We start from the raw sequence: 45,797 nt of genomic DNA on the forward strand, positions 1-45,797 counted from the left end.
CGGCGCCGCGCGGTCGGCGGGTCCGCGACCCACACCGCGCCCAGCGGCTCGATCACCTGCGCGATCGCCGCGCGCACCCGCGTGTCGCGCTCGGCGAACACCATCCCGAGCGCGAGGCCCGGGAAATCGTCCCGCAGCCCCTGGAACGCATCCGCGGCCGGCGACCACCCGCAGCGCCGCAGCAGATCCGCCGCGATCGCCGCCGGGTGCTCGAGCAGAGCGCCGCTCGTGTCGTCGCGCCGGCCCACCACCTGCACCGCGAGCTCGGCCTCGGGCGCGCGCGTCACGCGCACGGTCGAGATCGCGCGGCCGGTCTCGTCCAGTCGCTGCACCAGCTGCCAGCCGTCGAGCGCCTTGCCCGCGGCGCGCACCGCCTCCACAGCCACCACGGGATGATCGGCCACCAGCCACTCCAACCCCGCCTCATCCAGCGGCACCGGGGCCAGCGTCACGCGGCCATACACCCACGGCAGCACCCGCGAGGCCGCATCCGCGCGGTATTTCGGCAGATCCGCCGCCACGCGCAGCGGCAGCACGTCAGACAGCAGTCGCATCACCGCTCAGCCCTCCAGCGACAGCGTCGCCACGTCGGCCAGCGTCACCGCCTGAACCGAGCCCACGAACACCGCTACCCCATCCACCAGCAGCTGCGCCCGCGCCCGCAGCGGCGGCACCGCCAGCCGCGCGGCCGCCTCGCCGCGCGCGTTGTCCAGCACCACGGCCACGCTCGGCACCTCGCCGTTCAGCGCAGCGCGCTCGGCGCCGGTCTCAAGCACATCGAGCACCACCGGCGGCACCGTCTCGATTCGCAGCTGCGCCCTCACGCCAGGACCGCCCTGAACGGGAGCTCCACCGACACCATCGGCTCGGCCACGCCCTCGGCCTGCCAGCCCATGTGCTCGGTCAGCACGATCTCGTCCGCATCGACCACCGCGATCGCCGCGCGCGCCGGCACCCGCACGTCGGGCACGATGCACACCGGCTCCATGCCCTGCTCTGCCGAGTGATCCACCAGCGCCAGCAGCGCGTCGACGTTGGCCCCGATCAGCGCGCCGCCCTGGTCGAGCTCCCAGCGCCACGCCCCGCCCGTGCCGCGGCCGCGGTACAGCGCCGCCGGGTTGATGCCATGGCCGCGCGCCAGGCCGTACTGCCTGCGCATCGTCAGATCCGACGCCCCCACGCTCGGCTGCCAACCCACGCCGGCCCACAGCCAGCCGATCGACCCGCCCGCGCCGGCACCCGTTACCACGACCCGCAGATAGCGCGCCGCGGTACCGGCCGGCAGCACCGCCAGCACCGCCGATGCATGCCACGCCGGCGTCGCCGTCCATTCGCCGACCGCTGCCACGCCGCCCGAGATCGTCACAGCGCAGCCGGCCGGCAGCGTGTGCAGCCCTAGCAGCACCGCATCCACGTCGTGCACCGCCAGCAGATCCACGTCGATCGTCACCGCATCTCCGGACCACGCAAAGCCCTGGCCGATGCGCGGCTGGCGCATCCTGCTCGTCCCGTACGTCGCCACCGCCTTGTAGCTCGCCGAGTCGCCGGCCACAAAGCTCGGCGCCGCGCCCGATACCGCCGCCAGGTTCAGCCCATCGCCCAGCGCGTGGGTCACCCCGAAAATATCGCCCACCGTCCAGGCCCCACCGTCACGCCGCCAGCGCAGCGACCCGCCCTCGATCGACACGTCGATCGCATCGCCCGGCTCGAACGGGATCCCCCCCGGCGCCAGCGATGCGGTCACCGGCCCGGCCACGTACTGCGCCGGGGCGGCCGGGCTGAACGACCAATCCGGCAGGGCGCCCGACACCGTCCCGCGCACCGTCCACGTCTGCGTCGGATCTCCGGGCGCGCCCCCGACGAAAGGCGCGTTGCTCGCCGCCACCACGGGGATCACGATCTTGTCGCCCTGCTTGTAGCCCGCGAGCCCGGTCCCGCGGATCGTGATCGTGAACTTGTCGCCGTCCTTGAGGCGGTGCTCGCAGGCCGTAACGATGCCGAACCCGAACTCCTGGCTCGATGCCGGGGTGCCGTCACACCCCAGCACCGACGCCACGTACGGCTGATTCGTGAATGCGGGGAGATACTCGCCGGACTCGTCCACCCACCAATGGGTAGCGTCCGGAACATCACGCCAGCAGCTGCCCCCGCTCGCTGCGCTGCTGGCGTTAGATTTTGGGACGATGCCCGCCAACGCACGCACGTGGTCCATCAGCGAGCCGACGAGCCGCGGCCACGAATCGTCGCCGGTCCATGCATAGATCCTCGTGCGCCCTTCGGCCAGCTCCCAGACTGCCGTGCCGTCCGTGATGTCGCCGGCCTCCGTCGGCCATGTCGGCTCCGTCGTGCCCGTCGCGCCGGCCGTCTTGACCACATAGAAATAGCCCGTACCGGGATCGATCTTGTCGCCGAGCGCCACCGCCTGCGATGCCTTCCAGTAGTACGGCTGCGCCTCGTACGAGATCGATGGCGTCGTGCTGTCCACCCACGGGCCGGATCCCACCCAGTTCGGCTCGGTTGCCCCCAGCGACTCCGGCGGCGAGCTGGAGTCATAGGCGTACGGCACCCCCAGGATCCGATACAGCCGCCCCGTTTTCGTCGACGAGCGGATATAGCGCAGCGAGATCGACGACTCAGACGAGGACGGCTGGATCGTCCGGATCGACAGCCCGGGCAGGTACTGCGGGGCGCTGATCGGCGCCCCGCCCAGCAGTTCGTAGCGGTCCAGATCGGTCTGCAGACCAGCCCAGTACGCATCCCACTGAGCCAGAGCACCCGCGTCCTCGTAGATCTCCGACAGACAGCTCGCCAGCGCGCGCACAGTCTGATCTGCGATCTCGATATCCGTCCGATCCGAGAACACGCGATCGGCCTCGCTCGTGCTCTGCTTGATCCCTGTATTGGTCTCGACGAACCCAGCCCGCCACGCATACAACTGCACCAGCCGCGTCTGATACGCCGCATCGAGTGCCATACCTGTACCTCCCACATCCAGCCCCAGGCATGCGCCCGAGAGGTTAAGCGCCGGCAAGTCGTCGCACACGCAATCGGCCGGCGGGCGCTTGCGGTACGTGTACGTGATGCTCTTGTCCTTCGCCGCCGCACCCAGCATCAGCGGCTTGAAGCACAACCCTGGGAGTCCCTCGTCCTCCTCTCGCGCGACGAGGCTCACCACGCTGCTGATGCGCGCGCCCTCCGCATTGCTCGTAGGGAGCGGAATGCGGAACCGCACTGGACCACTCGTATACAGATCACCGGCCACCGCGGCGGGCAGCTCGCCCGACACCCCGCCGCGCACCGACCACAGCCCGGCCCCCTGGCCCGCATACGTCAGCGTCAGGTTCTCCGTCGGCGCCGTCGGCGCCACCTCCACCACCTCCACCACGCCGCCCGTCGCCGGCAGCGCATGCGCATCGGTGCGCAGCGGGATATCCGTCACCGCCATGCCACCCGGCGCCGTATCGCGTGCCACCAGGCCGCGCACCCGCGCCAGCGCGCTGCGCGCCTCCACCTGGCTCAAGAAGTCGTAGATCGTCACCGCCGCATACACCTCGGTGCTCACGCCATCCGTCAGCGACAGCGCGTAGTCGCCCGCGACCTGGAGCAGCCGCACATCCGCCGGAATCTCGTAGGCCGTCGCCGGATCCAGCCGATACACGAACCGGCCGCCCTCCCACGTCTTCCACGCCCGATGCACCGCCGGAAAGCCCTCGAACTGCACCCGCAGCGCCGCATCCGGGATGCCCGCGTCCGTCGCCGCCGGCTGGCCCCAGTCCCACTGCGGCCCCTCCAGGCTGTCCGTTCCGGCCGCAATCGGCTCGAGCGTCGCGTACTGCATCGGCGTCAGCGTCAGATTGCGCGTCACCGACAGCGACAGCGCGTTGCCCGCCGCGCCGGTGGCCCGCGCCACAAGCGCCGCCCCGTAGAATTCCAGCGCCGCGGGCACGGGCTCCGTGCCCGCGTCGAGCAGCGCAAAGGTCAGCGACTCCGGCACCGCCGACACATCGAGCGCGTCGATCGACAGCACCCCATTGCCCACGCCCCGAATCACCGGCGCCGACGGCATCAGCGCCCCGCCCAAGCCCGACACCACCTCCACATCCACCACCGTATCCGCCGCGCCCGTATAGCTCCCGCTCACCACCAGCCGGCCGCCGCCCTGGCGCGACTGCGCCACCAGGCGCACGTCGTCGCTGGCGCGCTGTGCGCTCGCCGTCAGCGTCGCGGCCGACACGCGGTTGTCCTTGTTCGAGAGGATCCGGTTCACCGAGATCGACATTTACAGCGCCCCTTTCCTTTGCAGATCCGTGATCACCGGCCCGAGCTGGCGGGCGAAAGCCTCCAGGCTCGCCCGGTCGCCTGAGAAGATGCCCGAGCCCGGCAGATTGATGTTGAGTGTGGTTTGCTTGGCACCGAAGGTTTGCGACGGCGCCGCCGCCTGCACCCCCGCGCCAGCCGCCGAGCCGCTCGAGGTCGCCCCCGCGCCGCCCATACCCGCCGTCGACGCCGCATTGCTGCGGTTGCGCCGCTCCGCGCGGTAGATCTGATCGATCAGCCCAAGTTGCTCCTGCAGCAAATTGATTTCGCGCTGCAGCCGCTCCACCTCGCCCGCATCCTTTCGCAGCTCGGCCCGGCGCAGATCCAGCCGCGTCAGCTCGATCGTGCGCAGCACCTCGGCCTGGTCGCGCGACTGGCGCGCGCTGGCGATCTGCTCCTCGGTCCCGTTCAGCTCCAGCAGCCGCAGGCGCAGCTGCTCCACGCCCTCGGCCGCGTTGCTGCTGAACTCCTGCTGCCTGGCGTCCAGGCGCTCCATCTCTTCGATGTAGAGCCGTGCCGCCGCACGCGCACCGTCGATTGCCCCCGCGCTCGCGCGGAACGAGTTCGCCTGGTCGAGCGCGCTGTTGTAGACCGCCGACGCCACCCGCTTCGCCTCATCCGCATAGCGGCTCTGCGCCGTCGTCGCATCCACCAGCGACACCGTCACCGACTTCACCGCCGCGTTCTGCTCGCGCGCGGCCTCCACCATCGACTTGCCGGCATCCTTCGCCGCCTCGCCGAGCTCGCCCGCACTGCCGGCTGCATCCTTCAGCGCCTGGTCGGCGCCCTTCACGCCGAACGCCGCCTCGGCCATCGTCTGCACGATCACCTTGCCGGTCTTGTCGACCTCCACCGCCAGGCCCAGCGCCGACGCCTGGGCCTTCAGGGTCGCATCGGCCACGCCGCCATTGGCCGCCACCGCCTGCTCGGCGTAGGCGGTGAACGCGGCCTGGAGCTCCTCCGCCGTCGCCTTGCCCGAGTTCCGAATCACCTCGAACGCCCGCTTCGCCTCTGTGGCCGCGCGGTCCATCTGCTGCTGCGACGTCACCCCCAGCTTGCGGAAAGCCTCTTCCACCGAGTTGATACCAGGTTGCACCTCGTCGGCCTTCTTGCCGATCTTCTCGATTGCCTCCGCAACCTGGTCAGCCGAGAGCTTTCCCTCACGTCCCAGGCGCTCGACATCCTGGCGCAGCACGGTAAGGGCCGCGGCGGAATCGCCAGCCTCCACCGCAAAGTCGATCGCGCCGATGAGCGCAGCGTTGGTATCGACACCCGCGGCCTTCAGCTTGTCGAACCCGGCCTCGAGCGTGGCCAGATGCCCAAGAGCCGACTGCGCGCCGCTCGATATCCCGGATGAGAGCTGCGCAAAGTCCTGCCCGGTGGCGGCAATGCTCGCGCGCAACGCCCCGTCCATTGCGGCCGCCAGCGCCTCGACATCGCGCTGAGACTCTCCGAACGCGGCTTGGGCGGTGATCATGAACTGGTTCAGCTGCGCACCGTCGAGCTTGGCAAGTGCCTGCTGCCACGCGGCCCCCATCTCGTCGGCGGAGATCTTCCCGGTGTTCTTGAGCTCGACCAGCGCCTGGCTGAAACCTTGCACGCTCTCGAGCGCGCTGGCGTCGAACCCCTTGCCGACTTCCTGCAGGGCTGCGGCTGCATCCTTCCCCTTGGCCGCGAGCTCGTCGAACTGCGCGATGAAGAGCGACGCATCGACGGACAGCAGCGCCTCGATCTCGGCACGGCTCATCCGCACGCCGACCTCGAACGCGGCCATCCCTTCGCGGGCCCGCTTCATCCCGGCCGCCGTCTGCTCGGCCGAGAACTCGCTCGCAATGCCGAACTCCTTGGCGCCCTGGATGGCCATCTGCGCGCCCGCGTAGTACTTGCGGGCGCCGTCCAGGCGCTCGAAGTACGCCGTGCGCTCGGCCTCGGACAGGCGCGCGACCTCGCCCGCCGTCAGCACCACCGCATTGCGGTAGGCTTCGTTCTGGTAGGCGAGCGTCTGACCGTTGGCGATCATGCCGCGCGTGGCCTCGCGCATGGTCTGCTCGGCGCGCCGCATCGCATCGCCCGCCTCGCCCCAGCTCGCGACGGTTTCGCCGATGGCCTTACCCACCGTGGTCAGCACTTCGTAGCCGACCACCGCAAGGGCGATCTTCACCGTCCCTGGTAATGCGGCCAGGCCGGCGCGCAGCCCGCCCACCCCCTTGGTGGCCGCCAGGGCTTCGGCGCCAAACTTGGTCACCTGTGGGATCAGCTTGGCGGCAAACACCGCCAGCCCCACTTCGCCGGCCACGACAGCCAGCTTGGCAATGTCGTCGAGGTTGTTGGCGACACCCTCCAAGGCACGCGCCACGGTGGCGGAAGCCCCGTTCGCCTGGTCGAGCTCGCCGATGAACTGCGTCCAGTTCGTCGACAGGTTGGTGAGCGAGCGGCCAATGGTCAGCGGAAGTTTGGCGAACTCCGCGTCGATGGTGCGCGCCTGCGACTGCAATGCCGAGATCACCACCTCGCTGGTGAGCTTGCCTTGCTCGGCCATTGCGCGCAGGGCGCCGATCGGCACGCCCAGTCCGTCGGCCAGCGCCTTTGCCAGGCGTGGCGATTGCTCCATCACCGAATTGAACTCGTCGCCACGCAGCGTGCCCGACTGCAGGCCCTGGATCAGCTGTGTGAGGGCGGCGTCCGCGCTGGCCGCCGACGCGCCCGAGACCTGGTTGGCCTTGTTGATGGACTCGGTCAGGCGGAGAACGCCTTCTTGCGTCAGGCCCACCTCCTCGCCGGCACGCGCGAGTGCGCCGACCAGGCCGGTGGTGCTCTCGAGCCCCGAGTATGTCGCCCGGGCGAGCTCGGCGGTCTGGGCCAGGGTGAGGTTGAACCCCGCCTGGCTGCTGTTGACCAGGTCGATGCGGGCGCCGAGGTTGGCGTACTCGTCCGCAGTGCGCCCCAGGTCGATTGCGGTCTGCAGGCCGAGCTGCGCCCCCGCGAACTGCAGCAGGCGCGACTGCACGGTCGAGAGCTGCTCGGAGATCGAGCGCACCCCCTTTGCCGCCTGCGAAAACCCCTTTTCCGTCTGTGCGCCTGCCGCCTGGGCAGTGCTGCCTACGCTTGCCAGGCGAGCGCGCAACTCCCCGGCGCGCTGCGCCGCCTGCTGCGCACTGCCCGCCAGGCGCACCTGGGCGCCGGCCAGATCGGTCGATGCGATGCCCGCGCTGGCCAGCGCCTGGCGGGTGTTGTGCAGCGCCAGGCGCTGCGCCTCGTAGGCCGTCTTGGCGCGGCCGGCCTCGTGGCGGTTCTGCTCGAACGCGCGCTGCGCCTTGTCGGCCGCACTCCCGGCTTCCTTGAGTGCTTGCGCCGTTGGTCGGTAATCGCCGGCGAGCGTGCGCACGGCCTGCCCGACGGTCGCGCTCTCCTTGCGCAGCTCCGCAAGCCGTGTCCGCGCCTCGCGGATCTGGCCGGCGTACTCGGCGGTGTCGGCGCCGCTCGCCTTCGAAGCAGCGCGCAGGGACTTGAGCTCGGCCGCGGCGGCGGCCACCGACACCTTCAGCTCGTCGTGACGCGTGCGGGCTTCGCCGAGCGCCGCTGCGGCCTCGCGCTCGGCCGTAGTGGCTGCAGCGAGCGTCGCCTGCTTGGCCCGTAGCTCCTGGGCCGCGGCGCGCGTGGCCGCCTGTGCGGTCTGCAGCGCCTCGGCGTAGGCCACCGTCTCGCGCTTGGCCTCGGCAAACGCGCCGACCAAGCGCTCCTTCGCGGCCAGGCCGTCGATCTCCTCGGCCAGGCGCTGAAACTCGGGCGCCGCATCGCCCGCCCCCTCGCCCAGGCCGGCCACCTCGCGCGACAGCGCCGCCAGCTTGCCATCGCCGGCGGTGTCCACTTTAATGACGACGTTGGTTTCGATCGGGTTCGCCATGACGCGCTTATCTCTTCAATGCTTCGCCCTGGCCTTGCTGCTGTTCCTGGTCAGCCTGGGCTGTGCGGGCTGGGCCATCACCGGCGCCTTGCTGGCGCTCGGCCTGGGCGTCGTGCTGGCCGTGCTGGACCTGATCGGCCAGGCCATGTCGTAAGCCCCGCCTAGCGCTGCCGGGGCATCGACACAGCCTTGCCGGTGTGGGCGCCCGCCTGGATCACGAGCGCCCTGCGAGGCTGGATCAGATCAAGCTGATCCGCATGAAGCCGCCGTAGTCGGCGTCGGACTGCATCTCGCTCACGAAGAGCGCCTCGCCGCTCAGTTCCAGCGACGCCTCGTCGTCGCCGAGCCACGAGAAATCGCCCCCCATCGCAAGACTCACGCGCGGGATCACGATGCGTGCCCGCTGGCCGTCGTCGTTGACGCCATTGAAGATCACCCCGCGCTCCACGTTCGTCGTCGCGAATGCGGCGATGTTGGTGTATTCGCCGTAGCTGTAATCGACCTTGACCGGCTCGACGTGGGCGGCGGGGTGCGCGATCAGGCGGCAGCGGGCGTGCTTCGCGTCCTCGATCGCATAGTGCGTATCGAGGACGTACACGAGCGGGGTCACCGCAGTGCTGTCCTCGATCACGACGTTGGTCACGTCGGGGTGGCGCAGCGTGAAGTAGTCGCCGACGGCGAGCTGGGGCAGGACTTCGGAGGTCACCGTGCCCGCGGCCTGCAGCACGGCGTCGCCATAGAAGGCGGCGGCGAGGGTGCGGCCCGAGAACTGCACCATGGAGAGCGAGACGGAAAGACTCTTGCCCGTGGTGCGCTCCTTCAGGGTCAGGCGCTGGCCCGAGCAGCTCTCCGCGATCCGCGCCTTCTCGACCGACAGCGACGTGGTGAGCGACGAGGTGCCGCAGCCGATGCGGTACAGATCCACGAGATAGCCCATGTCGGGCGTGCCATTGATCGGGTCGTAGCGACCGATCATTACCGGCCCTTGCCCGTCCCAAATGATCGGGGTGTTCTGGTTCATGCGTTACTCCTTGGCTTTCGGGGGTTTCGCCGGGGCTTCATCGCCCGCGGCAGGCGGGGGGGCGGGCATGGCCACGCCAATGCCGATCAGCCAGTCGGCCTGCGGCGCCGGCATCGTCAGCTCGGCGCCGGCGGGGTACTTGCGGCCCGCATGGGTATGGGCCGACTTCAGTTTGATCCGCGTCATCTCGGGGTCTCCATGGTTGCGGTCGGGGGGTGTTGCTAGGCATCGCGCCGCTGCGGCGCGGCCGGCATGCATTCAGGTCGGCGCTCAGCGTTTCATCGTTACGGCTCTCCTGTGCAGGCCGCACGCACTCGCATCGGCGCGCGCCATCCCAGCGGGAAGTAGCCGAACCCCGCGCGATAGCCGGCGGCCGGCGCCCCATCCAGGCTCAGCGGCTTGTAGCCGCGCAGGTCCGGCCGCCATCCGCCCAGGGCGCCGATCACCGCCCCCATCAACGGGCCCGCATCGGCCCGCACGGCCTCGTTGGTGGACAGCGTGCTCACGTTGCGCACGGCGATCACGGTGAGCCAGAGCTGATCCAGCTCCTCCCATCCGCTCGCGGGCGCGCGGCCCGGGCGGTAGTCGCGGTACAACACATGCACCGCCGGGGTGAGCTGGGTGCCCTCGGTCAGCCCCGCCAGGTCGCGCGCCGCCAGCACATGCACGTGCGCCGGCAGCGCGGCGCGCAGGCGGTCGAGCAACAGCGGCTCGAGCGCCATGAAGTCGATCGGCTCGGCGGCCATCAGCAGCAACCCGTGGCAGCAGGAGGGGTGAAACGAAGGGAGAGAGCGCGGGCCAGCATGGGATCGGTCGCAGGTCGCGGGCAGTGGATGTGCCGCGATCTTCGTCCTCATGCGCCCGGAGCGCCAAATGAAGGGGTTCATTGTCGGCAGAGGCGGCCGATCAGATTGCGCGGAGCATGGCGGCGCGCGGGGATGCTCGATCGAGCGTGCCGGCCGGGGGGCCGGCAGAAGGGATCAGAAGCCGCGCAGGGCGTCGTCTGTGATCTGGCGCGGGGCGAAGAAGTCGTACACCTCGGCGCTGCCCGACTGGGCATCGGCGGCGATCAATTCGCCGGGCGAACCGCCCCAGGGGCACGCGAGCTGCAGGGTGCCGCTGGCAAGGTCGTCCAGCGTGGCCCGGGCCTGTTTGTAGCGACGCACCACCTCGTTCTCGGGGGCTGCGTCGTCGTACAGGAAATAGCGTGCGATGTCGCACGTCAGGCGGGTGAGCTGGGGCGGCGCCACAACAGACGGCTCGGTCGCAGGGGGCACCGGCGGGCGTACGCACCCCGCCAAGGGCAGACGGTAGATGCGCCCGATCGCGCTGTCGACCTCCATCTGCGCATCGTGGATCGCGATCTGCACGCGCGTGGTGTCGATCGTGCTCGGCGGGCGGTGCAGCGTGTCGGTGAGCTGCACCAGTTCGGTCTGCCCGAAGCGGGTGACCATGTCGGCGAGGGTGGCGTATTTCATGGGGTAGTCATCCAATTCGACGCCGGAGGCCTCACCGACGATCAGGGCGAGGAAGGCGGCGAAGGCGGCGCCGGGGGCGGTGCCAGCTGGATCGGCGGCGGTCTCCCCGGTCGCCGTTCCAGTGATCCAGGCCAGGACGGTCTGCCAGGCATGCGCCGGCACGCTCGCTGCGCCGCTTGCTGCGCCTGCGGCGAGGCCGGCGAGCGCGACGACGGTGGCGCCCGGCGCCGCCGCGCCGAGCCCCACGGCTGTCGCACCGGGCAACAGGCTTGCGCCAAGCGAAAGCGCGGACCCGCTGGCCGCTGCGGCCCCCGCGGCGGCGCCGGAGATGAGACCGACCGCCGATGCGAGCACTGCACCTGCGGGCGCAGCCCCGCCCGTCGCCACCCCTGGGGCAATCGACGCTGCAGCGACAATGATCGCGCCGGGCGCATCGATGCCCCCGCCGGCCGTGACGGCGCCGGGAATCAGCGTGACGGCCTGCGTAACGACGTGCCCATTGGAGACTGCGGATCCGGTTGCCGCGCCCGCCACGAGAGCGCCGCCAACAAAAACAGTTGCGCCGGAGCAGGCGGCCTGTCCGGCGGCGGCGCTCGGCACAAGCGCTGCCGCAGCGATCAGCGTAGCGCCGCCGCCGGATGCCGCGCCTGCTGCATGCCCCGGTATCAGTTCGGCCGCGACAGAGAGCGTCTTCCCATCGGCGGCCCCTGCCGCGGCCGGTGCACCGGCCACGGCCAGCGATACCGCACACGACGCAAAGGCCCCTGCAATCGCAGCCGCACCCGAGGCCGCACCGGGGGAAAGGACAGACGCGCACGCAATGGTGGCGCCGAATGCCGTGGCGGCGCTGCCGGCATTCGTCGTCCACGCCGCCGTAACCGGCCCCACAGTCGTGCTGCCGTCGTCCCACACTGCGTAGGACACATACGCCGTGTCTGCAGTCAGCCCGGTCGCATCGGGGTCGAACTGGTACGTCGAGCCGCTGCTGGGGTCCGTGTCGGCGTCGTGATAGACGATCGTGCCGCCTGCGCCAGCGGTCCAGCCGGAGTTCGTGCCGATGTCGGCTCTCGCCCAAGTCGGGGCCGATGCGGGAACGCCCTCACCGGTGTCGCGCTGGATGACGAGGTAGAACGTTGCCATGCCGTCACCTCGTCACGGATAGCGTTGCACGCGCGGTCGTCTGCGTGATGGCGCTCATGGTCAGGCTGTTGAGCGTGATGGCGCCGCTGGGCAGGCTGTAAATGCGAACGGGGTCGGCGCGGAAGAGTTGCCAGGGATTTGCGGATATTGCCGCGACTTCGGCATCACTGAGTGCTCTGTCCCATGCCACCACAAGGGAAAAAGGGGTAGCCAGACCGGACTCATACGCCGAACCCAGCCGCCCTATCACGACTTCCTGCGCCGGGTCATACCAGTTACCGACACTCGTGCCGGATTGCGTGCTCGACAGGACTTGCCCGTCTCTATACAGCCGACCGATGGCACCAGACATGCGCGCCGCAAATACATGCCACTCCCCATCGACTACATTTCCAGATGTGCTGGTGCAGAACGGGATAGACGATCCGTCAAAAGCAAAAACCTCAATTTTTCCTGATGCCCCGGACGCGGAAATTCCATACGAGTTGAATAAGAACCCGCACTGTTTATTCGGGCTTACCCTCCGCTGGCTAAACGCGGGGGTATACGCCACGTTGTAGCTCGGGGCAGGCCTCGCGAGGGCGAGCACGGTCCAATCCCCTCCTGACAGCGGTTTCGGAACCCCGCTGCCGAATGTAATCCCGCGCATTGTTGCCGTCGTGACTGAAACCCCGTACTGACCCGCCCCGAGTACGACCCCATCCTCAAGAGTCGCGAGCGCCCCTTTTGCCAAATCTCTATCGAGAGACGGGGCGTATATGAGCCCAGCCCTGGACACGTACGTGCTTGACTGGTCTAGCTGCACCCGCCCCTGCGGCTGGGCGTAGTGACGGCGCGGGACGATGATCACGGACACGTCTTACACCGTGTAGGTAGAGGCGATGGCCTCCACCGTCACGGCCTGCCCTGTGTTGCCAGCGAACTCGACTTCCAGGTGCCGCACCTCCGGGCCGAACTGGAAGCTCTGCTCGGTGATCGCGCTGTTTGTCGTGCCGCCGCCGAAGCGCCAGATGGTTTTCCAGTCAGCGCCAGCGCTGGCCGCAGTTGGCAGCGTGTCGGCGTGCGAAATCAGCACGCGCCCTTCGCACTGCGCAGTGGGGCCGGTCGCGCCGTTGATGATTCTGATCGTCACGATGCCGCCATAAACTGCCGAGAGGTCGATCGTTCCGCGCGTGGTTGCGCCTGCCGCATTGGATGCGCTGGCGATGATTGTGGTGCCGTTTTTCGTGAGCGCCATTGTTATACCCTCAGTGAGCCGTCATCGTCGTAGACCGCAACGCGCACGGCGTACTCATCGACCGGATCGGCCTCCTTCGCGCGGGCAATCAGCGCGTCGAGCTGGGCTTGTGTGAGCAGTTCGCCCGTGACCAGCGGTTGCAGCATCCCGGCCTGTGCGACGACATCCAGGCGCAGTCGGCCCTGGTCGAGCAGCGGCTTGACGTGGCGGTAGTCGGGCGAGGCATAGAGCGTGTCGAGCACTGGATTTGCGTCGGCGAGGCCGAGCACTTCGATGATCGTGCCGACGCCGATTTCGGTGTGTTTCCAGCGGGTGCGGCCAGCGGACAGCGCGGCGGCGATGGCCACGGTATCGGGCACCAACGCCTGCAGTTCGGGGTCCGCCGCAATTGCGGCGCGGATTTCGTCAGCCGTCATTTTGCATTCCTCATTTCAACGTAATCCACAAGCGCCCCAGGGCTCATCCCCCGCGCCGTCGATTCCGGCAATCCAAGCATCAGCGCGCACAGTTCGGAGCACAGCAGGCCGGGATCATCGATGGGCAGGCGCAGCACATGTTGCGCGATCAGGTCGCAGTAGCCGTAGGGCTGGCCGTTGTACCGCTCGAACATCCGCAGCGCAGCCTCGTCGTCACGCCACGTGATCGGGATGACACGCCAGTGCGGCCTGTCCAAGTCGATAACCTTCTTCCGCACCCCCCCATCCCGCAGGCTGCTGCTGTAGCACATGCCGTCGATGACCACCTCGACGTGCGAGTACCGGCTGCGGGTCCAAAAACAAATAAGCCGCCCGCCGATGTCCATCGCGCGGTGCGGCTTGTAGAGCGCCAACTGCACGCCGGCCATGGCGTCAGTTCTGCTTGCGGTAGGTCGATGCTTCCAGCGCAAAGGCGGCCGCAGTGCTGGCGACATCGGCGCCAAAGTCATTCACCGCCACCAGCTCGTCGGCCGTCGCCGCGCCGCCGCGCGCCTTGTAGTACACCGCGTAGCGCGCGGTGATGGTGGCGTTGGCCCACGTCGCGCCGCCGAGCGAGATGTCGACACGGTCGTTTGCGGCGTCGACCGCGCCTACTGCCACGACGACTGCGGCACCGCCGGCGGTGTAACCGGCACCGACGACTTCGTTGGTGACGTCGCTGCGCTTGGCCCAGGTGTCCTTGTTGGGTGCGGCAGCCGCGGTGAGCAGCATGACCTTGAAGTTGTCGGTGTCGTAGTCGATGGCGCCGGTCGCTTCGTCGCGGACGGCGCTGTTGAAGATGAAGCTGGGCATGTCGGCTCCTCGGGGCTACGCGTTACGCGTGCAGGTGGCGGTACAACACCACCTCGATCATCTGCCCGGCCGCGGTAGCAGCCTCGAGCGCCTTGCCGCAGTGGTCGGTGTTGCTGCCCACGGCCGCCTTGCCGCTGCCGTCGGCCGCGGGCTTGACGAAGGCGTGGGCGGCGATCGGGGCGCTGGCCTCGACCAGCGCGCTGTAGCCGGTGATCACCGACACCGTGCTGCCGATGGCGGCGGCGTGCTCGCTCACCCCCATCGAATCGGCCGAGGTGCCGCCGGCGGCGGTGGCGTGCGCGCCGCCGAAGCCGACGAAGCGGGCTTTCTCGATCGCGGCGGTGGCCACCACGGTGGCGGCGTGTTGCTTGTCGTACTGGCGTCCCATGGCGGGCTCCTAAGTGGTGGCGGTCAGGTCTTCTTCTTGCCGGCAGCGGGCACGGCGGGTTCCGCCGCGGCGTCCGTCGCAGGGGCCGCGGCAAGCTCGGCCGCGGCCCCCGAGCCTTCGTCGGCGGAGGTGTGGGTGCCGGGGATTGCGCCCCCGGCTGCGCCCGCCTCATTGCTGCCGGCGGCTTCGCTCACGAAAGAGTTCGGTTCGGCAATGCGCTTCTCGACCGCGCCCAGGCTCACGAGCTCGTCGAGCACGGTCAGCGGCAGCGCGTCGGGCAGCGTCTCGCCCGGCTGGAAGTTGACGCGCACGCCGTCGAGCAGCAGCGCGACGCCGGCGACGCACACATGGGCGATCAGGTTCTGGCTCATGTGCTCGCGCCTCACTTCGGGTTCTGAAACAGGAAGGCGGCGGTGTTGTACGCCACGTTCGGGCGGCGCTCGTAGGTGGCGCCATACACCCAGCTCTTGAGGCCGGCCTCGTAGTACGGCGTCTCGGCGAAGGGGTGGCCCTCGAGCACGTTGGTGAAGGCAAAGCCGGGCTCGGCCAGGCTGATGTCGCTGGTGCCTGCGCCGCCGATGCGCGGCACGTAGGCCAGCACCGCGTTGTTGCCCCACACGTCCTGCCCGGTGTCGGTGTCGTCGATCCACACCGCATCGCCGACGTGGATCTCCTCGAGGTTCAAGATGTTCTTGAGCTGCTCGTTGGTGGCCGGACCCATCTGGCTGTCGGGCAGGTAGGTGCGCACCTGCTCGTTGAAGCGCAGCGCGTTCCAGCCGTCCGCGCTCAGCGTGAGCGTGTTCGGGCGCTTGCCGATCTTCTTGCGGATGATCTCGCTGGCGGCGGTGATGTCGGTCACCGGCGTGCCGGTCGAGGCGCTCCACTTGGTGCCGGCGGCCAGCGCCAGGGTGTGGCCCGCGGCATAGGTGCCCACGGTGGTGGCCAGCGTGGCCACCTCGAGCTCGTAGTCCAGACCGAGGATGTCGTTGGCCGTGGTCATGGCGATGCGGCTGATGTCGAGGTTGGCGCCCACGTTGAGCCGGCGCGCCTCGTCGGCCTCGCGGATCAGCTCGCGCGGAATCGGCACCTCGACCGAGTACTGGTCGACCGAGTAGGTCTTGTCCTGGTACTTGATGTTCACGCGCTTGGTCACGGTGCCCGGCGCACGGCGCAGGCTGTAGCGGCGGAAGCGCTCATCGCCCATCTGCGCCAGCGTCACCGCCGACAGGCTCTGCGGCAGGCGCGGCATGAGGCGCTCGGCCACGTAGCTGCCCTGGCCCATGCCGAGCAGCAGGTTGGTGAGGATGGGGTTCTGCTTCAGCCGGATCTCGGCGGGGGTCATCATGGCGGCGGCGTCCTTCTATATAGGGGGGTCAGGCGGTGAAGCTGGCGACGGCGGAGACCGCCTCGGCGTAGCTCACCTTGTGCTGCGCGGCGTAGGCGCGGGCGCGGGAGTCGATCTCGGCATCGGACAGGCCCTGGGCGCTGCCGGCGGTGGGCGCGGCGGTGCCGGGCGCGAACTCGCCGAAGCTCACCACCGGCTGGGCCGCGGCGAGCAGGCCCTTGAGCCATTCGGCCGGGGGCACTTCCTTGGTGGCGCCGCCCTCGGCGAACTTCACCGGCTGAGCGTCGGCCAGGGTTTCGAGCACGGCCACCGCGGCGTCCTTGTCCTTGGGCAGCAGCCGGCCGGCCTTGACCTGGTCGTCGGCAAACGACACGAAGCCGGCATGGCGGTCGCGGCGCGCCTGTTCGGCGAACTGCGCCAGTTGCGCCTTGGCGGCGGCGGCCTCGGCCTCGGCCGCGGTCTTGGCGTCGAGGGCGGCCTTGGCGTCGGCTTCGGCCTTGGCGGCGCGGTCCTGCGCGTCCTTGATTTCCTGCGTCATGGATTGCTCCTGGTGGGGGGGATGGGGTGGATTGGCGGCCGGCCCCGGCTCGCCCTCGGAAAAGCTCACGGTGCCGGCGTCGTCGTCGGCAAAGTCCTTGAGCCCGGCAATGGCCGGCGGCTGCGCGCCCAGAAAGGCGACGTGCCGCAGGTACCACTGGCCGGGCTTGGGGTTGTTGGGGTGCTGCGGGGGGTAGAACGAGGCCGACCGCTTCTTGAAGCGGCCGGCGGCCACCATTTCGGCGAACTGCGGCTCGACCTGGTGCGCATCGACGACCAGGCGGCCGGCGGCGTTGCGCGCCACGCGCTTCACCCAGCCGTAGGCCGGGAGGTTGTGCGCGGGGTGGCCGACGGTGAGCGGCGCTTCGCGCACGGCCGGGTCGTAGGCCTCGACCATGCCGGCCACGTCGGCGTCGGAGAATTCATGCACCGCGCCCGCGTCGTCGATGTGCCGACCGGGGCGGAAGATCTCGATGGAGGGAGGAAGCTGTGCGGTAGCCATGCCCCGCACTGTGTCCGCGCGGGGATGGGGGCGCTAAATGAAGCGCTTCATTGCTTTCCGGCCGGCAGCGGGTACCGGCCGAAGTGCATGCGCACATACAGCGCGCACACCAGGGTGCCCAGGGCGAGCACCGACTCAGTGTACGCGTTTTGCGGGGTCACCCCGAGCGCGCGGCCGAGCTCGGCCAGCGTGCAGTGGGCGTCCAGGTGCTTCGACAGGATCACCCCGATGCGGTAGCGGGTGCTCCAGTTGGCGGGCGCCCCGGGGCGCAGGCGAGCGAACAGCGACAGCAGTTCGGTGAGGTCGGGCGCATCGGCCGCGTTCGATTTCACCGCGGCCACCCCTGCGCCTTTTTATAAAAGCCCCTGGCGCCACGAACGCCCTCGCGCGCAGGCATCCGGGGCGGCAGCGCCCCGCAAACGGCACGGCGGGCCGATTTCACGATCTGCCCTCGGCAACGCCGCCTGCGTCCAGCCCGGGCAGTTTGCCCTGCCGGCGCTCGAACTCCTCCCGACCGCGGCGCTCGACGATGGAGTACACGTGGCGCTCGGTCACCCCGAAGGCCTGCGCCAGGGCGCGGTGGTTGTGCCCGGTGAAGCGCGCCAGGATCTGGCGGTCGCGCAGGCTCAGCTCGTAGCCCTGGCCCTTGGCCAGATAGAACTGGCTGCCGCCGAGCTCGGCGCGCAGCCCTTCGGCCAGCTCGAGCGCGAGGTGAGCATGCGCCGTGGCCTCACCAGGCAGGCGGTCGCGCAGCGACAGGTACAGGCACTCGGCGATGCGCGCCCAGTTCTCCGGGTAGGCCGGGTCCAGCAGCGCAGCGAGCGGGGCCAGCTCGTCGACCGTGGCGCGGGCCAGGCGACTCGGCTCGGCGCTCATGTCAGCGGGCCTCCCATTGCTTGAGGGACTCGATCAGGGTGTGCTCCTGTGCCGGGGTGAGCCATTCCAGGCGTTGCACCTGGTTGTCGGTCTGCCCGGCGATCCAGCCCAGCAGGCCCGCCATGCGGCGGTTGCGCACCTTGCCCTGGTCGGCCAGCGTCTGCCACAGCGCCCACATCTTCTTTTGCCGGGGCGAAAGCGGCTTTTGACGCGCACCGCCCGCCCGCGGCCAGCCCGAATCGTGGAAGTGCTCGACGACGGCGTGCAGCTCGGCCGCGCTGCAGTCCTTGCTGCTGGTCTTGCCGGCGGCAAAGCGCGCCAGCGTAAGGCGGTAGGTGTCGTCATCCAGGCCCAGGTCGCGCTTGGCCGTGTGGATCTGGCGGATCAGCTGGGCGTGCTGCGCCGCCCGGGCGGCAGTCAGGGTTGCCGAAACCATGATCAACCCTCCAGCATGAGATTGGAGGTGGTCGCTACGCCTGCATGCAACCGGGCTCCACGCCCGGACAGGCGCCCCGCGACCAACGCAGCTTCGTCCTTTGCCGACAAGTTCCGACCGGCGTTCCGGTCAGCCACATCCAGCTCGCCAAGACTGGGGTGGTGCAGTTGCATGTGCGCGTCGATAGCGCTCTTTGCGCCCTCCGGAGGCGTTGGTGCGGCGACATTGGCACACGCCGCATACACCCAGCTCTCGCTGAATAGGTCGGCGCGGCGAGTCTTGTTCGACTTCTTGATCCGCTTGAGTGTCGTCGCGATGAACTCGCCTCGCGCCTTGAGCGCCTGACGCAACAGGACCTCGAACGAATAGGCGGCGATCTCGTTGGCGGGGGCTACGCCAACGAAGAGCCAGTGCGCAACGTCCCAGCAAGACCTGATGAAGATGAGTTTGCAGCCAAAGGCGCGAGCAACTCGCCCGGCAAGATCACTCTCCCACTTCGCGGGTCGAGCGACTGCGCCGCTCTTCGCCTTCGATTCACCGACGCCGGCAGCGAGCATCTCAACGCTGCTGACCTGATGCATCTCCATCAGCTTCTGCGCTTGCCGTAGTGCAGCCGCTGCCTCGTGCTCACTGCCGGACTTGGCCAGATCCATGCACTTGCGAATCTTGGCGAGGATGTCGTCACGTTTGTCCATACTTCACCTCCAATTCGATAGGCATGATGTGGAAATGGGTGGTGTCGCCGCCGCGGGCGATCTGTGTTGCGCGGTGCGTGCCCGGCGGCCACAGCTTGTCCATCAGGCGCTCGACGGCGACCTGCGGGCTGTTCGTGCTGCTTGCCCGCGTTTTCCCAATGCGGCAGTTGTACGCGTTGTAGCGATGGCGTACCGCCACTTCGATCGGGTAGGTCATGTCACACCGCCGCCAGGTCGAGCGCGATCGCGCGGTACTGGTCCGAGTCGCCGATGCGCTGGTACACGCGCACATAGGTGGCTGTGCCGGTGCTCTGGATGCTGTCGCGGATGGCCTCCATGGCGCGTTGCCATTCGGCGTCGTCGATCTCGAGGCGCAGCAGCTCGAGCACCGCGGTGGTCTTGATCTGGCCCTTGGTGTCGGTGCGGAAGGCGCGATCGACCAGGGCGCGGATGTGCGGGTTCGCGCCTTCGCTCCAGCGCTCGATGCAGCCGTTGATGAGCACCTTGGCGGCTTCGAGCTCTTCGGTGAAGGCGATGCGCTCGGCCACCTGGCGCACCACCTTGTACTGGCCATCGTAGGTGCTGATCTGCACGTTGCCTTTCTTGCCGCCGAGGTTCACCTCGTACTTTTCGCCGGCGATGCGCACCAGGTCGGCCACGTCGCCCAGGGCGCGGGCCTTGAATTCGCGCAGGCGCTGGTTGAGGGCGACCGCCTCGACGGCGATCTCGCGCGCGACCTGGTCGCGCAGCAGGTCCTGTTCGCGCACCTGGTCGATCGGCACCAGGTGGTTGGCGGCGTTGCGCATGTAGCCGGCGGGGGCGTCGTCATGCGCCGAGGTTGCGCGGGTGGCGCTGGGGGTGTTCGGGGTGGTCATGGTCGTGTCCTGTCATGCGGGTGGAAAGCTGTTGCATCAGTGCGGCAAGGCGGGCGCGGTTGGCGGCGCGCTCTTCGGCCGTCATCGGCGGGGGCGGCAGCGCGGTGGGCGGTGCGCGGATGGGCAGCGCATCGAGCAGCTGGCGCGGCGCCGGCCAGGTGGTGCATTGCGCGTACAGCGTGCGGAAGGCGGCCTGCAGGCGGGGCGCGTCCTGCGCTTCGGCCCAGCTCGCGGCCCGCACGGCCAGCGCCGCCAGCCAGATGTCGAGGGTGAGCGTGACCGCGTCCTCGCCCGGTGCACCGGGCAGGCGCAGGGCGACCAGGCCCTGCAGGCCGCGGGCCACCTCGCGCTCGATCCAGCGGGCGATCTCAGCCACGGGCGCGGTCCTCCAGGGCGGCGATGGCGCCCAGGGTGCGCGAGGGCTGCGCGGGGCGCGCCGTGGGCAGGTTGGCGGCCCCCTGGGTGGGCTGAGGCGCCGCGGCCACGGTGGCCGGGCGCCAGCCGCTGATCACCTCGTACAGCCAGCCATGGGAGGTGAGCGGAAGCTTGAGGCGACCCGCGTCGCGCGCCTCGAGCGCCTGGCCGATGGCCCAGATCCAGGCCTCGGGCGGCGCTGGCCAGGTGGCGCCGGCACGCTCGATGCGCTGGGCCTGCAGGTCGGGCACGATCTCGCGCAGCAGCTTGGCGACGCGGTCCAGGCTCAGCTCACGCCGCGCCGGCCGGAACAGGCCGATGTAGCGCGTGACCGCCGCACCCAGCGCCCCCGAGAGCTGGAAGACCAGGGCGAGCGCCTCGCGCGCGCCCTCGTGCGACATCAGCGCGTCCAGGCTCATCACGGCGCCGCAGTTGGGGCAGCGGGTTTTCATGCGGCAACCTCGCTGGCCCGCACGCGGCCCAGGCCGTCGAGCAGGCGGGCCAGGCGGGCCACGTCGGCGGGCGCGATCTGCAGCAGGTCGTCGCCGTCGTAGATCGACAGGCCACCGTCGTCCCACAAGGCAAAGTGGATCTGCACACGCGGCGCCTCGGCCACCTGGGCCGCGGCGGCACCGATATCGATGTCGTCGGCGGGCTCCATGCCGCCGAGGGCATCGGCGATGGCGGCCAGGCCGGCGACGACGTTGGCTGCCGGCACGGCGGGCGGTGTCGTGGCGGCAGGCACCTCGACCCTTTCGGCGGGGACGACGGATTCGTCGATCGCTGCTGCTGGGTCGTACAAACGGTTCGCGCGCTCGCCGGCCAGGCAGCCCCGGGCTACGCGCAGGCCGCCCAGCATCTCCTCGACCAGATAGCCCACCCCTTGGGAGCTCAGACCCAGCTCACGCGCCACCTCGGCGTAGGTGAGCCCTTGCGCGATCGGGCGGCCGCGAACGAGCTCGGCGATGCGGTCGCGACGGTCTTTTCCGGAGGTGCGGCGGCAGGGCTTGTTGCTCATGATGTTCTCCTCGATTGCGCGCCGGGCGGCCGGCGACTGTGGGAAGCGGCGCGGGGTTTCGGTGCGATGCACCGCGAAGCCGCCGCGGACGTTGAGGTCTCGCCAGCTGTGGTGTGCGACGGGCAGCCCGGTCGGCCAGATGGCCAGCCAGGGGGCCGGATCGGCGCCGCGCTGGATGTGCGCGGTATTGATGGCGCATCCGCGCCGCAACTGCTCGAGCGCCGCCCAGAAGTGCCGTTCGTCGCCGCCGAGCTGGGCGGCGATGTCGGCCGCCCGGGCCGGGCGCTTGCTGTTGTTGGGCGCGATCGCGGCGAGGATGCGGTCGGCGAGTGCGGCGGCGGCGGCCGGCGCGGCGGATGCGAGCGAGGTCATGGCCCGAGCGCCTCCCCCAGCTGCACGGTCAGCGCCAGCGCGGCAGCCTCGCTCAGGCGCAGGTGGCCGATGCGGCGCGGAGTGCTGCAGCCGCTGACCAGTTGCACTACCAGGCTGATGTCGCCGTTGTCGAGCTCGCCGGCGGTGACGGCGACGCGGGCGCCGCGGGCGCCGCGGTCGGCGATGTTGAGCGCGGTCTCGATCTCATGCTGGGTCGCCATGGTCAGCACCCCGCGATCACGTCGGCGGTCACGCGCGGCATGGCCACCGCGGCTGCGGCGTTCATGGCGCGCACCACCAGGTTGTTGCACAACAGCGGGTAGCAGATGCTGCGCGCCTCGGCCGGGCTGCCGCCACGCGGGCGGTGCACCAGGCGCACGCGGATGGCGTCGATCGCGGCCTCGTCGAGCACGCTGTCGATCGGCGTGCCGACGCGGGCGAACTTGTGCGCCAGGTAGGGGCGCAGATCGTCGTCGAGCGGCAGCATTTCGCGACGCTCGCAGCGCTGCACGATCTCGCGCACGTCGCCGAGCTTGTCGCTGAGCGTGTTGTCGAGCTCGGGCTGGCCGATCAGCACCACGCCGAGCAGGCGGCGCAGGCCGACCTTGAGCTCCATGTAGCCCTTGAGGGCGCGCAGCGTGCTCACCGGCAGGCGGTGCGCCTCTTCGATCACCAGCAGGTTGTTGTAGCCGGCCTGCTGGCTGGCGGCGAGCAGGTCGCGCACGCGCTTGCTGCGCGCCTGGGTCGAGCTCGGGATGCTGCCCGAGGGGTCGAACTCGCGGATGATGGCCTCGGACACCTGCCCGGCCCACATCGGTTTGCCGCTGCGCTCGGTCTTTTCCATCTCCATCACGTAGGGCTTGATCACCACCACCGGGCGGTTCTCGATGCGGATGCGCTCCTCGAGCTCTTCGCGCAGGGTGGTCTTGCCGCTGCCCGATTCGCCCACGAGGGCCAGAAAGCCCTGGTTGAGCGCGCAGTCCATCAGCGCGGCACGGGTGCGGCGGGTGGCGGCGCTGGCGAAGACGTCGTCGAGCGCGCGCACGTCATCCACGAAGGGGCTGCGCGGCAGGCCGAAGTGCGCGCATGCATCCGGGGTCAGGTGTTTGTTGCGAAGTAACATTTGCTCGTCCTCGTCGTGCGGATCAGGTGAGTCGGTGGGTTCGGGGTGTTCCAGGGCCTCGGCCGCGCCGGCGGCGCCACCCTTGCGCGACCGGGGCCCGTGTTCGAATGCGCTTTCCACTTGCGCCGGCGTGGCGCCCGCGGCGGCAAGCGCCTGCTCGATGGCGGTGCGCAGCGCGCGGCGGCGGGCGCTGTTGCGCGGCCACATTCCGTGGTTGGCCAGTTGCGCCACGGTGGCCGGGCTGACTTCGGCGGCGCGCGCCAGCTCGCTCTGGTTGGTGCCCAATTGCAGCAGCAGCAGTTTCAGGTTCAGCACAGGATCTCCAGGGTTCATTGCCCACCCACCACGCGCAGACCGCGGCGCACGGTGAGCCGGTGCTTCAGTTGCTCGATGTCGGTTTCGGGCACGCCGTCCGGGTACCACTCGGCGATGCGGGCGTGGGTGTCGGCGGTGGGCGTGACCCCCATGCGGCTCAGTGCTTGCAATGCCTGGAATGCGGTCAGGCGCACAATCGGCACGACACTGGCCGTGCGCACCTGGGGCACCAGCTCGGTACCGCGGCGCGGCAGCAGCACCACGTCCGGCACGTCATCCAGGTGCTTGTACGGGTCCAGCGTGCCGCCAAAGGGCGTTTGCTTGGCGCGGCGCGCAGCCTTGGCCTCGGCCTCGCTGGCCGCACCAGTGGCCAGCGCCTCCACGCGCTTGCGCCCGGCATCGGCCGCGGTGCTCGGCATGGCCTTGTATTCGTGCCTGATGTGGGCGGCATCCGCGAAAAAGCCGTTATCGTCACGCTCAACCTTCGGGATCTCGATCAGCACTTCCTGGCCGTCCTCGCGGTCGACCACAAACGCCGCCTCCGGCCGCAGCGGGTTCCAGGTGATGTCGAGCCTCTCGCCCACCATCACATTGGGCACGTCGCGCACCGACCACAGCGCGCCATCGAACTGCACCTGCAGGAACTGATTCACCGCGCGGGTTTCGGGCTCACTGGACAGCAGCTGGCGCGCCAGCGACACGTCGACCACGCGCAAGACATCCGCGCGGATCTCCATCCACTTCGCCCAGCGCGTGACCTCGGTGCGCGAATGCACTCGGGTACTGTTGAACCAGCGCATCCAGCGCATGGCCTGCTCGTTGATCCACGCAATGCTCGGCACGTGGGTGAGCTTGAAGCCACTCTCGAAGTCGCATTCGACGATGTTCTGTGCGCCTTCCACCTGCCCCTTGGCGCGCGGGTTGCCCACGGCGTTGATGATCTGCTCGATCTGCAACGCCCGCAGCAGGCGCCGGAAGGCGGGGGTGATGCCCACCCCGGGGTCCATCATCAGCGCCAGCGGCGCACCGTACATCTGGTGGCCGGGGCGCTCGGCCATCGCCGCCAGCAGCGCCTCGGCCATGCTGGCGATGCTCTCGCCGCCCGCCACGTAGTGCACAAAAATGCTGCCCGAGCAATGGTCGGTGATCACCCACCGGGTCAGGCGCTGGCGCTTGATCTTCTCGAAGTTGCCCGGCTTGTTTTTGTAGAACTCCGCCGGGCTCATGTCGGCCACGCCCCCTTCGGGCACGTAGAACAGCGTGCTGATCGAGGCGTCGATCTGCCACACCTCGTTCGGGTGCTCGGTACGCATCGGCGTGGCCGGCGCCGGCCGGCGCAACTGCTCGGGATGCAGCCGGTAGCGGCGCAGCGCGCGTGCCACGGCCGAGGCCGACAGCGGGCTGAGCACACCGTCCGCGTCCACCACCTCGGCCCGCACGCGGCCATCACCGCGGACGATCTCCAGCACCTTGGGCAGGCTCAAAATCTTCTTGTCGTTGGCGCGGTAGCCCTCCATCATCACCGCGCTGATGATCTCGGCTTCTTTCAGTGTCAGCGTGCACTGGCCCGCATCCACACGGCGCTTGCGTTCGGGTTGCACGACCACCTCCTTGAGTTTGCGGTGCAGGGTCGCCTTGGACATGCGCAGGCGGCGGCAGGCGTCATCCATCACCGCCCCCTTGCCGCCATAGCCGGCCCGCTGCAGGCGGGCCTGCAGGTCGAGCAGGGCTTCGATCATTGCGGGTCCCATGGCGCGCCCCTTGTCTACTCAGCCTCGGGGGCTGCCGTGTTGCCCGGCCAGCTCATCCACTCGGGGGTGCCGTCGCCTTCGATGTCGCGCAGGTTGAAGGCCTCGCGCAGCTCATTGAGCGCGCGCTGCAGCTCGCCCACATGACCTGCCATCAGGTGCCGGCAATCGCCGCCGCCATGCTCCACATAGTGCTGGGCCAGCGCCGTGAAAGCCGAATTCACCGAGGTGCGCAGCTTGTTCAGTGTCTCGGTCACCATTCCGGCGGTTTCCTTCGCCAGCTCGGCCAGCACCGCGTCGGGCGGCTGCCGCCTGATGCGCACGCCCGCCTCGCGCAGGCGCTCGATCTCGACGGTCTTCTCGGCGGAGATTTCTTCGGTGGCCTTGAGCTCGTGGCGCAGTTCGCGCAGCTTGGCGCGCAGTTCCTTGACCGACATCGCGGCCACATCGTCGAGCGTGAGTTCGCCGGTCTGGCCGGTGAGCTCGAGTTCCTCGACCTGGCTGTCATCGAGCACCAAGAGTTCAAACAGCTTTGTCTGGCTGCCGGCCGCTTTCAAAAGCGGCGTTGACGCCGCATTTGAGAATTTCCGCGCGGACGACATGAACCGCTGCGCGACCCTCGCGTCAATGCCAAGTACGTCCAGCCGCGCGGCAAACTGCCCGTGATCGCAGGCCTCTTTCAGGACCACGAGCCCGCGCCCCACTTCCAGGCAAGCTTCGACCGAGCGCCGCATGTTGGCGCTGATGTCGCGCTGGATCAGGTCCGGGTCGGTGCAGTCGGCGGGCAGTTGGTAGCCCACCTGCAGCGCTACGGCACGGACATGCTGTTCGGCCTCGACGTTGCGCACGGCGAGCTCGCGCACTTGCTCTCGCATCACTGCGAGCCCGTTGCTTGCCGATTCCGATTCATCCTCGACGTCGACAATGTCGGGCACGGCGAGGGGTTTGCGTCCTGCGGTCATTTTTTCTGGCTCCCTGGATAGGTGATTCAGTAATCGCTGTTGCGGTGAATGGCAGCCTTGGCTTCGGCCAGGCGGGTCTCGGCGCGGCCGATGGCGGCATAGACCTTCACGGCCTGCTGCGGCAGGCGGGCGGTGAGGCGCCACAGGCCGGTGTCCTCGTCCTTCTCGGCGACGCCGGCGGTGCGCAGGTTGTCGAGATCGCGCGTCATCACGCCGGGCGAGCAGCCCACGGCCTTGGCCAGGGCGCCGGCGGCGTAGCCGTTGACCACGTCGCCGAAGAGCACCACGAGCAGGCGCAGCAGGCGCTGCTGCGCGGCGTTGGTGTAGTCGGTGTTGCGGCTCATGCGTCCCTCCGCGCGGCGGGGCTGTCGAAGAGGTGGCGCTCGCGCAGCACGTCCTGCAGGGCCTGCAGGGCGGCCTGGGTGGTGTCGCGCAGATCGATCACCTTCCCGAGCGCGTCAGCCACGCCGGCGGCGTCGAGCACGGCCTCGAGCGTCCAGCTGGTGGTGTTGACCATGGTCTGCTGGGCGCCGACCAGGTGGTGAGCGGTAAGCCAGTCGATGCGCCCGGCGCGCAGCAGGTCGGCGGCGATGCGGGCGTCCTGGAGGCAGGTCTGCATGCGCAGACGGGCCTGGTCGACAACGAGGTCGGCGGGGATGAAGGTGCTCATGGTCAGAACTCCAGTTCGGGTTGGTCGGCCTTCTCGACGTTGGCGCGGTGCCAGGCGAGCGATTCAAGGCCGGTGGTGAGCCGCCCCAGGGTGCTGTCGCGGTCGAGCGAGCCGCGCAGGTAGTCGAGCAGCGCGCCGATGGCGTCATTGACGGTGGCCTGCAGGGCATGCACGTCCTCGGCGCTGGCGGTGCGCCCGGTGGGGATGGCGACCACCACCGCGCCCTCGCGGCTGGCGAGGTAGCGCACCACGTGGACGGCGCCTGTGAGGTGCTGCCAGGCGATGAGCGCGCGCACCGGCATCGTGTCGGTCTCGATCCACTTGTAGAGGGTGGCGGGCGTCGTACCGAGCAGCTCGGCCAGGCGCTCGACGTTGAGGCGGCGGTGCTTGAGCGCACTCAGCTTGTCCGCTTCGAACGCGGCGCGCAGCGAGCTGGGGACGGGGGAAGAATGGCGGCGGGTCATTGGAAGGGCTCGATCGGGGGCGGGTCGAAACAAACAGGGGCTTGGAAGGGCTGAAACGCGGCTACGGCCGCCTAGAATTCGCCCATCGGTCACGACGGGAGAACACGGTCATGGATATGCAATACCGCTGCCCTTTCTGTGGGCATGAGTTCCGGGTGCGGGTGCCGGGGGCACGGCCTGGAGCGGCAGCAGACGGATCGCGCGATTTGCCCCGGCGCGGCTGCCCGACGTGCGGGCGGGCAACGGCGCCGGCCGCGTGGCTGGATGCGCGGCTCGAATGCCCGGATGGGTACTGGCACGCCTTCTTCGAGCGATGGCCCCGGTGTCGGGTGGCGCCGATCTGCTCGGCTCACGACGCCTACGCAAAGGACTGTGAGCGCGGGGTGCTGATGCCGAAGTGCCTGGCGTCCATCCATCTGGAAACACAAACACTGCTGGCGGCGCTTCCGCCGGCTGCACAAAGACCAGCGCCCCCACCTGGGCAAAAGGCACGCGGTAGCGGCGGCCCTCGAATGTGATCGCGAGATCGGCACCCACGCGCCGCTGCTGGGGGACGAGCACGGCGCCACGGAGGGCAACCAGGTGGCCCGGCGTGCCGCCGACGGGATAGCGCTTGCCCTGCACCTGCACGGTGAGATCGGCGGCGATCCTGCGTTGCTGGCCTTCCCAGCCGGCGGGGAGATCGGGAATGAATACGGTGAGCATTTTTTCTGCCTTGAAAATCATTTGCCCGTCGTAGAATCGAGGGCGCGATGAAGAAAGGGAGCCACGGATGGACGGGTCATAGATCGGCGGCTTGCTGCTACACGAGCGCGACCGCCAGAAAGCGGCGACCATCCACATCGAGTTCACGGAAAAGCTCATCGAAGCGCAGGCCCAGCTTTTGCAGGTGCTCGGTGCCGTCGCCGAGCAGCAGCGGCAGGTTCCCGTCCTTGAGCAGCGCATACGCGAGCTGGAGGCTGGCCGTGCCGAGAAAGAGCGTTATGAGCTGGCCGTACTGGGCGTCGGCGGGGAGTTCTTTGCGTATCGCCTGCGTCGCGCCGGAGAACTGCTGGAGCGCGCCGACGAGGTGCCCCACTTCGTCTGCCAGCCGTGCTTCGAGACGGGCAACAAGGTCGTGCTGTGCGGCAACGGGGACGGCTACTGGTGGTGCCCCGTGTGCAGGCATGGCGGGGGAAGCTGAATGGGTGGTCATGGCGGGCCTCATGCGGCGAGCAAGCCGAGCCGGCGGGCGGCGCGGCGGTGGTAGGTGATGGCGGCGGGCGACTTGCCCAGGGGCGCGGCGATGTCGGCGCGGGAGTAGCCGGCCTCGGTGCACTCGACCACCGGGCGCAACATCGGACGCACTTGGTCGAGCGCGGCAGCGAAACGCTCGGTCTTGGCGCGCAGCTCGGCCTCAATGGCGTTGAAGGCCTGGAGGAAGGCGATCTGCCAGGCCATCGCCTCGGCGCCGGTGAAGCGCATGGCGAGGAAGGCGAAGCCGTCGTGCGTGAGGCGGTATTCGGGTTGAGGTTTGTTCTGCTCGTTGAGGTAGGAGGACGGCGCAAAATTGCGCCGTCCGAACTCCGGATCGGGCAGCGCGGCAAGCAGGTTATTGATGGCCTTGAGCACATCCTTGTGCTGCTTGCCGAAGCGCTCGGCTACGGCGCGGGACGTGGTGAAGGGCTGGCCGTCGGTCGAGAGGAACAGCACCTCGCGGGCGGCGAGCGGGTTGGGCAGGTGGAGGGCGAGTTGCATGGCGGGCCTCATGCGGCGAGCAGTTCGGACTGCTTGATGCCGGCACGCACAAGGATTTCGTGCGCGCGGCCGAAGTTGCCCTTCTCGACGCCGTTCAGCGCCCGATAGACGGCCTCGGGCGGAAAGCCGTTTTCTTCCGCCCACTGGCGGATGGTTTTGCCCTGCCGGCGCAGCAGGGCCTTGAATTGCGCGGTGGTCATGATTGGCCTCGTGAGTGTGTTGAGGGGGGCAGCGTCCGGGATGCTTGGCGGCGAATTCGGCGCTGTTTGTGTGCTTATATTGTTGCACGAACGTGCAATGTGTCAACAGGAGAAACTGCATGAACATGCAATTTCATGAGCGCCTAGCTGAAGAGCGTGAAAGGCTGGGCTTGACGCAAGAGGAAATGGCGAAGGCCGGCGGCGTCGCGAAGCGGACCTACTGCAACTATGAAAACGGCGACAGGGAGCCCCCGTCGTCATTTTTGGGGAGGCTCAAAGAGGTCGGAGTCGACGTCGGATATCTACTGCTGGGGGTCCGCCAGTTCGATTCTTTGGGTATCGACGCCAGCGAAGAGCGCCTCTTGAGCCTCTACCGATCCCTCTCCGCGGAGGACAAGTTGGCACTTGAGGCCGTGGCGCTCATGTACTCGCAGCCCGATCTGGCTTCTGTCCTTGTGGAAGGCGCGAAGAAGATTGAGGCCCAACTTGGCGCGCTCAAGCCGTCGAACCAAGTCATCAATGCCCCAGTGACAAACGTCGCCGGCCGGGACGTGAAGCACGTAACGCTGGGCAAGGTGAAGCAGGGAAAGAACGGAAAGATCGGATGAATCAGGAGTTCAACGGCGCTGTGGGGCTGGCCGCCGGGCGCGACGTGATCGTGCTGCAGGTGCCCGGGCAACTGAGCGAAGACGAGTGTGAGCTGGTGCGCGCCTACCGCGCCGCACCGGACGAGGGGCGCCAGATGCTGCGCCAGGTGGCGCGGGCGATGGTCGAGGCGCATCGGAGGTAGCGATGCATTCGACCACTGCGTCGGCAGCCTGCTTAATGCCTGGGCAATGGGAACGGCTGCTGTTGGAGACGGCGGATTTCCCGCGGCGGCTGAGTGTCAGCTATGCGTCCGACTTACGTCATCTCATACAAAGGCGCCTCGAGCACGAGCTGGCCTTGATGGGGCATCAGGTACGACCGGCACCGTCTAGGCTGCTACGCAAGAACGCGACGATATTCAGTTTCGCGCCGTTCACTGACCCGAACGGGAATGTGCATGACGCGGAGTTTTGCTTTCGCTACGGGACCGACGATTACTCGTTCAGCTCGCTGAACTACCGCTACGACTATGGATCGTGCAGGCATCCGGCGCGGTTCGTCGCCGTCCCACCGCTGTTGCTTGGCAATTTCGGTCTTGTCATTTCAAGTGCAACATCCCCTTCGATTGTTCACCCACCGCCGGAGATCACCCTGGCAGGAATAGCCGAGGTCAAAAGCGGTGCGACGGGCCGTGTCATCGTTTGGCTCGGCGCCCGCTACAACGCGCAGCGCTGCTGTTCCTGGGTCGTTTCCGAACTAGAGGGGATTGAACTTGACGATCCGATAGCAGGCCCAGACAAGCCGCTCACGTATGTCTACGCGAGCGAATTTTCCCGGCAGTTTGCAGGCGCGCGCCATGCCCTCTCCGAGGAAGACGAGCGGGAATTACGCCAGCGGATGGGGTATCCAGAAAAGGGCAAGCCGATCCGAGAGCAGATCCTCTACGAATCGGTGTGCGCGATATTTGGGGGTGCTAACGTGACTCGCCGTTATCGAGGACGCGAGTTGCTGGGACTCGAGATCGACGTATGGGTGCCCGCTTTGCAACTGGGCTTCGAGTACCAGGGGCAACAACACGATGACCGGCTGCCTCACTGGCAAACAGAGGACGACTTCAACAACCAGAAGCATCGAGACGCAAGGAAGGTGGCGCTGGCAAGGCGACTCGGCATCAGGCTGCTTCACGTCGGACCGCGTGATGAACTCCACCGCGAAGCGATTTTGATCAAACTGAGGCGCCTCGGCCTGATATAGGACGATCTCAGATAAGGTTGACGCATCGCTTTACGCCGCGCGGCCAGTAGCCCGGCAAGAGTATTCCTTGGTGACGTGTTCGAAGCTGTTACGGCGGACCGAATCTGCGTAACCTCCCGTACGAAGACCGCCAGCTGTCCGAGCTGACGCGCAAGGCGATTGAAAAAATGGACTCCCGCAGCCTCGCCATCACCATCCTTGGAATCGCCGTCGTGGCCGGTTGCGTAGCGATCGGCAAGACATGGATTTCCGAACGCCAGGAGGCGAAGAAAGTCGATCAGACCGTCGAGCTTTCGAGGCAGGAGACCGAGCGGCTCAGGATCTTTTCGCAGGCTGTTCGGCGGCAGCCAGCCCTTGTCGAGCAAGAACTGACGCCCGACTGAAGCGTCTCGGTGTTGAACGAGAGTTGGTGGAAAGCAGACAGATCCCCGTATAAGCTGAAGGCATGAAGATCAAGCTCAACCCGGCGGGACGTGTTTCTCAAGCGAGCCTCATGCTGCTCGGGGCGCTCGCGGGGTGGGCTGTTTTTCTCTGGTCGCCTTATCACCTGATCGGGGCGGTTTCGAAGACGTCCGCTGTTTTCATCGGCACGGTGTGGGTGACGGTGATGGCCTTTGCCCTCAAAGTTGCGGATGTGACCGAGGCGCCGAACCTTTCGCCGGAAGAGCACAGGGAACTCGAGGCGAAGGCGCGCAAGGCCGTGAAGACCGTGTGGCTGTACGCCGCGGGCAATGTGCTGGCTGCGATCCTGGTCCTCGTGCCCTCGGTGCTTGTCGAGGGGAAGATGCCGGCCTATGCGTTCGCTGTCGCAATGGCGGGCGCTGCCGTGGGGTTTTCGACCCACTCGGTTTTGGCGCACGCGTATTGGCAGGAGGAGCTAAGGCGCTTCCGCTCCTCGCTCCGGGAGCGCGAGCGCGTCGCCAAGGCAGAAGAGGCACTTGCCGCGTCGATTAAGCACTCTGGAATCGGTGAAGATGTCCAGTGTCAGATTGCATCGAAGAACAGGTCTATCGGGTGGCCGGCGACTGGATCGAAGCATTGATCATGCTCTCCGGTCAGCATTGAACCCCTTCATTTAGCCCCACCCCCACACGCCCTCGATCATGAGGGCGTTGTCATTTTCAGGGGGTGGGCGCCGTGGAGATTCTGCCGGACAGTGCACTGCACTGGCCAATCATCTGGCCGGGCGTGGTCGAGGTTGCGCGCAGCGAGGGCTGTCGGTTGCGGGCGTACCGCGACATCGCAGGGGTGTGGACCATCGGCTGGGGCGAGACGGAAAACGTTCGCCCCGGCGATGTGATGACCCAGGACGAGGCCGATCGGCTGCTTTGCAGCCGGCTGGGCGAGTTTGCGCAGAACGTGGAGGCGTTGCTGGCCCGCCCTGCGACGCCGCACCAGCTCGCGGCCATGGTGAGCCTGGCCTACAACGTGGGCCTGGCGGGCTTTGCGCGCTCGAGCGTGCTGCGCGCCCACAACGCCGGCAATGCGCTGGCGGCGGCGCGGGCCTTCGGGCTGTGGAACAAGGCGCGCGTGCGGGGTGTGCTGGAAGAGGTGCGCGGGCTGACCGCGCGGCGTGCGCGCGAGGCGGCGCTGTACCTGAGCCGTGACAGTTCGTATCACCCGCCGCTGGATGCGCTGCCCGATGCGGCAGCGGGTGCGATGGCAGACATGCCGGCGGCCGAGCCCGAGTCGCGCATGGCGGCGAGCCCGATCGCGCAGTCGGGGGCGGTGTCGATGGCGACGGGGGCGATTGCGATGGCCTCGGCGACATCCGCCGATGTGCGCGCGGTGGCTACGGGCCTGGGCATCGATCCTTTGCTGGTGGTGGCGGCCGTGGCGCTGATCGTAGGCGCCGTGGTGCTGTGGAATCGCTACCGGCAGCGGAACGAGGGCTGGGCATGATCGGCAAGTACTTCGACGGGGCGCTTGCCTTGGCGATGGGCGCGGCGCTGCTGGTGGTGCTGACCGTGGTGGGCTGGATGAGCTACCAGGCCGGCGCGGCGAGCGGCGCACGCGCGGCCGCTGCCGAGCGCGAGCGCACCCTGCAGGCCGAACAGGCGGCGACCCGCGAGGCGCTCGAGCGCCTGCAGGCGGCGCAGACGCGCGGCGACACGCTGAGCCGCCAACTGGCCGCCGCGATCCGCGAGACGGGGCGGCTGCGCAAGGAGCGAGACGATGCGATTTCCCGCACGACCACTGGCCGTGTGTGCCTGGACGAGCCTGCTTTGCGGGTGCTCGACGGCGCCCCCGGCCTCGATGCCGATTTGCCCGACGCCGCCGGCGGCGCTGCTCGAGCGGATGCCGGACACGTTGCCACCGATACCCACGTCGCCCGCTGGGCGCTCGATGCCGGCGGGCGGTACGACGAGTGCCGGCGCCGGCTCGATGCGTTGATCGGCTGGCATGAGGAGGGGCCTCGATGAACATCGAGCAGCTGAACTTCGGCTTCGGGACGATGCAATGGGTGGTGATCGGGGTGATCGGCATCTATTCGTGGCTGATCGGCCGCCAGGCGGCGAGCGCCAAGGAGCTGCTGGAGCTGCGCACGCGCATCACCACGCTGGAGGCGGAGATGCGCGCGGTGCCGAGCCACAACCAGCTCAACGAGCTGATGGGCCGGCTGGAGCGGCTGGACGCCAAGCTCGAGGGGGTGACCGACAGCATGCAGCCGCTGGCGCGCAGCCTGGACCGCATCAACGATTACCTGCTGCAGCACAAGTGAGGCGCCGATGAGCTATTCCGACTTTCTTCGCCGTGACATGCGCCTGGTGATCCTGCGCATCCTGTGCGAGCTGCCGAGTTACCGGGGCAACAGCTCGGTGATCGCGAACCTGCTGCACCAGCTCGGGCATTCGTGGACGCGCGACCAGGTGAAGGCCGAGCTGCGCTGGCTGGCCGAGGTGGGCACGCTCGCCGTGGACGAGGCCGGGTCGGTGCTGGTGGCGACGCTGGCCGAACGCGGGCAGGACGCGGCCGAGGGGCGAGTGACGATCGACGGCATTGCGCGGCCGAGGGCTTGACCGTGGGCCGCAAGTCTTCCGTGGATAAGCAGTCGCCGGGCGTGCGCGCGCACATCCTGCGCCGGCTGCGCGAGAACCGCCTGACGCTCGACGAGCTGATCGCGGACCTGCACGCGACCTTTCCGGCCGCCGCAGCCAGCGGCGAGCTGCCCAGCCGCAGCGCGCTGCATCGGTTCGGCCAGGGCGTGCAGGAGATCGTGGCGCACGAGCGCGAAATGGCGGCCGCGGCCGAAGCGCTGGTGGCGGAGCTGGGCGAGGAGTTCGACGCCAAGAGCGGCGCGCTGCTGGCCCAGGCAGTGACGACGCTGGCGAGCAAGACGGCGATGAACGCGATCCAGTCCGACCAGACGCTGGAGATCGGCGACGTGCTCGACCTGGCGCGTGCGGCGAAGGCTGCGCAGGAGGCGCGCAGCCTGAACCTGCGCGAGCGCCAGGCGGTGGCGAAGTCGGCGCGCGAGAAGCTGCTCGAGGAGCAGGACGCGAACCTTCAAGCCGAGGCGAAAGCCCAGGGCATGGACGAAGCGCAGGTCGACTTCTGGCGCAGGAAGGTGTTGGGGATCCGCGCGTGAACGAACTGAGACCGCGCGCCGACACGGTACGCATTGTCGAGTGGGAAGAACTGCCGGAGTCGGTGAAGCAGATTCCAGCCGATATGAACCCGCTGGCCGATGGCGTACTGATGAAGCACCAGGCCGAATGGTGCGCCATAGAGGCGTCATTGAAAGCGGCATCGAAGGGGCGCAGAACGGGCATCACCTTTGCTGAGGCTCTTGATGACACATTGACCGCGAGCAGCCGCAAGAGCGCGGGCGGCGACAACGTCTACTACATCCCGGACGCGAAAGAAAAGGGGTTGGAATTCATCGGGTATTGCGCGCACTTCGCACGGGTGATCGCCGAGGCGCAGTCCATGGGTATCTCGAGGATCGAAGAGTTCCTCTTCGAGGACCAACGGGACGATGGCTCGACGCAGATGATCAGCGCCTTTCGCATTCGGTTCTCGTCCGGCTTTTCGATTGTCGCCCTATCGTCCCGGCCCGCTTCAATTCGGGGCCTGCAGGGGATCGTGGTCATCGACGAAGCCGCGTTCCACCAGAACGTTCAGGCGGTGCTGGATGCCGCGACTGCGCTGCTGATCTGGGGCGGCAAGATCCGAGTGATCTCGACTCATAACGGCCGTAGCAACCCTTTCAACCAACTATGCCAGGACATCGAGAAAGGTCGGTACGGGAGCGACGCCAAAGTCTATACGGCTACGTTTGATGATGCAGTACGAAATGGGCTGTACGAGCGGGTGTGCATGATGAGGGGATGGTCGCCGTCGCCGGAAGCGAAGAAGGCGTGGTACGCCAAGATCCGCCACGCCTATGGCCCTCGGCAGGCGGCGATGCGAGAGGAACTGGATGCGATCCCTCGCGACGGCGGAGGCGTTGCAATCCCCGGGGTCTGGATCGACCGCGCGATGAAGGGGGATCGCCCCGTGCTTCGTCTGACGCTCGACGACGATTTCGTGCGCAAGACCGAGTTCGAGCGCGACCTGGTGGCTGCGATGTGGGTCAAGGTATTCATGAAGCCGTTGATTGCGCGTCTGGACCCGAACCTGCAAACGGTGTTCGGCATGGACTTCGCGCGCCATCGCAACTTCACCGTGATCACGCCGGCACAGATCACGCAGTCTCTGAGCCGCTTCGTGCCGTTCGTGATCGAACTACACAACGTTCCGTCGCGACAGCAGGAGCGGATTCTCTGGGCACTTATTGAGCTGCTTGGACCGATGTTCCGTGGTGGGGCGATGGATGCGACCGGCCCCGGGCTGACGCTTGCCGAGTACACGGCCGATCGTTACGGCCACGACTGCATCCACCAGGTTGTACTCAACGTGAAGTGGTACGCCGAGTACATGCCGAAGATGGTGCAGCGTTTCGAGGACGATGACTACGACCTCCCCCGCGACGCGAACGTCGAAGAGGACCTGCGGGCCATTGAGAACGTCGACGGCATCCCTCGCGTCCTTCCCGTCAATACAAAGGACCTGAAAGAGCCGGAGCTCTATCGGCATGGAGACTTTGCCGTTTCTCTCGTGCTCACCGAGTACGCGGCGTTGAACATGGCCGCTCCCATTGAAGTCACGAGCGACGGCCCGCGCGGCGCCGACATCCAAGGATTCCTGCATGGCTAAGAAAACGACGCGACTTCCCGCGCCCGAGCTGGGCACCGAAGTCGCCAACCGGCTACGTGATCCGTTCGAGAGCACGTACATGGGCGTGCTGCAGACGAACGATCCGCTGCTGCTGGAGAAGGGCGACCCGAACGGCGAGCTGTACCGCGACCTGAAGCGCGACGGGAAAGTCTTCGAGGGGTTGCAGAAGCGCCAGTTGGCGCTGATCTCGCGCCCATGGCAGGTGGAGCCGGTGGAGGACGGCGAGGCCGGTACAGCCTCCGCGGAGGTGGTGACCGATATCCTGAAGCGCTGTGCGTTCGACCAGGTGTGCCGTGACTTGATGGACGCGCTGCTGCGCGGCTTTGCGGTGAGCGAGATCGTGTGGGCAGTGCGCGACGGGAGGATCGTGCCCGAGCGGGTGGTGAAGCGGGCGCAGCGCCGCTTCCGGTTCGTCCAGCAGGACGAGAACGCGCCACCCGAGCTGCGCCTGCTGACGCGCGAGAACATGCTGACCGGCGTGCAGCTCAAGGACCGCAAGTTCATCGTGCATCGGGTCAATCCCGAGGACGACAACCCTTACGGAACGGGGCTGGGCCTGCAGCTGTACTGGCCGGTTTTCTTCAAGCGCAAGGGCATCATCGCCTGGAACAAGCTCAACGACCGCTTCGGCAGCCCCACGCCGTGGGGCAAGTACCCGCGCAATGCCGGCCCGAAGGAGAAGGGCACGCTGTTCGATGCGCTGCGCGCGATCAGCAACGATGGCGTGGTGATGACACCCGAGGGCATGCAGATCGAGCTGCTCGAGAGCAAGCTGACGGGGTCGGTGTCGACGCAGGAATCGCTGTGCAACTACATGGACGACTGGATCGCTGGCGTGCTGCTCGGGCAGGAGCCGCGCACGAGCGGTGGCGGCGCGTTGGCCGCGGCGAGCAAGGAGCGTACAGCGGTGCGCCTCGACCTGGTGCAGGCCGACAGCGATCTTTTGAGCGATACGCTCAACAGCACCTTGATCCGCTGGATCTGCGAGTACAACGGGCTGGCACCGTGCCTGGTGTATCGCGTGATCGCCGAGGAGGAAGACCTGAAGGCGAGCAGCGAGACGGACAAGAACGTGTCGGAGATGGGCTTCGAGCTCAACCTGGACGCGGTGCGGGCGAAGTACGGAGAGGGCTGGGAGAAGAAGGCGCCGACGCCCGTACAACCGCCTGTTCTGCCGGGGCAGCGCCCCGCAGCCGTTCCTGTTGTCGACAACGCGGAATCTGATGGCGAAGTACAGGAATCTGTAGCCGAGACACAGAAAGGGGCGACGGCGAGCTTTGCCGAGCCCGGCGGGCGCGATGCGATCGACGATGCCGTGGATGAAGCGCTGGGCGAATGGGAGGAGGTCATCACGCCGATCACCGACCCAGTGCTTGCCGCGATCGCCGACGCCGCAGCCGCCGGCGAGACCGCCGAGCAGGTGCTGCAGCGCATCAGCGCGTTGCTCGCCGCCGAAAACGCCCCCGACGCGGGCCCGCTCGCCGAGCGCCTCGCGCAACTGGCCGGCGCGGCGCGTCTGGCGGCAAATGCGGGAGGGTGAACGTTATGAGACAGGTCACTGAGCGGGACTTCCGTATGCCGGAGTTTCGGGATGCCGACCCCGATGACTACGAGTTTCGTGAAGACGGCAAGATCGTGCGGAAAGATCGTTGGGAAATGGGCATCCGCCGCATCCGAACAGCCCTTGGGGACACTCGAAGAGAGTTCGAGATCGATGACGTCATACAGGCCGTAAAGGCGCTGGTTGCGGCACAACCTCCACTTCCCGATGAGGGGGGTGATGAATGACGCCCGCAGAGTTCGCCCAGGTCTTCAAGCTCACGCCCCAAGAGGCGATCGCCTATCTGCAGGCGCGCGATCTGCTCACGACCACCGATGACTGGTACGAGCTGTGGCAGGACGAACATGCGGCCCAGTTCACTGTGTCGCGCCTGGCTCGAGCGGACCTGCTCAAGACGATTCGCGATGCGATCACCCGATCGGTCGATGGCGAGTTGTCCCGCCGGGACTGGATGCGCGACATCAAGCGGGCACTGGTCGATGCGGGCTGGTGGGGCGAGAAGACGATCACCGGCAAGGACGGTGAGCAGCGCACCACCACCTTCGATGCCCGCCGCCTCAAGCTGATCTACGACACCAACACCCGCACTGCCTACGCCGCAGGCCAATGGGAGCGCATCCAGCGCACCAAGACGGCCTTCCCCTACCTGCGCTACATCACGATGGGCGACGAAAAGGTGCGCGCCTCACATCGCTCGCTCCACAACCTGGTGCTCCCGGTCGATGACCCGTTCTGGGACTACTACCTGCCGCCCAACGGTTGGCGCTGTCGGTGTCGGGTGGTGGCGGTCTCGCAGCGAGACTACGAGCGGGGGATGGCGCCTGACGGATCGAAGCTGAAGAAGGCGGCCCCTGATGTCCAGATGCGCGAGTGGGTGGACCGACGCACCGGCGAGATCCGCCAGGTCCCGATCGGCGTAGACCCCGGCTTTGGCTACAACGCCGGCAAGGCGGCAGCCCGTGCAGCTGCACTCGCCGACCTGATCCGCTCGAAGACGAGATAGGAGACACCATGCACGCGCCCACCCAAAACGAAATCTACGAAGTACTCAATCAGTGCATGGAGGCCTTCGACGCCGGCTCACGCTGGCCCGGCGCGACCTTCGAGCAGGGCGTCGAAGCTGCAGTCCGCTGGATGCTGGGCGAAGGTGACAACCCGATGGAGGATTGAACGCATGCCCCTCACGATCACCGCCGACACCAAGTTCATCACCGACTACCTCGACCAGGTCGGCAAGCGCATCGACGATCCCGCGCCACTTCTGGACCAGATTGGCATGCTGATGGAGACCCGCATCAGCAACCGCTTCGAAACCATGACCGATCCTGGCGGGAAAAAGTGGACCAAGTGGGCCGAGAGCACCAAGGCGGCCTACCCGGACGACGGGCACGGCCGGCTGCTCGACCGCTACGGCGACATGCTCCGCAGCCTGACCCACACCGCGGACGCTCGATCGGCGAAAATCGGCTTTGGTTCGGCGACGGCCGCGTACCACGAGTTCGGCACCAAACGCATGCCCCGCCGCGGCCTGCTGTTCGATGACCCCGAGTCCGCCGATCTCGCCGACGGCGACCGTCAGGCTATCCTCGATCTCGTTTCCGACTACCTGCAGACCTGAAGCCGCCGGACGTGTAAATCTGCAACCCTTTTGAAATTCCGACTCTAATAAATCCCCAAACGTCCCACCAGATCCCAGATTTATCGCGCTCGTCCCCCTGGGAATATCTCACTCGTTCTTAGAAGGGAGGGTGACCGCTACGCATGATAGCGGCGACGGACGGCGCGCCGGGTTGCGCAAGCAGAATTTGATAAAAAGCAAATGCGAACAATTCGTATTTCTGTATCATGGCTCCCTGATCTTCCTGTTCGGGCAAGCCAGCCGTCGCCAGCCAGCCCGGGAACCCGACTTCCTGGAGCTTTCCATCGTGCTTCGTCTGCGCCCGCTCGCGGTGGCCGTCCTCGGCCTGTCCGCTCTCCCCGTTTCCAGCCTCGTCCATGCCGAGACCTTGCTCGGCGCCCAGACCGTCACCGCCAAGGGCTACGCCGCCGACACCCTGGAGACGCCGCAGGCGGTCGAGATCCTGCAGGCGCCGGCGGCCGGCGGCACGGTAGCGGGCGGGCTGCTGCGCGGCAAGCCCGGCCTCGCGGCGCAGTCCGACGGCGCCTGGGGGCAGAACCCGGTGCTGCGCGGGCTCAAGAAGGAGAGCGTGGTGGTGATGGTCGACGGCGTGCGCATGAACTCGGCGCAGCCGCAGGGCGCGATCGCCTCCTTCCTCGACCTCGGCCTGCTCGAGCGCGCCGAGGTGGTCAAGGGCCCGGGCTCGGTGCTGTACGGCAGCGGTGCGATGGGCGGGGTGGTCAACCTGATCACGCCGGACGTGGGCTTCAGCGCCGAGGACGAGCTCGGCGGCCGCATCGGCGCGCGCTTCTCCAGCGTGGACAAGGGCGTCGCAGGCGCCGCGCTGCTGACGCGCTCGAGCGCGAACAGCGCGCTGGTGCTGGGCGTGGCCGGGCGCGACGTGGATGACTACCGCAGCCCCGACGGACGCGAGGACCGCACCGGCTACCAGTCCGACACGCTGCTCGCGAAGTACAAGCACAAGCTCACCGAGGACCTGACGCTGCGGGTGAACCTGCAGCGGCACGAGGACGAGGATGTCTGGTACCCGGGGTCGGCGCGCAGCGGTGCCGGAATTCCCGCACCGCTCGGCACCGCGACCATCCACTCCCCCGAGCAGCGCCGAGAGCTGTATGAGCTCGGCGTGGACGCGCGCCTGGGCGAGGGCACGCTGGCGGCTGAGGTCTATCGCCAGGAGGTCTTCCGTCAGATTCGCGCCTTCTCTTCGGCCAAGCAACGCGACTACGTGCGCAACGACGTCACTTTCGTCACCGATGGCGCGAAGGCGAAGTATCTGTTTCCGGTCGGCGATAATCACCTGCTGACGGTCGGCGCCGAACTGTGGCGCATGCGTGGGGACCCCGAGCGCTACATCGACAACAATCCCCCGGCCTTCGACAACAACATGCGCAACGATCCGTTCAAGAAAGGCGAGATCGAGTCTGCAGGAGTATTCGTGCAGGACGAATTCTCACTCGGGCAGACCCGCTTCGTCGCGGGCGCACGCTTCGATCGCGTGACGGGAGACGCCGCGCGCAAGGGCATGACGCAGACGACTGGCCTGGAGAAGACCGACAACAACCTGTCGTGGTCGCTCGGCGCGATCCAGCCGCTGAACGAGAACCTGAGCGCCTACGCCAACGTCGGTCGCGCCTATCGAGCGCCGGACATGCGTGAGCGCTTCGAGGACTCCGCGCGTGGTGATGGTTATTATCACGTGGGCGATCCGCAACTCGATCCGGAGGTGTCGACCAGCTTCGAGCTGGGACTGAAGCAGGGTGGGACGGGCTTGCAATATCAGCTCGCCGCTTTCTATACCCGGATCGACGACTACATCGCCGGGCGTGCGACGGGGCTTCCCAACAAGCAGACGGGGCTTCCCGAAAAGATCACCGGGAACCTCGACAAGGTCACCATCTACGGCATCGAGGGCAGCGCCAGCCTGCCGGTCGGCGCCTTCATCGCCGACGCCGGCTTCACCTGGCTGCGCGGCAAGAACCATCAGGACGACGAGCCCCTGTTCCAGATGCCGGCGCCCGAGTTGACCCTGGGCATCGGCCAGCCCGCCGAGCGCGGCTTCTGGTGGCGTGCGCAACTGCGCGCCGTCTCCGAGCAGGACCGCATCGCGACCCGCTTCACCAACGGCACGGAAAACGCCACCGCCGGCTTCGTCACCGCCGACGCCGAGTTCGGCTGGCGCTTCGGCAAGGTCGGCGCCTTCGAGTCCGCCGGCCTCGCCGTGCAGCTTAGCAACCTCGCCGACAAGCGCTACCACGAGCACCAGACCGAGGGCGTCTCGGGCAACGAGCTCGCCGCGCCTGGCCGCGGCATCGCATTGAGCCTGAACGGGAGCTTCTGACATGCACGACCGCCGCCCCAGCCACGATCACGCGGACCATCATGCGAACCCGCCACGCGGACTCGTGTTCGTCGATCGCTCGGCCCGCCGCCTCGCATGCGAGGGCCGTCCCGACGTGGGGGCGGGGGCTGCGATCCGGCCGCGCCGCGGCTTCGCCCTGCCGGCGTGGACGCGCGCGGTCATGCATGTCTGCGTGGTGTGCGCCTTCCTTCTCGTGACCGGCATCGTCCACGCGCAGGCGCCGAAGCTGCCCAAGCTCACCCTCGCCGGTCCCTCGGCCGCGGTGTCGAATGCGCTGATCCACATGGTCGACTCCGGCGCCCTCAACGACCTCGCCGAGGTGGTCGAGTTCGTGCCCTGGCGCGACCCCGACCAGCTGCGCGTGATGGCGCTCGACGGTCGCGCCGACGTGCTGGCGATGCCCACCAACGTCGCCGCCAACCTGTACAACCGCGGCGCGAAGCTGCAGCTCATCAACGTGTCGACCTGGGGCGTGCTGTGGCTGGTGTCGCGCGACCCGGCGCTGAAGTCGCTCGCCGACCTGCGCGGCAAGGAGCTGGCGATGCCTTTCCGCGGCGACATGCCCGACATCGTGCTGCAGCTGCTCGCCGAGCAGCAGGGGCTGGACGTGAGGAAGGACCTGCAGCTGCGCTACGTCGCCAGCCCGGTGGACGCGATGCAGCTGCTGGTGATGCGCCGCGTCGACCACGCGCTGCTCGCCGAGCCGGCGGCCTCGATGGCGCTGCGCAAGACCGGGTCGTTTCCGCTCAGCGTGATCGCGCCCGAGCTGCATCGCAGCGTGGACCTGCAGCAGGAGTGGGGCCGGGTGTTCGCGCGCGCGGCGCGCATCCCGCAGGCCGGCATCGCCGTCATGGGGGCGCTGCGCGAGCGTCCCGAGCTGGTGGCCCGCATCGAGGCCGAATACGCGCGCTCGCTGGCGTGGTGCAAGGACAACGCCGAGGCCTGTGGCAAGGCGGTAGCGGCGCGCATCGACCTGCTGAGCCCCGAGGCGGTCACGGATTCGATCGCGGTGAGTCAGCTGGAGGCGGTGTCCGTCGCGGATGCGCGCGCCGAGCTCGAGTTCATGTTCGGCAAGTTGGTGGCGAAGAACCCGGCCCTGGTCGGCGGCAAGCTGCCGGACGAGGGCTTCTACGCCGGAGCGACGAAGCCATGATCCTGCTGCGCGCCTGGCTGGCCGGTTTGCCGGCCTACCTGTGGAGTGGCTGGGGCGCGATCGCCAGCCTCTGTCTGCTGCTCGCCGCCTGGGAGGCGGTGAGCCTCGTTTACGGCCCCCTCGTCATGCCCGACCCGCGCGCGGCCTTCGCCACGCTGTGGGGCCTGATCGACAGCGGCGCGGCCTGGCCGGAGCTGGCTGCCACCGCACGTCGCGCGCTCAGCGGCTACGCGCTCTCGGTGGTCGCCGGCAGCGTGCTCGGCCTGGTCGCCGGGCTGTCGATGACTGCCTCGATGATGTCGCGCCCGCTCGTCACCGTGCTCATGGGCACGCCGCCCATCGCCTGGCTGGTGCTGGCGATGCTGTGGTTCGGCGCGAGCGACGGCACGCCGGTGTTCACCGTGTTCGTCGCCGCCTTTCCGGTGATCTTCATCGGCGCGCTGCAGGGCACGCGCACGCTCGACAACCAGCTCCACGGCATGGCCGAGGCCTTCCGCCTGCCGCGCCGCATGATGATCACCGACGTCTATCTGCCGCATGTGGTGTCCTACCTGTTCCCGGCCTGGATCGCCGCGCTCGGCACGGCGTGGAAGGTGGTGGTGATGGCGGAGCTGCTCGCCACCCAGGACGGTGTGGGCGCGGCGCTCGCGGTGTCGCGCTCGCACCTCGACACGGCCGCCACCATGGCCTGGATCGCGGCGGTGGTCGGTCTGCTGCTGGCGGTGGAGTACCTGGTGCTGGAGCCGATCAAGCGTGAGGTCGAGCGCTGGCGGGAGCAGGGCGCATGAACACGATCTCGACTGCCGAACTGCGCGTGCACGGTCTCGCCCATGCCTTCGCGCGCGACGAGGTGCTCTCCGGCATCCACTTCCGCGTGCGCGCGGGCGAGGTCGTGGCCCTGGTCGGGCCCTCGGGCTGCGGCAAGACCACGCTGCTGCACCTGGCCGCCGGCCTGCTGACGGTGCAGGAGGGCAAGGTCGACAACGGCTTCGCCTCCACCGCCTTCATGTTCCAGCAGCCGCGCCTGCTGCCGTGGAAGACCGCGCTCGACAACGTCGCGCTCGGGCTCAAGGCGGCCGGCATCCAGCGCGCCGAGCGCCACTTCCGCGCGCGCGCGCTGGCGCTGCGCCTGGGACTCGCCCACCGCGACCTCGACAAGTTCCCCCACCAGCTCTCGGGCGGCATGCAGAGCCGAGTGGCGCTGGCGCGCGCGCTGGTGCTCGCGCCCGAGCTGCTGCTGCTCGACGAGCCGTTCTCGGCGCTCGACGTCGGCCTGAAGGAAGAGCTCTACCGCCTGCTGCTCGACCACCAGGCCGAGCGCGGCATGGGCGTGCTGATGATCACCCACGACCTCATGGAGGCGGTGCGCCTGTCGGACGCGATCCTGGTGATGGCGCCCGAGCCGGGCCGCATCGTGTGCCGCTTCGAGCTCGACCGCCCGGCGTCCCGGCGCGACGACGCCTGGGTGTACCGGCACACCGCCGAGCTGCTGCAGACGCCCGACGTGCGCACGAGCTTCGGCCTGCCGCCGGTGGTGGAGCCCGAACGAGCGACCCGTGCGCAGGGGCAGGAGGCGGTGCGGCAGCAAGGAGTGCGGCAGGAAGGAGCGGCGCAGGACGGCGCGGGGCAGGAAGGCGCGGCGGGTGCCGGGCGCGCGCAGCCGCTGTCCGGGCTGCGCCTGGTGAGCCCGGCTACCGGGCTGATTGCGGTGCAGGGCGGCAAGCGTTGCGGGGCATGAGCATGGGTCAGACGGCGATGCGTACGGCGACCGGGGCAGGGGGGGAGGGCGCCTCCCAGGGCTGGGGGGCACGCCTGGCAGCGCGACCGCTGTTCATGTGCGGCTTCCGCCCCTTCTTCCTCCTCACCGCGCTCTACGCGGTGCTGGTGCTGCTCGCCTGGAGCGGCTTCCTCGGCTTCGGCCTGGCGGTGCCGGCGGTCGCGGGCGGGCCCCTTGTGTGGCACGCGCACGAGCTGATGTTCGGCTTCGGGCTCGCCGCGGTGGCGGGTTTCGTGCTCACCGCGGTGCCGGAGTTCACCGCCACGCCGGCCTTCGCGCCGCGGGTGGTGCTGCGTTTCGTGCTGCTGTGGCTGGCGGCGCGGGCCGCCTTCTGGTTCTCGGGGGCGCTCGCCGCCGTCGCCGGGGGCTGGCTCGATGGAGCGGACGGGCAGGCCGCGCGATGGCTCGGCCATCTGCCCGCGGCGCTGCTTGAGATCGGCTTCGCCTGCGCGCTGCTGGCCGCGGTGGCGCCGCGGCTGTGGCGCGACCCGGAGCGGCGCCAGCTCGGCTTCCTGTGGGGCCTTGCGGCGATGGCGGCGGTCGTGGCGGGCTTCCACCTCGACGTGCTGCGCGGCGAGTATCCGATGCGCTGGGTGCTGGCAGGGCTGGGCGCGATGATGGCGCTGGTGGTGGTGGCGATGAGCCGGATTTCGATGCGCGTCATGAACGACGCGCTCGACGCCGAGCGCGCGCGCCGCCTGCCCGCGCGCACCTTGCGCCACGTCGAGGAGGCCGAGCTCGAGCTGCCCGCCTACCGCGCGCGGCCGCCGCGGCGCAACCTGGCGGTCGCGGCGATCGCGGTCTATACGGTGGCCGAATTCCTCCTGCCGGGATCGCCGATCACCGGCTGGCTGGGGCTGGGCGCGGCGGCGGCGGTGTTCAACCTGCTCAACGACTGGCACGTCGGGCGCGCGCTGTTCACGCGCTGGGCCTTCCTGCTGTACGCGGTGTATTGGCTGCTCGCGCTCGGCTATCTGCTGCTCGGCCTCGCCCATCTGGGGGCGCCGCTGGCGCCGAGCGCCGGGACGCACCTGCTGGCGATCGGCGCGATGGGCCTGTCGATCCTGGCGGTGCTGTGCATCGCCGGGCGCACGCACGCCGGCTATGCGCTCGACGAGCGCCCCTGGGTGGGCGTGGCGGCGGGCTCGATCGTGCTCGCGGCGGTGCTGCGCGCGGCCGCCGGCCTGCCCGACACGCCCGCGGC

At 68.4% G+C, this 45,797-nt stretch carries 59 protein-coding genes; 22 read left to right on the forward strand and 37 right to left on the reverse strand.

The window, feature by feature from the left end; genetic code table 11:
* The 4 genes from C667_RS02670 to C667_RS02685 all read right to left on the reverse strand — a co-directional run.
* On the reverse strand, positions 1-557 hold a 557-nt coding region (locus C667_RS02670), incomplete at its 3' end, for a hypothetical protein (protein WP_157302128.1).
* Positions 558-560: 3 nt separating this feature from the next.
* The gene (locus C667_RS02675) at positions 561-824 is read right to left on the reverse strand and encodes a hypothetical protein (RefSeq protein ID WP_004356594.1); all 264 of its coding nucleotides are present in this window, start codon (positions 822-824) and stop codon (positions 561-563) included.
* Positions 821-4,279: a hypothetical protein gene (locus C667_RS02680; protein WP_004356596.1), complete on the reverse strand. Its 3,459-nt coding sequence runs from the start codon at positions 4,277-4,279 to the stop codon at positions 821-823. The genes C667_RS02675 and C667_RS02680 overlap by 4 nt, the downstream gene beginning before the upstream one ends.
* The gene (locus tag C667_RS02685) at positions 4,280-8,221 is read right to left on the reverse strand and encodes a tape measure protein (protein ID WP_004356598.1); all 3,942 of its coding nucleotides are present in this window, start codon (positions 8,219-8,221) and stop codon (positions 4,280-4,282) included. It lies immediately after the preceding gene.
* On the opposite strand from C667_RS02685, the gene C667_RS25530 reads away from it, so the two are divergent.
* Positions 8,220-8,375, forward strand: coding sequence for a hypothetical protein (locus tag C667_RS25530; RefSeq protein ID WP_157302130.1), 156 nt, complete (start codon positions 8,220-8,222; stop codon positions 8,373-8,375). The two genes, C667_RS02685 and C667_RS25530, sit on opposite strands and share 2 nt — an antisense overlap.
* Before the next feature lie 84 nt (positions 8,376-8,459).
* Here the strand turns inward: C667_RS25530 and C667_RS02690 are convergent, their stop codons facing one another.
* The 33 genes from C667_RS02690 to C667_RS02840 all read right to left on the reverse strand — a co-directional run bounded on the left by C667_RS02690 (position 8,460) and on the right by C667_RS02840 (position 29,042).
* Entirely contained in the window at positions 8,460-9,242 is a 783-nt protein-coding gene (locus tag C667_RS02690; RefSeq protein WP_004356601.1) for a phage tail tube protein, read from the reverse strand.
* 3 nt (positions 9,243-9,245) lie between these two features.
* Positions 9,246-9,428, reverse strand: a complete 183-nt coding sequence (locus C667_RS02695; protein ID WP_004356603.1) for a DUF7210 family protein — start codon at positions 9,426-9,428, stop codon at positions 9,246-9,248.
* A 98-nt stretch (positions 9,429-9,526) separates the two neighbouring features.
* Positions 9,527-9,988, reverse strand: a complete 462-nt coding sequence (locus C667_RS02700; protein ID WP_004356605.1) for a phage tail terminator protein — start codon at positions 9,986-9,988, stop codon at positions 9,527-9,529.
* Positions 9,989-10,222: 234 nt separating this feature from the next.
* On the reverse strand, positions 10,223-11,860 hold the full coding sequence (locus C667_RS26135; protein WP_211207651.1) for a gp436 family protein: 1,638 nt from the start codon (positions 11,858-11,860) through the stop codon (positions 10,223-10,225).
* A gap of 4 nt (positions 11,861-11,864) precedes the next feature.
* A complete protein-coding gene (locus C667_RS24675) occupies positions 11,865-12,509 on the reverse strand; it encodes a LamG-like jellyroll fold domain-containing protein (RefSeq protein WP_281054834.1) in 645 nt (214 codons plus the stop codon).
* Between the two features lie 210 nt (positions 12,510-12,719).
* Positions 12,720-13,097, reverse strand: coding sequence for a hypothetical protein (locus C667_RS02710; RefSeq protein ID WP_004356610.1), 378 nt, complete (start codon positions 13,095-13,097; stop codon positions 12,720-12,722).
* Positions 13,098-13,099: 2 nt separating this feature from the next.
* The gene (locus C667_RS02715) at positions 13,100-13,513 is read right to left on the reverse strand and encodes a hypothetical protein (protein WP_004356612.1); all 414 of its coding nucleotides are present in this window, start codon (positions 13,511-13,513) and stop codon (positions 13,100-13,102) included.
* Positions 13,510-13,941 (reverse strand): hypothetical protein, encoded by a 432-nt coding sequence (locus C667_RS02720; protein ID WP_004356614.1) that lies wholly within the window; start codon positions 13,939-13,941, stop codon positions 13,510-13,512. Before C667_RS02720 ends, C667_RS02715 begins: the two co-directional genes overlap by 4 nt.
* 4 nt (positions 13,942-13,945) lie before the next feature.
* Entirely contained in the window at positions 13,946-14,365 is a 420-nt protein-coding gene (locus C667_RS02725) for a hypothetical protein (protein ID WP_004356616.1), read from the reverse strand.
* A 22-nt stretch (positions 14,366-14,387) separates the two neighbouring features.
* On the reverse strand, positions 14,388-14,753 hold the full coding sequence (locus C667_RS02730) for a DUF2190 family protein (RefSeq protein ID WP_004356618.1): 366 nt from the start codon (positions 14,751-14,753) through the stop codon (positions 14,388-14,390).
* A 23-nt stretch (positions 14,754-14,776) separates the two neighbouring features.
* Positions 14,777-15,124: a hypothetical protein gene (locus C667_RS02735; RefSeq protein ID WP_004356620.1), complete on the reverse strand. Its 348-nt coding sequence runs from the start codon at positions 15,122-15,124 to the stop codon at positions 14,777-14,779.
* A gap of 11 nt (positions 15,125-15,135) precedes the next feature.
* Complete coding sequence (locus tag C667_RS02740) at positions 15,136-16,098, reverse strand: major capsid protein (RefSeq protein WP_004356622.1); 963 nt, start codon at positions 16,096-16,098, stop codon at positions 15,136-15,138.
* A gap of 28 nt (positions 16,099-16,126) precedes the next feature.
* Complete coding sequence (locus tag C667_RS02745; RefSeq protein WP_004356624.1) at positions 16,127-17,137, reverse strand: hypothetical protein; 1,011 nt, start codon at positions 17,135-17,137, stop codon at positions 16,127-16,129.
* Positions 17,138-17,184: 47 nt separating this feature from the next.
* Positions 17,185-17,469 (reverse strand): hypothetical protein, encoded by a 285-nt coding sequence (locus tag C667_RS02750; RefSeq protein ID WP_157302134.1) that lies wholly within the window; start codon positions 17,467-17,469, stop codon positions 17,185-17,187.
* Positions 17,470-17,575: 106 nt separating this feature from the next.
* Positions 17,576-18,013 (reverse strand): Mor transcription activator family protein, encoded by a 438-nt coding sequence (locus C667_RS24260; RefSeq protein ID WP_004356628.1) that lies wholly within the window; start codon positions 18,011-18,013, stop codon positions 17,576-17,578.
* Position 18,014: 1 nt separating this feature from the next.
* Entirely contained in the window at positions 18,015-18,449 is a 435-nt protein-coding gene (locus tag C667_RS02760) for a regulatory protein GemA (RefSeq protein ID WP_004356630.1), read from the reverse strand.
* A gap of 2 nt (positions 18,450-18,451) precedes the next feature.
* Positions 18,452-19,144 (reverse strand): DUF2786 domain-containing protein, encoded by a 693-nt coding sequence (locus tag C667_RS02765; protein ID WP_004356631.1) that lies wholly within the window; start codon positions 19,142-19,144, stop codon positions 18,452-18,454.
* Positions 19,131-19,361 (reverse strand): hypothetical protein, encoded by a 231-nt coding sequence (locus C667_RS02770; RefSeq protein WP_004356632.1) that lies wholly within the window; start codon positions 19,359-19,361, stop codon positions 19,131-19,133. Before C667_RS02770 ends, C667_RS02765 begins: the two co-directional genes overlap by 14 nt.
* A gap of 1 nt (position 19,362) precedes the next feature.
* On the reverse strand, positions 19,363-20,019 hold the full coding sequence (locus C667_RS02775; protein WP_004356634.1) for a DUF3164 family protein: 657 nt from the start codon (positions 20,017-20,019) through the stop codon (positions 19,363-19,365).
* Entirely contained in the window at positions 19,970-20,395 is a 426-nt protein-coding gene (locus tag C667_RS02780; protein ID WP_004356637.1) for a hypothetical protein, read from the reverse strand. Before C667_RS02780 ends, C667_RS02775 begins: the two co-directional genes overlap by 50 nt.
* On the reverse strand, positions 20,388-20,885 hold the full coding sequence (locus tag C667_RS02785) for an HI_1489 N-terminal domain-containing protein (protein WP_004356639.1): 498 nt from the start codon (positions 20,883-20,885) through the stop codon (positions 20,388-20,390). The genes C667_RS02780 and C667_RS02785 overlap by 8 nt, the downstream gene beginning before the upstream one ends.
* Positions 20,882-21,823, reverse strand: coding sequence for a hypothetical protein (locus C667_RS02790; RefSeq protein ID WP_004356640.1), 942 nt, complete (start codon positions 21,821-21,823; stop codon positions 20,882-20,884). The genes C667_RS02785 and C667_RS02790 overlap by 4 nt, the downstream gene beginning before the upstream one ends.
* Positions 21,820-22,044: a hypothetical protein gene (locus C667_RS02795; RefSeq protein WP_039920630.1), complete on the reverse strand. Its 225-nt coding sequence runs from the start codon at positions 22,042-22,044 to the stop codon at positions 21,820-21,822. The genes C667_RS02790 and C667_RS02795 overlap by 4 nt, the downstream gene beginning before the upstream one ends.
* A gap of 2 nt (positions 22,045-22,046) precedes the next feature.
* Positions 22,047-23,261: an ExeA family protein gene (locus tag C667_RS02800; protein WP_004356645.1), complete on the reverse strand. Its 1,215-nt coding sequence runs from the start codon at positions 23,259-23,261 to the stop codon at positions 22,047-22,049.
* 14 nt (positions 23,262-23,275) lie between these two features.
* Entirely contained in the window at positions 23,276-25,000 is a 1,725-nt protein-coding gene (locus C667_RS02805) for a DDE-type integrase/transposase/recombinase (protein ID WP_004356647.1), read from the reverse strand.
* A 26-nt stretch (positions 25,001-25,026) separates the two neighbouring features.
* Complete coding sequence (locus tag C667_RS02810) at positions 25,027-25,971, reverse strand: hypothetical protein (RefSeq protein ID WP_004356649.1); 945 nt, start codon at positions 25,969-25,971, stop codon at positions 25,027-25,029.
* Positions 25,972-25,997: 26 nt separating this feature from the next.
* A complete protein-coding gene (locus tag C667_RS02815; RefSeq protein ID WP_004356650.1) occupies positions 25,998-26,315 on the reverse strand; it encodes a hypothetical protein in 318 nt (105 codons plus the stop codon).
* The gene (locus C667_RS02820; protein WP_004356653.1) at positions 26,312-26,641 is read right to left on the reverse strand and encodes a hypothetical protein; all 330 of its coding nucleotides are present in this window, start codon (positions 26,639-26,641) and stop codon (positions 26,312-26,314) included. Before C667_RS02820 ends, C667_RS02815 begins: the two co-directional genes overlap by 4 nt.
* Before the next feature lie 2 nt (positions 26,642-26,643).
* Positions 26,644-27,105: a phage regulatory CII family protein gene (locus tag C667_RS02825; RefSeq protein WP_004356655.1), complete on the reverse strand. Its 462-nt coding sequence runs from the start codon at positions 27,103-27,105 to the stop codon at positions 26,644-26,646.
* 108 nt (positions 27,106-27,213) lie between these two features.
* A complete protein-coding gene (locus tag C667_RS25535) occupies positions 27,214-27,969 on the reverse strand; it encodes a hypothetical protein (protein ID WP_169317678.1) in 756 nt (251 codons plus the stop codon).
* On the reverse strand, positions 27,908-28,300 hold the full coding sequence (locus tag C667_RS02830; protein WP_157302138.1) for a hypothetical protein: 393 nt from the start codon (positions 28,298-28,300) through the stop codon (positions 27,908-27,910). The genes C667_RS25535 and C667_RS02830 overlap by 62 nt, the downstream gene beginning before the upstream one ends.
* 8 nt (positions 28,301-28,308) lie before the next feature.
* Positions 28,309-28,842, reverse strand: a complete 534-nt coding sequence (locus tag C667_RS24265; protein ID WP_004356658.1) for a Rha family transcriptional regulator — start codon at positions 28,840-28,842, stop codon at positions 28,309-28,311.
* 8 nt (positions 28,843-28,850) lie between these two features.
* A complete protein-coding gene (locus C667_RS02840; protein WP_004356659.1) occupies positions 28,851-29,042 on the reverse strand; it encodes a DNA-binding protein in 192 nt (63 codons plus the stop codon).
* Positions 29,043-29,161: 119 nt separating this feature from the next.
* Between C667_RS02840 and C667_RS24270 the strand changes: the two genes are divergently transcribed.
* The 21 genes from C667_RS24270 to C667_RS02940 all read left to right on the forward strand — a co-directional run.
* The gene (locus C667_RS24270; RefSeq protein WP_004356661.1) at positions 29,162-29,650 is read left to right on the forward strand and encodes a helix-turn-helix domain-containing protein; all 489 of its coding nucleotides are present in this window, start codon (positions 29,162-29,164) and stop codon (positions 29,648-29,650) included.
* The gene (locus C667_RS02850) at positions 29,647-29,832 is read left to right on the forward strand and encodes a hypothetical protein (RefSeq protein WP_004356662.1); all 186 of its coding nucleotides are present in this window, start codon (positions 29,647-29,649) and stop codon (positions 29,830-29,832) included. Before C667_RS24270 ends, C667_RS02850 begins: the two co-directional genes overlap by 4 nt.
* A gap of 2 nt (positions 29,833-29,834) precedes the next feature.
* Positions 29,835-30,884, forward strand: coding sequence for a PDDEXK family nuclease (locus C667_RS02855; protein ID WP_039920636.1), 1,050 nt, complete (start codon positions 29,835-29,837; stop codon positions 30,882-30,884).
* A 167-nt stretch (positions 30,885-31,051) separates the two neighbouring features.
* Positions 31,052-31,267 carry a hypothetical protein gene (locus C667_RS02860; RefSeq protein WP_004356664.1) on the forward strand — a complete coding sequence of 72 codons (216 nt, stop codon included), beginning with the start codon at positions 31,052-31,054 and terminating at the stop codon, positions 31,265-31,267.
* A 62-nt stretch (positions 31,268-31,329) separates the two neighbouring features.
* Positions 31,330-31,926 (forward strand): hypothetical protein, encoded by a 597-nt coding sequence (locus tag C667_RS02865; RefSeq protein WP_004356665.1) that lies wholly within the window; start codon positions 31,330-31,332, stop codon positions 31,924-31,926.
* Between the two features lie 95 nt (positions 31,927-32,021).
* Positions 32,022-32,786, forward strand: a complete 765-nt coding sequence (locus C667_RS02870) for a lysozyme (protein WP_211207652.1) — start codon at positions 32,022-32,024, stop codon at positions 32,784-32,786.
* Positions 32,783-33,307 (forward strand): hypothetical protein, encoded by a 525-nt coding sequence (locus tag C667_RS02875; RefSeq protein ID WP_004356667.1) that lies wholly within the window; start codon positions 32,783-32,785, stop codon positions 33,305-33,307. The genes C667_RS02870 and C667_RS02875 overlap by 4 nt, the downstream gene beginning before the upstream one ends.
* Complete coding sequence (locus C667_RS02880) at positions 33,304-33,606, forward strand: DUF2730 family protein (protein WP_004356668.1); 303 nt, start codon at positions 33,304-33,306, stop codon at positions 33,604-33,606. Before C667_RS02875 ends, C667_RS02880 begins: the two co-directional genes overlap by 4 nt.
* Before the next feature lie 7 nt (positions 33,607-33,613).
* A complete protein-coding gene (locus C667_RS02885) occupies positions 33,614-33,904 on the forward strand; it encodes a VpaChn25_0724 family phage protein (protein WP_004356669.1) in 291 nt (96 codons plus the stop codon).
* A 20-nt stretch (positions 33,905-33,924) separates the two neighbouring features.
* Entirely contained in the window at positions 33,925-34,473 is a 549-nt protein-coding gene (locus C667_RS02890) for a phage protein Gp27 family protein (RefSeq protein WP_211207653.1), read from the forward strand.
* Entirely contained in the window at positions 34,470-36,083 is a 1,614-nt protein-coding gene (locus tag C667_RS02895; RefSeq protein ID WP_004356671.1) for a hypothetical protein, read from the forward strand. Before C667_RS02890 ends, C667_RS02895 begins: the two co-directional genes overlap by 4 nt.
* A 79-nt stretch (positions 36,084-36,162) precedes the next feature.
* Entirely contained in the window at positions 36,163-37,644 is a 1,482-nt protein-coding gene (locus tag C667_RS02900; RefSeq protein ID WP_004356672.1) for a DUF935 domain-containing protein, read from the forward strand.
* 5 nt (positions 37,645-37,649) lie between these two features.
* A complete protein-coding gene (locus C667_RS02905) occupies positions 37,650-37,892 on the forward strand; it encodes a hypothetical protein (RefSeq protein WP_004356673.1) in 243 nt (80 codons plus the stop codon).
* Positions 37,889-38,668, forward strand: coding sequence for a phage head morphogenesis protein (locus C667_RS02910; RefSeq protein ID WP_004356675.1), 780 nt, complete (start codon positions 37,889-37,891; stop codon positions 38,666-38,668). Before C667_RS02905 ends, C667_RS02910 begins: the two co-directional genes overlap by 4 nt.
* Before the next feature lie 8 nt (positions 38,669-38,676).
* Positions 38,677-38,835 carry a hypothetical protein gene (locus C667_RS25540; RefSeq protein ID WP_157302140.1) on the forward strand — a complete coding sequence of 53 codons (159 nt, stop codon included), beginning with the start codon at positions 38,677-38,679 and terminating at the stop codon, positions 38,833-38,835.
* Between the two features lie 4 nt (positions 38,836-38,839).
* A complete protein-coding gene (locus tag C667_RS02915) occupies positions 38,840-39,283 on the forward strand; it encodes a phage virion morphogenesis protein (protein WP_004356676.1) in 444 nt (147 codons plus the stop codon).
* A gap of 307 nt (positions 39,284-39,590) precedes the next feature.
* Positions 39,591-41,642: a TonB-dependent receptor plug domain-containing protein gene (locus tag C667_RS02920; RefSeq protein ID WP_083881255.1), complete on the forward strand. Its 2,052-nt coding sequence runs from the start codon at positions 39,591-39,593 to the stop codon at positions 41,640-41,642.
* A gap of 1 nt (position 41,643) precedes the next feature.
* The gene (locus C667_RS02925; protein ID WP_004356679.1) at positions 41,644-42,816 is read left to right on the forward strand and encodes an ABC transporter substrate-binding protein; all 1,173 of its coding nucleotides are present in this window, start codon (positions 41,644-41,646) and stop codon (positions 42,814-42,816) included.
* A complete protein-coding gene (locus tag C667_RS02930; RefSeq protein ID WP_004356680.1) occupies positions 42,813-43,604 on the forward strand; it encodes an ABC transporter permease in 792 nt (263 codons plus the stop codon). Before C667_RS02925 ends, C667_RS02930 begins: the two co-directional genes overlap by 4 nt.
* Complete coding sequence (locus C667_RS02935) at positions 43,601-44,554, forward strand: ABC transporter ATP-binding protein (RefSeq protein ID WP_004356681.1); 954 nt, start codon at positions 43,601-43,603, stop codon at positions 44,552-44,554. Before C667_RS02930 ends, C667_RS02935 begins: the two co-directional genes overlap by 4 nt.
* On the forward strand, positions 44,551-45,797 hold a 1,247-nt coding region (locus tag C667_RS02940; protein ID WP_245538415.1), incomplete at its 3' end, for an NnrS family protein. The genes C667_RS02935 and C667_RS02940, both read left to right, overlap by 4 nt.

The organism is Thauera phenylacetica B4P, assembly GCF_000310225.1.
Lineage (GTDB): Bacteria > Pseudomonadota > Gammaproteobacteria > Burkholderiales > Rhodocyclaceae > Thauera > Thauera phenylacetica.

Bases quoted from the DNA above. Each gene is read 5' to 3' on its own strand.
- C667_RS02825 (WP_004356655.1), bottom strand. From the start codon at position 27,105: ATGACCCGCCGCCATTCTTCCCCCGTCCCCAGCTCGCTGCGCGCCGCG.
- C667_RS02740 (WP_004356622.1), bottom strand. From the start codon at position 16,098: ATGATGACCCCCGCCGAGATCCGGCTGAAGCAGAACCCCATCCTCACC.
- C667_RS02925 (WP_004356679.1), top strand. From the start codon at position 41,644: ATGCACGACCGCCGCCCCAGCCACGATCACGCGGACCATCATGCGAAC.
- C667_RS02885 (WP_004356669.1), top strand. From the start codon at position 33,614: ATGAGCTATTCCGACTTTCTTCGCCGTGACATGCGCCTGGTGATCCTG.
- C667_RS24265 (WP_004356658.1), bottom strand. From the start codon at position 28,842: ATGCAACTCGCCCTCCACCTGCCCAACCCGCTCGCCGCCCGCGAGGTG.
- C667_RS02860 (WP_004356664.1), top strand. From the start codon at position 31,052: ATGGACTCCCGCAGCCTCGCCATCACCATCCTTGGAATCGCCGTCGTG.
- C667_RS02785 (WP_004356639.1), bottom strand. From the start codon at position 20,885: ATGAAAACCCGCTGCCCCAACTGCGGCGCCGTGATGAGCCTGGACGCG.
- C667_RS02910 (WP_004356675.1), top strand. From the start codon at position 37,889: ATGACGCCCGCAGAGTTCGCCCAGGTCTTCAAGCTCACGCCCCAAGAG.
- C667_RS02795 (WP_039920630.1), bottom strand. From the start codon at position 22,044: ATGGCGACCCAGCATGAGATCGAGACCGCGCTCAACATCGCCGACCGC.
- C667_RS02695 (WP_004356603.1), bottom strand. From the start codon at position 9,428: ATGACGCGGATCAAACTGAAGTCGGCCCATACCCATGCGGGCCGCAAG.
- C667_RS02735 (WP_004356620.1), bottom strand. From the start codon at position 15,124: ATGAGCCAGAACCTGATCGCCCATGTGTGCGTCGCCGGCGTCGCGCTG.
- C667_RS25530 (WP_157302130.1), top strand. From the start codon at position 8,220: ATGACGCGCTTATCTCTTCAATGCTTCGCCCTGGCCTTGCTGCTGTTC.
- C667_RS25535 (WP_169317678.1), bottom strand. From the start codon at position 27,969: ATGAGCTTTTCCGTGAACTCGATGTGGATGGTCGCCGCTTTCTGGCGG.
- C667_RS02745 (WP_004356624.1), bottom strand. From the start codon at position 17,137: ATGGCTACCGCACAGCTTCCTCCCTCCATCGAGATCTTCCGCCCCGGT.
- C667_RS02730 (WP_004356618.1), bottom strand. From the start codon at position 14,753: ATGGGACGCCAGTACGACAAGCAACACGCCGCCACCGTGGTGGCCACC.
- C667_RS02710 (WP_004356610.1), bottom strand. From the start codon at position 13,097: ATGGCGCTCACGAAAAACGGCACCACAATCATCGCCAGCGCATCCAAT.
- C667_RS02685 (WP_004356598.1), bottom strand. From the start codon at position 8,221: ATGGCGAACCCGATCGAAACCAACGTCGTCATTAAAGTGGACACCGCC.
- C667_RS02840 (WP_004356659.1), bottom strand. From the start codon at position 29,042: ATGACCACCGCGCAATTCAAGGCCCTGCTGCGCCGGCAGGGCAAAACC.
- C667_RS02770 (WP_004356632.1), bottom strand. From the start codon at position 19,361: ATGACCTACCCGATCGAAGTGGCGGTACGCCATCGCTACAACGCGTAC.
- C667_RS02700 (WP_004356605.1), bottom strand. From the start codon at position 9,988: ATGGCCGCCGAGCCGATCGACTTCATGGCGCTCGAGCCGCTGTTGCTC.
- C667_RS02765 (WP_004356631.1), bottom strand. From the start codon at position 19,144: ATGGACAAACGTGACGACATCCTCGCCAAGATTCGCAAGTGCATGGAT.
- C667_RS02905 (WP_004356673.1), top strand. From the start codon at position 37,650: ATGAGACAGGTCACTGAGCGGGACTTCCGTATGCCGGAGTTTCGGGAT.
- C667_RS02720 (WP_004356614.1), bottom strand. From the start codon at position 13,941: ATGGCCGGCGTGCAGTTGGCGCTCTACAAGCCGCACCGCGCGATGGAC.
- C667_RS02690 (WP_004356601.1), bottom strand. From the start codon at position 9,242: ATGAACCAGAACACCCCGATCATTTGGGACGGGCAAGGGCCGGTAATG.
- C667_RS02805 (WP_004356647.1), bottom strand. From the start codon at position 25,000: ATGATCGAAGCCCTGCTCGACCTGCAGGCCCGCCTGCAGCGGGCCGGC.
- C667_RS02915 (WP_004356676.1), top strand. From the start codon at position 38,840: ATGCCCCTCACGATCACCGCCGACACCAAGTTCATCACCGACTACCTC.
- C667_RS24675 (WP_281054834.1), bottom strand. From the start codon at position 12,509: ATGCGCGGGATTACATTCGGCAGCGGGGTTCCGAAACCGCTGTCAGGA.
- C667_RS02855 (WP_039920636.1), top strand. From the start codon at position 29,835: ATGCATTCGACCACTGCGTCGGCAGCCTGCTTAATGCCTGGGCAATGG.
- C667_RS02725 (WP_004356616.1), bottom strand. From the start codon at position 14,365: ATGCCCAGCTTCATCTTCAACAGCGCCGTCCGCGACGAAGCGACCGGC.
- C667_RS02930 (WP_004356680.1), top strand. From the start codon at position 42,813: ATGATCCTGCTGCGCGCCTGGCTGGCCGGTTTGCCGGCCTACCTGTGG.
- C667_RS02830 (WP_157302138.1), bottom strand. From the start codon at position 28,300: ATGACCACCCATTCAGCTTCCCCCGCCATGCCTGCACACGGGGCACCA.
- C667_RS02880 (WP_004356668.1), top strand. From the start codon at position 33,304: ATGAACATCGAGCAGCTGAACTTCGGCTTCGGGACGATGCAATGGGTG.
- C667_RS02815 (WP_004356650.1), bottom strand. From the start codon at position 26,315: ATGAGCCGCAACACCGACTACACCAACGCCGCGCAGCAGCGCCTGCTG.
- C667_RS02820 (WP_004356653.1), bottom strand. From the start codon at position 26,641: ATGAGCACCTTCATCCCCGCCGACCTCGTTGTCGACCAGGCCCGTCTG.
- C667_RS02715 (WP_004356612.1), bottom strand. From the start codon at position 13,513: ATGACGGCTGACGAAATCCGCGCCGCAATTGCGGCGGACCCCGAACTG.
- C667_RS24270 (WP_004356661.1), top strand. From the start codon at position 29,162: ATGAACATGCAATTTCATGAGCGCCTAGCTGAAGAGCGTGAAAGGCTG.
- C667_RS02865 (WP_004356665.1), top strand. From the start codon at position 31,330: ATGAAGATCAAGCTCAACCCGGCGGGACGTGTTTCTCAAGCGAGCCTC.
- C667_RS02875 (WP_004356667.1), top strand. From the start codon at position 32,783: ATGATCGGCAAGTACTTCGACGGGGCGCTTGCCTTGGCGATGGGCGCG.
- C667_RS02760 (WP_004356630.1), bottom strand. From the start codon at position 18,449: ATGGTTTCGGCAACCCTGACTGCCGCCCGGGCGGCGCAGCACGCCCAG.
- C667_RS02810 (WP_004356649.1), bottom strand. From the start codon at position 25,971: ATGACCGCAGGACGCAAACCCCTCGCCGTGCCCGACATTGTCGACGTC.
- C667_RS02850 (WP_004356662.1), top strand. From the start codon at position 29,647: ATGAATCAGGAGTTCAACGGCGCTGTGGGGCTGGCCGCCGGGCGCGAC.
- C667_RS25540 (WP_157302140.1), top strand. From the start codon at position 38,677: ATGCACGCGCCCACCCAAAACGAAATCTACGAAGTACTCAATCAGTGC.
- C667_RS02680 (WP_004356596.1), bottom strand. From the start codon at position 4,279: ATGTCGATCTCGGTGAACCGGATCCTCTCGAACAAGGACAACCGCGTG.
- C667_RS02900 (WP_004356672.1), top strand. From the start codon at position 36,163: ATGGGCGTGCTGCAGACGAACGATCCGCTGCTGCTGGAGAAGGGCGAC.
- C667_RS02935 (WP_004356681.1), top strand. From the start codon at position 43,601: ATGAACACGATCTCGACTGCCGAACTGCGCGTGCACGGTCTCGCCCAT.
- C667_RS02775 (WP_004356634.1), bottom strand. From the start codon at position 20,019: ATGACCACCCCGAACACCCCCAGCGCCACCCGCGCAACCTCGGCGCAT.
- C667_RS02790 (WP_004356640.1), bottom strand. From the start codon at position 21,823: ATGACCTCGCTCGCATCCGCCGCGCCGGCCGCCGCCGCCGCACTCGCC.
- C667_RS24260 (WP_004356628.1), bottom strand. From the start codon at position 18,013: ATGAGCGCCGAGCCGAGTCGCCTGGCCCGCGCCACGGTCGACGAGCTG.
- C667_RS26135 (WP_211207651.1), bottom strand. From the start codon at position 11,860: ATGGCAACGTTCTACCTCGTCATCCAGCGCGACACCGGTGAGGGCGTT.